The organism is Bacillus seohaeanensis (assembly GCF_042684945.1).
Classification (GTDB): Bacteria; Bacillota; Bacilli; order Bacillales; family Bacillaceae_B; genus Rossellomorea; species Rossellomorea seohaeanensis.
On record NZ_JBHUMF010000017.1, the window covers coordinates 80139 to 133379 of the forward strand.

The window sequence follows — 53241 nt, forward strand, 5'->3', positions numbered from 1 at the left end:
ACGGAAATCAACAGCGGTGTGTAACAGTGATTACTAAACAATTTAACCTGACATTGTTCGTCTTTAGGGGATAGTACTTTAGTTATGTCCCAGCCTCTTCATGCTTTATCCTCGTCATGAACGTAAGTAAAAATATCTAAGACAGTAGTGTCAAACACTCGAGCTAGTTCAAATGCTAAAAGTAAAGATGGGTTATACCTGTTAGCCTCTAAGGAGGAGATAGTCTGTCGGCTTACCCCAACTTTTTTGGCAAGATCATCCTGTGACCACCTTCGTTCGGCCCTTAATACGTGAAGACGATTAATAAGGGTTCCTTTCTTTTTCATATACATCCCTCTTATTTCTTTAAGTTAAGTTAATTGTAATATATTTTTATCCCATTGTCAAAAATATATTACAAAAGGTTAAAAACTAATTACAAACCATAGTTATTCCATTCTCATGGTATTCAGTGAAATAGTTTGGTGATTGCGGATGTGGTATTGATTTATCCCACATTTTTCTCAAATGGCTCAAATAAAAATATCCCGTACTGATGGAAGCTTCACGATATGATATAATGAGCACGCTCGTATGTTAATCAAAGGAGTAAGTAAGATGGAAAATGAAAAAGCATTATCATTAATTCAGCAAGAACGCTGGAGAATAATAGATCAATCAAGCTTAGGACCAATGTTTGGTGCTCTTCAGTCTTTTGCGATGGACGATACATTATGTACATCTGTAGGGGCGTCACAGTCTGACCCTACTGCTAGGTCTTGGGTGCATCATCAAACAATTGTATTAGGAATACAAGATACAAAGCTTCCTATGCTAGAGGATGCGCTAAAGGTTCTGGAGAATGCAGGGTATACTTATATTGTCAGGAATTCAGGTGGACTAGCAGTTGTTTTGGATGAAGGTGTTTTGAACTTGTCGTTAATATTCCCTGATTCTGAAAAAGGCATTAATATTAATAGAGGATACGAAGCGATGCTCATTCTAATACGAGAAATGTTCAAAGACTTTGGGGGAGAAATAGAAGCAAAAGAAATTACCGAATCTTATTGTCCTGGAAGTTATGATTTAAGTATTGGAGATAAGAAATTCGCCGGCATTTCGCAACGACGCATCCGTAATGGGGTAGCGGTGCAAATATACCTTTGTGTGAATGGAAGTGGCTCTAAACGAGCAGAAGTAATTCGAGACTTTTATGATGCGGGTTTAAATGGAGCGGAATCAAAATTTGTATTCCCTCGTATTAAACCGGAAGTAATGGCATCTTTATCAGAATTATTACAGGTAGAACTCACTGTGCAAGATGTTATGCTGCGTTTCTTGCAAACATTAAAAAAGTTCAGCAAGGAAATGTATTCAAGTGCCCTCGGAGGACAGGAGTACTCCATGTATGAAGCTTATTATAAGCGAGTTGTGGAGCGGAATGAGAAAGTGCTTGGAGATTAATATAGTAAAAAATGCCAAGGAGCTGAAGAGATGCTGCTTGGTTTTTTTGTTTTTGGGGAGGGGGGGTGCCAGGAACAATTCCCTTGATTTGTTCCTGGCACAGAACGAAGAAATTGTCCCTGGCACAGAACGAAGAAATTGTCCCTGGCACAGAACGAAGAAATTGTCCCTGGCACAGAACGAAGAAATTGTCCCTGGCACAGAACGAAGAAATTGTTCCTGGCACAGAACGTCGCAAGACGAAAGAACGACGACAGAACATCCAAAAAAGCCAGGATCCCCCCCGATACTAACTCAAGGATTCCTGGCTTTTGGTAATTACTTTATTCTGCTACTTTTTCAAGATTTCCATTACGGTCCATTTTGAAACGAGGAGATTTCCCTTCTTCCTCATCAAATAATACTAGTTTTCGTGCACGGTTCATAATTTGCATAAGAGTTTCGTAATCTTCCTGCATCGTTACCGAATTTTTCTCCAGTTGTGCTACTTTCTTTTCGAGCTCACTATTCGTTTTTCGGATTTGCGTGATTTCATGCTTTAATCTCTGATTCTCACTTTTTAAAATATCCGAGTGAACATTGGAAGATGCGAGGTTTTGTAAATAGGCTATTACCTTTTCGAGTGTAATTTCTCCTCTACTCACCATGTACTGAGTTTGCGAAGGTACTGGTGATTGCGTTTTCTGTGTTTCTTCTTTAGGTGATGCCTCTTCGCTTTCATTTTTCCCTTCACTTGTCTGCTTACCTGTAGGCTCCGCTTCTTTTTCCTTTTCCGTGTTAGGATAGTAACCGAAGCTTTGCAATTGTTGGAATTCCATCTCCTCTTGTGCTTCTTCTAATGATAGAGACATAGCGTCTAGGTCTTCCATAGAAGGCGTTGGAGGTTGATATAATAGTTTCTTTTTGCCGCCTTGATCTTTTCCAAGTAATCGGTGACGCTGTTTTCTTTGTTTTTTTGCTAGTTGAAGAGCTTTTTCGTATTGATGACGGACAACGGCGTTCCAACGAAATCCACAAGCAGCTGACGTTCTATTTAATTTGTCGCCAACCTCCTCAAATGCGTTTAACTGGGTGCTTCCTTCTCTAACATGACGTAATACAGTTTCAGCTAGTAATAAATCATTTTCCTCTGACCAAGCATCTTGTCGTAACTTCATTCTTCTCAACTCCCATATAAAATGAATTATTCTTTAGTTTCAGCTTGGACAGTTTTACCTGTTTTTATACGAATATGTTAAATTTATTTTTTATCTGATAGTTTCGTTGCCAGAACATAGATAATATCGTCAAATGGAAGATACCGTCTCTTGAAAAAGTACGTAGAAAAATGTATTCTAAAAAGCGGTATTTCATATAGACAGGTTATTTTTTCGCATACATTTCACATATAGAAAGGGTTGTTGACTAATGGCAAACGAATTCCGAGTTTGCGATGACTGTCAAGCCGTCAATTTAAAATCATTGATTCCTAAATTAAAGAAATTGGATTCAGAGGCGCCGATTGAAATTGGTTGCCAATCTTATTGTGGCCCAGGACGTAAGAAAACATTTGCTTTCGTAAATAACCGTCCTTTAGCGGCATTGACAGAAGACGAGTTGATGGAGAAAGTTCAGAAAAAATTGAAGTAGCAAAGGAATTAGTTGGATAATAGCGAATGAACTAAAGAGACTGGCTTACTTAAAAAGTCGGCCTTTTTTTATTGGTATGAGGGGATTTGCAACATGTAAGTGGTATCTATTAAAATCCATTCAGATTAATAGATACGTACAAAGTGCATGCTGTTGTATAGAAGCAATTGTTTTGCTACTAATGCTAGTTATTCTATAAAAAAGTCAAGTGCAAAAAACGATAGGAATTTTTAAAAAAACATTTAGGTGTTGATTTTACTAGTATTGGTGTCATATCCCATTATTTTTCGACATCACCGTGAGATGAATATCGAAAGGAAAAGGTCTATAATAGAGACATGATAGTATCGGGTATTAACTGTTGGCTCAGCTAACCTTTAGTGGAAAAAAGCCCACTGAAGGAAGTTTCACTATAGGAAGAGGGTAGAATATGGAATATTCCAAGCAGAAACTATACGAGGAAAAAGTATTTAAAGACCCTGTTCATCGTTATGTACATGTACGAGATTTAGTCATATGGGATTTAATTGGGACGAAGGAGTTTCAAAGGCTTCGTAGGATTCGGCAGTTAGGTACGACATATTTAACATTCCATGGTGCAGAGCATAGTCGCTTTAACCATTCTCTTGGGGTATATGAAATAATCAGACGTATCGTTGATGATGTTTTTGTCACAAGGCCTGAATGGGATCAAGAGGAAAGGCTACTTTCTTTATGTGCGGCTCTTTTGCATGATCTCGGACATGGGCCATTTTCTCATTCATTTGAAAAGGTCTTTCATTTGGATCATGAACATTTTACACAAGAAATTATTCTCGGGAATACAGAAGTTAATCAAGTATTGAAAAAGGTAGCTCCTGATTTTCCGAAAAAAGTAGCGGAAGTTATTGCGAAAACATATGAAAATAAATTAGTTGTTAGTTTGATTTCAAGCCAAATCGATGCAGATAGAATGGATTATTTGCAACGAGATGCTTATTTTACTGGTGTAAGCTACGGGCATTTTGATATGGAACGTATATTAAGGGTGATGCGTCCACGCGAAGATCAAGTGGTGATTAAAAATAGCGGAATGCATGCTGTTGAAGATTATATTATGAGCCGTTATCAAATGTATTGGCAAATATACTTCCATCCTGTCACACGCTCAGCAGAAGTTATTTTAACGAAAATATTGCACAGAGCAAAAGAACTGCACGAAGAGTTTTACGCTTTTAAACAACTTCCTATCCATTTTTATTCCCTTTTTGAGGAAGAAGTTTCTCTAGAAGATTATTTAAAATTGGATGAATCAGTCATTATGTATTATTTTCAAATTTGGCAAGAGGAAGACGACCCTATCTTAAGTGATTTATGTCGGCGCTTTATGAATCGTAATCTTTTTAAGTACGTGGAATTTGACCCTGCCAAAGAATATCGAAAACATAGTGAACTAGAAACATTGTTTAAGAAAGCTGGCATTTCACCAGAGTATTACTTGGTTGTCGACTCCTCCTCTGATTTACCATACGATTTTTACAGACCAGGTGAGGAGGAGGAACGTCTTCCTATCCATTTACTAATGCCAAACGAAGAGTTAAGAGAGTTATCGCGTGAGTCAGACATCGTCGATTCCATTTCAGGAAAGCGACGCACAGATCATAAATTATATTTTCCTAAAGACTTTTTATACGACGAAACATCTAAAAAGAATATAAAGAGACAGATACGTACGATTTTAGAACTTCCTTAAAGGAACTCGGACTAGCGCCTAAGTGAAAGGGGTTGTAATGGGGAAATTTATCGCGCATTAACGGGAAGCCCCCCATTAATGGAAGTTTCCCTTTATCACAGTAAGTAGTAGATCTTACTAACACAATTATAGGAGTAGGAGATGATCTAATCGTGTTGAAAGATCATGCGAAATTGATGAGTGCATTTTTAGCGTCGGGTGAAATTGTCGGGCGAAAAAAACTGCAAAAAATGATATTTATAGCAAAAAAACTAACATTCCCATTTCAGGAAAAATTTCAGTTTCATTTTTACGGACCGTACTCGGAAGAGCTGACATTGAGAGTGGAAGAACTCCATAATATGGGGTTTATTACGGAAGTGAAAGAAAAAAAAGGCGGGTATTTTCAATATCGTTATACAGTAACAGAAGAAGGGGAAAACTTCTTAGAGATGTATAAGACAGAAATGCCTCATTTACGTGATTGTTTAACAGATATGAATGAAAAACCGTCACGTTTTCTCGAACTAGTATCAACAATACTTTATTTTGATAACCTACCAAAAGACGAAGTAAAGGAAAAAGTTTTTACGCTTAAAAGTAAACAGAAGTATACGGAAGAAGAAATTGAAGAAGCGTATGGCTATATTGAAAGTTTGCAAAAGAAGAAAGTGCAATAATTTTTGTTATCAAAAAAGGGGGTGTAAACGAAGTTAGTTTACATCCCTCTTTTTCCATTAAGGAAGAGGTTGTAAACTGTTCGCTTGTAGATAGCTATACAACTGGGGCAATCTAGATTGAGCCTCAGTGGTTAGAGTCCTGAGGTCATAAGTCAAGTAACCTAAAAAGGCAAAGAACGCTTTTCCGGGTTACTCGTCTTATGTTTGTCATTTCTGGATAAGTCACTTCCCATTTTGTTTACTATTGGTCGCTTAGACGTTTTCCACCAACAGCGTAGTGAGATTTAGTCATTTCTTCAATGAATACAGCAATTTTGTCTTCGGAAGCACCAGTTGTTTCACTAACGGCTTGTGTTACCTTCTCGACTAATTGTTTTTTCTGATCATCTGAACGACCTTCTAGCATTTTTACAGTAACATAAGGCATGACATTTCGCTCCTATCTCTCAATTTGTTACAATCTTTACTATACTACTTTTACTTTACTGTTTTTTTAGGGAAAAGAGCAAGCATGTTTTATGCTTATTATGATTTAGAGCAGGACTTTTTTTGTATACTATGGAATAAGGTAAGTAAATTTTGTTTAAAGGAGTACATATATTTTGGAGCAATTTTTAGCATTTCGTCTTGAAGAATTACCTTTTGTGGTTATTGCCCTTGTCCTCGCGTTCACTTTTCATGAATTTGCCCATGCCTATGTGGCATACAAGTTCGGGGATAATACGGCAAAAGACCAAGGAAGGTTAACATTAAATCCGATTCAGCACTTGGATCCGATTGGTACATTGTTTATTCTAATTGCAGGGTTCGGTTGGGCAAGACCCGTTCCAGTCAATCGTTCTCGGTTTAAAAATCCACGTTTGGCAGGGGTTCTCGTTTCTGTAGCAGGACCACTTAGCAACTTTCTTATCGCGTTTATCGCGTACGGCATATTCTTCCTTATAATCGTGTTGACGGGTGGAGCGGGTGTTCCGCCGTTCTTTATGGATCTATTAAGAATGATTGTCTATTTGAATGTATTGTTGTTTATTTTTAATTTACTTCCATTCCCGCCGCTTGATGGGTACCGCATTATTGAAGACTTATCTTCTAATAGCGTAAGAGCAAAACTGTCTCAATACGAGCAATATGGGATACTGCTATTTTTAATATTGGTTATTACCCCATTAGATCAATATACGATCTGGCCACTTCTGCAAGGGGGCATAAACGGGACTTCGCAAGCATTCAATGCTATTTTCAATACAATCTTTTCTATTTTTCTATAAAATAAATTTGATATAAAGGAGTGGACGATATGGAAAAGAAAAAGAATATTGGTTTTAACATTATAAAAAGTGATCCGACAGATGGGCATGGTGGCTTTGGTGTTGGTGCTTTAAGCCTTGATAATGTGTCTCCTGTCATTGTGGACGCGGTAGAAGGAACTGCTTCTATTGAAATCGGTGCACTTCATGCAAGAAGTCCAATTGAAAAGAGAATCAAGTTTACGAAGGATCGGAAGGACTCAGAAGGCGGAAAACTTTACTGGCTTATTTGGGTGACGATTGACCGTAAAGACGACGGACCATATTATGCAGGTGTGACAGCATGTGAAATGATTGTGAACCCGGAAAAACGCCGTGGTTATAAATCCATGCCAGAGCACGTTAATAATATGGATAAATCGATGAAAAGAAAAATTATCGTGGAGCAAATGGATGATCGCTCAAAGAAAACACTAGCAGAGTTTCTGAAAAATCACGATGAAGGCATGTGGAATCGTTCCGAAGCGGAGTTAAAGGAAAAGCTAGAAGTGAAAGAAGAATAGTCGTTTAGCTACGTGAATAGTGGGCTTTATTTTGGTAGGAGTTTATTTCCAATTATTTCAATAAAGATGAACAAAGTGTGACAGTTATTTGAAAATCCTCTTCATACCTTGCCCTCAATGAAAAATAAAAGTACACTTAAATCACAGTTTGCACATAAACTAGGACATGAAAAACCTCGGGTTCGCACAAACCCGAGGTTTTTCGTTTTTTTATGGGGATTTCTATGTTGGAACTTTCTTTATTGGACAATTTTTTGGATTTACTAGACAAATTTCAAGTTTTATAGGACAAATTATTACGGTTACTAGACAAAAAGTTAAGGTTTCTGGACAGAACTTTTGTTTTATTGGACAAACATCCATAAAAAGTAAATTCGTCTGACGGTAGTAGGCAAATGCGACTACTTTTATTAAAACCAATCCGTCCATTTTTTATACCAAGGCTTCTCCTTTTCCTTTTTCTTAGGTGGTTCTTTCGGTTCCTTTTGTTTTTCAAGATTGTCGATACAATACTCTGTTGGTTCTGTGCCTTTTACAAAGTACGTAAACCGTGAAGCAGAACAATCTTTTGTTGCAAGTTTTCCGGAGTGAGGGTCAACCTTTACACCAATCACCCCTTTTGTCGGTTTGAAAGCCTTAATCGGTTCTCCCTTTAGTGCTTCCTCCATAAAATGCACCCAAATGTTTTTAGCAAAGTATTTATCGTTTACTAGCGATATATTCTTCCCTTTATCATAGCCAGTCCAAACGCCGGCAGTCAGCTGAGGGGAGTACCCAATCATCCAATTGTCTGTGTTTGTTGTGCCGGATTTACCTGCATACGGTCTTGTCGCTTTATTTCGTATTGTAATTCCTGTCACGGTTGAGTAATCATTAAGTTTCGGATCAAAAATTCCACTTAACATATGAGTCATGACAAATGTAGTGTCAGGATCAAGTACCTGTTCTTTTTCGAACTTATTCTCGTATATCACTTCACCGGTCGCACTTTCTACTTTTTTTATAAAAACAGGCTCAACTTTATAACCACCATTAGCAAAAATGCTATAGGCATTGACCATGTCAATGACGCGTGCCCCAGATGTTCCAAGTGCAGAAGATGGATAATCTTTAATTTTAGTGGAAAGACCGAATTTTTCCTTTGCTGCTTCTACTAACGTTTCTGTACCTAAAAACATATGCGTTTTAACAGCATACACATTGTCGGATACAGCAATTGCCTGCGCGAGTGTTATATCGTCATCGGCATATTTGTTATTGTAGTTATGCGGCGTATATTCATCTTCCCCGTCGTTAAACTTAAATGTCGTAGGTGCACTTTTCATTGTTGTAGATGGGGTAAACCCGCTTTCTAGTGCAGAGTAATACAGTAACGGTTTTATTGTGGAGCCAGGCTGCCGTATTGCTTGAACAGCTCGATTATATGGGCTCTCTTCGTAATCTCTTCCACCGACAAGTGCAGTAACATAACCATTTTTCGGGTTCATCGACGCAAAGCCAAGCTGAATATCAGACTCTTCGGGAATCTGTTCATTAATAACCTTTTCCGCTGCTTTTTGATGTGTTGTATTTAATGTTGTGTAAACTTTTAACCCACCTAATTCAATTGTTTTTTCATCAATTCCGAGTTTTGTACGTAATGTGTTTTTTACGACATCTTGAAAATAAGGTGCAAGTTCTACTCTATTATGCTCATGCTTACCAGTGATTGTTATTTCTTTTTCAGAAGCTTTTTTCATCTCTTCTTTTGTAATAAGATTATTTTTTACCATTGTGTTGAGAGTAATTAGCTGGCGATCCTTAGCCTTCGATAATGATGTTACGGGTGAATAGTGACTAGGTGCTTTTGGAATCCCAGCAAGCATAGCTGCTTCTGCTAGGTTTAATTCATCGGCATCTTTTCCGAAATAGTATTGGCTTGCTGCTTGTACACCGTAAGCTCCGTGGCCATAATAAATGGTGTTCATATATCCTTCTAATATTTCCTCTTTTGAATAATTCATTTCTAAACGAAATGTATACAATGCTTCTGAAATTTTTCGTTTCCACGTTTTGTCATGGGTTAAAAAAAGGTTTCGTGCATATTGCTGTGAAATTGTACTGGCCCCTTGGACTTTTGCCATTGCTTTAATATCAGCGATAGCTGCTCCAGCAATTCTCTTTAGGTCGAAACCATGATGATCAAAAAAGCTTTTATCCTCAATGGAAATCGTTGCATCCAGAAGCTCGGGAGAAATTTGATCAAGATTGACCCAATACCGTTTCTGTCCCTTGTTACTCTCACCAATAATTTTTCCATCTTCACTATAAATGAGTGTTGATTGCGGAACAGCTAGTGGTGGAGGGCCTTCTATTTTTGCGTATATAAATAAACTGCCAATCCCGATAAGAAGCAAAACTGAAAATAGTAAACTGGCAGCAATGAAAAACCGCAAATATTTCTTTGTTTTTTCTATTCGAGACCTTGTGATAATCTCCATTTCGCTTCCCCCTAACGCTTTTTTCTTTAGAAAATCTATAGTAGTTCTAGAATGAATGGAATAAGTAAGTTTAGAAAAAAACCGTTATATAGAAGTTTTTCCAGTATTACTCATTATGAAAAGAAACGAGAGATTTTAAACATTTCATCAAAAGAAAAAATTTTGCTTGAAATTTTGCGTGATTCCACTATACTTTTTCATTGTTGCGTAAGTGGTAAAATATTCTCCCTGTTTTGCTGTTTTTACGATAGGGAAGGATATAAACAACTCGAAACATTGGCACAAAGGTGCTTTAATACATTACAGTAATGAGGGACGGACCTCAAAAGAAGGGAAGTAGAGAATAAATGAGTGAATTATGGTACACAGAGAAACAAACAGAAAACTTTGGAATTACAATGAAGGTTAAAAAAACTTTACATACAGAGAAGACGGATTTTCAATATCTAGAAATGGCGGAAACAGAAGAATGGGGTAACATGTTATTCCTTGATGGCATGGTCATGACGTCGCAAAAAGATGAATTTGTTTATCATGAAATGGTGGCACATGTTCCGTTATTTACGCATCCAAATCCTGAGAAGGTTCTTGTTGTAGGCGGTGGAGACGGAGGCGTTATCCGCGAAGTGTTGAAACATCCAAGCGTTAAAAAAGCAGTTCTCGTTGATATCGATGGAAAGGTAATTGAGTACTCGAAGAAATACTTACCTGAGATTGCAGGCGAGCTTGAAAATGAACGTGTAGAAGTACAAGTAGGCGATGGATTCATGCATATTGCCAAGAGTGAAAATGAATATGACGTTATTATGGTTGATTCAACAGAACCAGTAGGACCTGCAGTTAATTTATTTACGAAAGGTTTCTATGCGGGAATTTCAAAAGCACTTAAAGAGGAAGGGATTTTTGTAGCGCAATCAGATAATCCTTGGTTCAAGGCTGACCTTATTCAACAAGTGCAACGTGATGTGAAGGAAATCTTCCCAATTACACGTCTTTATACTGCGAACATTCCAACATATCCGAGCGGAATGTGGGCATTTACAATCGGATCGAAAAGGCATGATCCATTACAAGTGAGCGACGAACGCTTCCATGATATCGATACAAAATACTATACGAAAGAATTGCATAAAGCAGCATTCGTATTACCAAAATTCGTTAAAGATTTAACAGAGTAAAGCGTTAGGGCGATGAGGGACGGACCTTATCAAAGGTCCGTCCCTCACCACGATAAAGGAGTGAAGTATATATGCGTTTTGATGAGGCTTATTCTGGTAATGTTTTTATTGGAAGTCATCCTTCGTATGAGGAGAGTAAGGTAGTTCTTTATGGGATGCCAATGGACTGGACAGTGAGTTATCGTCCAGGTTCTCGGTTTGGTCCTGCTCGTATTCGTGAAGTTTCGATTGGTCTTGAAGAATACAGTCCCTATTTAGACCGTGAATTGGAAGAGGTGAAGTATTTTGATGCAGGTGATATTCCTCTTCCGTTTGGAAATCCTCAGCGAAGTTTGAATATTATCGAGGACTACATCGATCAACTGCTAACGGATGGCAAGACACCACTTGGAATGGGAGGAGAACATCTTGTTTCTTGGCCGGTGATGAAGGCGGTAGCGAAAAGATACCCCGAGCTTGCTATTATTCATATGGATGCACATACCGACCTGCGTGAAGAGTATGAGGGGGAACCACTTTCACACTCCACACCAATTCGGAAAATTGCAGAGCATATTGGTCCTGAAAATGTTTATTCTTTCGGAATTCGTTCTGGAATGAAAGAAGAGTTCCAGTGGGCGAAAGAAAATGGAATGCATATTTCTAAATTTGAAGTGTTGGAACCATTAAAAGAAATCCTTCCTAAACTTGCAGGACGTCCCGTTTATGTCACGATAGATATTGATGTCTTAGATCCTGCCCATGCTCCTGGGACTGGTACAGTTGACGCAGGGGGAATTACATCGAAAGAGCTGCTCGCATCTATTCATGAAATTGCAAAGTCAGAAGTGAATGTTGTCGGAGCAGATCTAGTAGAAGTTGCACCAATATACGATCCGTCAGAGCAAACGGCGAATACAGCTAGTAAGCTCATTCGAGAGATGTTATTAGGTTGGGTGAAATAAAGAAAAGCTTATTGTGGGTGTGCCAGGAACAAACTGGTTAATTTGTTCCTGGCACAGAACCTACAACACAACATCCTACAAGAATAGTTGAGTTCATTGCAATTTAGCACAATAATTTCTATACTTAGTAAAGTGAAACTTCCTTAGGGAAGATTTTTTTTATCCTGATAATGGTATACTGAATAAATCGGTTTTTTTTTGCTCCGGATTTTTCTTTTAAAGTCTGATAATCACCTGTTGAAATTAGGGCGAAAATTAACAGTTGAATAAATGCTACTATTCAACAGTTGAAATAAGGACAGAGTTCGCCTGTTAAAGCGAACGAGGTGGACAGGAAATTGCTATTAAACCTAAACTAGGTTAAATAAAAGGTCCGTCCCTCATCACGTTAATGCATTAACGCAGTCGGGGACGGACCTCTAGAAAGAAGAACTTCTAGACAGAAAGGAATGAGTGGTTTGACAGTTTCAAACAGCGATTATACACCTGTCAAAGTTCACTTAAAAACTGTTATTACGAGCGGTGATGAACAGGATTCTATTGAATTTTCGGCTTTTGGTAGATACTATGAAAAAGCTGACTCCATTTTTTTAAAGTACGATGAAGTTCAGGAAGAAGGAACGGTTCATACAATCGTTAAACTAAGTGATGAAAATGCACTTATTCTTCGAAGTGGTGCCGTTAAGATGAGATTGGTTTTTAAAGAGGATGAGCAATCAAATGGTTCCTACGAGAGTCAAATTGGGACATTGCTATTACGGACAAAAACGAAAAAGCTATCACATAAACGCAAAAACCCCGAAAAGTCTGGAGAAATCCGTCTAGACTATCAATTAATGATGCAAGGCAGTACGGTGGGGAATTATAAAATGTTGATTACATATAAGGAGGAAGAAGAGACGTCATGAATATCGTCGAAAAGGTCCAAGATAATTTAAAGCTTGAAATTAAAGCAGCAGTAATAAAAGCAAACCTCGCAACGGAAGAGGAAATCCCAGATGTCATTTTAGAATACCCGAAAGATAAAGCACACGGAGACTACTCCACAAATATGGCAATGCAGCTTGCACGTATTGCAAAAAAAGCTCCAAGGAAAATTGCAGAAGAACTTGTTGAAAACTTTGACTCCTCGAAAGCATCTATTGAAAAAATTGAAATTGCGGGTCCTGGTTTTATTAACTTTTTTATGAACAATCAGTATTTAGCAGACCTTATTCCTGTTATTTTAAAAGAAGGAGAAGAATACGGAAAGTCTAATGCAGGAAAAGGCGAACGAATTAATGTCGAATTTGTTTCTGCTAATCCAACTGGAGACCTTCACCTAGGTCATGCTCGTGGTGCATCTGTTGGTGACTCGTTATGTAATGTGTTAGAAAAAGCAGGCTATGATGTTACTCGTGAATATTATATTAATGATGCGGGGAACCAAATTCATAACTTGGCTCTTTCTGTTGAAGCCCGTTATTTCCAAGCATTAGGACACGATAAAGAAATGCCGGAAGATGGTTATCACGGTGCGGATATCATCGGAATTGGGAAAGAGCTTGCTAAAGAATTTGGCGACAAATATGTAAACGTGGACGAAAAAGAACGCTATCAATTTTTCCGTCAATACGGCTTGAAATACGAAATGGAAAAATTAAAAAATGACCTTGAAGCATTCCGTGTTCCTTTTAATGTCTGGTATTCGGAAACATCTCTTTATGAGAGCGGAAAAATTGATGAAGCGTTAAAGGTGCTAAAAGAAAATGGTCATGTGTACGAACAGGACGGTGCTACATGGTTCCGTTCTACAGAACTTGGTGATGACAAAGACCGCGTGCTAATTAAAAATGATGGAACGTACACGTATTTAACTCCTGATATCTCGTATCATCGGGATAAATTTGAACGTGGGTTTAATAAACTGATTAATATTTGGGGTGCAGACCACCATGGTTATATTCCTCGAATGAAAGCGGCTGTAGGAGCTCTTGGCTTTGATTCTGATAGCTTGGAAGTAGAAGTCATCCAGTTAGTGCATCTGTATAAAAACGGAGAAAAAATGAAGATGAGTAAGCGTACAGGTAAGGCCGTAACGATGCGTGAGCTTGTTGACGAAGTAGGATTAGATGCCGTACGTTACTTCTTTGCGATGAGAAGTGGTGACACACATATGGACTTTGATTTAGATTTAGCTGTTTCACAATCCAATGAAAATCCAGTTTATTATGCACAGTACGCACATGCTCGAATTTGCAGTATTTTACGCCAAGCGGAAGAGAAGGGATTAGGTAAGGAACACGATATTAATCTAACTCTAATTGGTAGTGAAAAAGAAATCGATCTGTTGAAAAATTTAGGGGATTTCCCTCAAATTATTGCAGATTCAGCAGAAAAACGCACACCACACCGCATTGCAAACTACACGAATGAATTAGCAGCAGCATTCCATAGTTTCTATAATGCCAATAAAGTGCTAGATGATGACAACAAAGAATTAACAACAGCGCGTTTAGCTTTAATTAAATCTGTAAAAATTACACTGCAAAACGCCCTCGCATTAATCGGAGTTTCTGCTCCTGAAAAAATGTAATAGTTCAAAGGTCCGTCCCCGACTACATTAATGCGTTAAAGTAATCGGGGACGGACCTCTTTTGTTTCTAGTTTATATTTTCTTCTAGTTATTCACCATTCAATCGTTCCCCCACTGATTCGCTTTACACCTCTAATTTTTGAAAGGTCATTGATAAGTTGAAGCATAGCAAGGTCTTTTGTTTTTGCCTCTACCATGAAGTCAACGTCAACATTTAATTTTTTCAAGCTTTTAAATAAAGGTTCAATAAATGCAGGGTCTACATAATCAGCATGAGCCCGAAATGCTTTTTCCGATTTAGGTGACGACACATGAATCTTTGGAGGCATATCACGTCTCTCCCAAGTTTGGAAGATAGCTTCTAAATAATGTTCAATAGGTTCAGAACTTAAATTTGCCTTATGATGGTGTATGTCCAGAACCATCGGAATATCTTCCTTTTGACAAGCCTTCAATGTCTCTTCAACATTGTATGTTTTGTCGTCATTTTCTAACGTCATAATTTTTTTAATAGGAGACGGAAGGACTTTAATATTTTCATGAAATCTTTTTAATGTTTTTTCTTTATCACCATAGCTACCGCCAATATGAATATTGATAACAGCTTCCTCTTCAAGCCCCATATATTCAAGCATTTTATAATGATATTGCATATTTTCTACAGCATTCTCCGTTACATTGTTCTTTGGACTAGTAAACAGAGTAAATTGGTTGGGATGAAAGCTTGCTCTGATACCAAACTTTCGGATCAATTCTCCTAACTCCTTCCACTCTTGTTTAAAAGGAGAATAGAAGTCCCATTTCACATCAGGATGTGTCGCTAACGGAACGAGGGAGCTTGATAACCGATGAACTTCAACTTCGTGAGCGGCCAGTAAGTAAATAATTCTTTTCGTATGCTGAAGGTTTAGTCCTGTCACTTCTATTAATTTATCCAGTCTTTCACCTTCTGGAAGCTCTGTAAAACGTTTGAATGTTAGTGTCTTTGATGGGCTTGCGTCCCAAAGGCTAAGTGAGTTGGCGACAAACCCTATCCGAACTTTCACAAAACCCCTCCTTTAGGTCATGTAAGGTTTTACAATCTAAAGAAGAGTGGAAATACTCCCTGCCACGGCTTCTTTTACTCGTGTAAAAAAAGATACCGAGTTCAGTTTCTCAATTGTTAACCTTTCTGACCCGCTAATATCTTTGGCAATCTCTATCTTTACTTTTTTAATGAATTGTTGATCGTATAAAAAATTATTTAGTTCCAAATTTAGTTCAAAGCTTCTTTTATCAAAATTAGCTGTCCCAATATCACAAAAATCATTATCAATCATCATTACTTTTGCGTGATAAAAGCCTTCCATATATTGATAGATGTTCGCACCGTAAACTAATAATTTTCTAAAGTAAGGAAAGGAAGCTTCTTTTACAAGCATGTGATCGGATTTGTTTGGAACGATAATTGTTACAGTAACCCCTCTTTTTAAAGCTAGAATTAACGAATTCATTACCTTTTCTGTTGGAATAAAATAAGGGGTCCCAATGGTAATGCTAGTTTTAGCATCTTCAATATATCGAGAAAATATTTCTTCAATACGGATGCCTTCTGTCGGGAAGATTTGATGAGTTACGGTTCCTTTCTCAAGCACTGGAAAGTATTTCGCCTCATCGGAAAGATCTTTATTTGTTGCTCGAAACCAGTCTAATAAAAATTCCTTTTGAAGGTCTTGGACACCTTCTCCGTCCAAACGCAGATGATAATCACGCCATGGAGAAAGCTTAGGGTCTTCATCAATATATTCTCTACCCACATTGTAACCGCCCAAGTAACCTATTTTGCCATCGATAGTAGAGATTTTTCGGTGATTACGTTGCTGAAAGGTAAAGAAAAAATAAGGCGCCTTTACCTTTTGGGAAAAAGCAATATCTACTCCGCCATCTCGAAGCATTGTTATATGCTGTTTCTTCACTTTAGTGCTTCCGATTTGATCAAGCAATAAACGAACTTCCACTCCATCCTGTGCCTTTTGAATTAAAAGATCCATAAACTCCCGGCTGAAATGATCGTCACTTAAAATAAAAAACAATACGTGTACAGATTCTTTTGCGGTTTTTATATCCTCGCATAAATGATTAAAAAGATCTGGACCATGTGTTAATAAAATTATATTACTAAAACGTTTAGGATAAACACGTTTATGTCTCGTTTTACGGAATTCTCTTCTTCCAAGATAAAAATCAATCATACACCATGCAATCAGTAGGACAAGTAAAGCAAGGACGATAAAAAACCACATAAAATCACTCTCTCGTATTCAACATAATCAGAATAGTTTTTTCTCATTGGTATCCAGTTCTAGTGGCTAGCCCTGTAGTCTTTTAACAGGGCATTTGCTAATTATTTTGCGTTTGATGTTTCCATTTTGTTCGACTAGTGTGTTAGTCATCCCTTTTAGAAATAGTGGGGGACAGCCCCCTTTGCTCTTTCGATGGGTTAACTCTGACCAAGCCGCTTCCACTTTTCTTAGTATGTCCCATTTTTATATCAACTTTTCATCAATGAATTTTTTCTTAGTGTTACACGAGGGTGGAGAAATAATAGCTTTCTAAATAAATTACATAGTTTTAAAACAAAAAATATGGTTTACCCCATTGACTGAATGCTCATTCACTATATAATAGATATATATGAAACATTCAGAAAATTATTTTGGTTTTTAAAAGTCCAAATAGTGTAGAGAAACAAACATGTTTAAAGCAGAAGAGGAATGTTTTTAATCCTTAGCTGTTTTCGACTATTAACAAAGGGTATTGGGGAATTTTCATGAACTACAGAGGGGAGAGGGTCAACAAATGAATGTGTTACTTATTATCAACTGGATTGCGTTCATTCTTGTAACCGTTTACGCGATAAGCTTATTCGTGTATGTAGTGAAGACAAGGATGGAGTATATCAAGCTTGGAAAAAAGGTAGAGTTTGATAATGATGTAAAAGCAAGACTGCAGAAAATTATGGTCAATGTTTTCGGACAAAAGAAATTATTAAAAGACAAGAAAAGTGGTTCTATTCATGTCATGTTCTTTTATGGGTTTCTTCTCGTTCAATTTGGAGCCATTGATTTTATATGGAAAGGGCTAGCTCCTGAGGGGCATTTGCCGCTTGGGCCGCTTTATCCAGGGTTCACCTTTTTCCAAGAGATTGTAACATTAGTCATTTTAGTTGCAGTATTATGGGCATTTCATCGTCGCTATGTCGAGAAGCTTGTTCGACTGAAAAGAGGATTTAAATCCGGACTAGTTCTTATCTTTATTGGTGGATTAATGTTATCCGTTCTTGTCGGTAATGGAATGAGCTTGATCTGGCATGGGGAAGAACTTACATGGACAGAACCGGTTGCTTCACTTATTGGCGGGGGCTTAAGTTTTATTGGGGAAACAGCATCCGTCGTTATTTTCTATGTTGCATGGTGGATACATTTGTTATTCCTACTAGGCTTCCTTGTTTACGTACCTCAGTCAAAACATGCTCACTTGATTGCGGGGCCTGCGAATGTTTATTTCAACCGTCTTGATAATCCAGGAAAATTAAAACCAATTGATTTCGAAGATGAGTCTGCTGAAACATTTGGTGTAGGAAAAATAGAAGAGTTCGATCAACTACAAATGATTGACTTTTACGCTTGTGTGGAATGTGGTCGTTGTACAAACATGTGTCCTGCGACAGGAACAGGTAAAATGCTTTCACCAATGGATTTAATTGTGAAACTTCGCGATCACTTAACAAATCATGGTGCTGCAGTAACATCCAAGAAGCCTTGGGTGCCGACATTTGCTTTTGATAAAACAAAGGGCAACCAAATTGCAATGGCAGGTATTACTTCCGGGGCAGAGGAAGCAGCTGCAACAGCTCAATACAGCCCAAGCTTAATTGGTGACGTTATTACAGAAGAAGAAATATGGGCTTGTACTACATGCCGTAACTGTGAAGATCAATGTCCAGTAATGAACGAGCATGTAGACAAAATCATTGATCTTCGTCGTTACTTAGTACTGACAGAAGGAAAAATGGATCCAGATGCACAGCGCGCAATGCAAAACATCGAGCGTCAAGGGAATCCTTGGGGACTAAACCGTAAAGAACGTGAAAACTGGCGCGATGCACGTGAGGATGTTCATATTCCTACTGTAAAAGAAATGAAAAAAGCTGGCGAAGAGTTCGACTATCTATTCTGGGTAGGATCAATGGGAAGTTTCGATAATCGAAGCCAAAAAATTGCTTTATCATTTGCAAAACTATTAAACGAGGCCGGCGTTAAATTCGCTATCCTTGGTAATAAAGAAAAGAACTCTGGTGACACACCACGTCGTCTTGGAAATGAATTTTTATTCCAAGAACTTGCGACGCAAAATATCGCAGAGTTTGAAAAGCATGATGTGAAGAAAATTATCACGATTGATCCACATGCATATAATATTTTCAAAAATGAATATCCAGATTTCGGGTTGGAGGCAGAAGTTTACCACCATACAGAGCTTTTAGCACAGCTTGTAGCAGAAGGTAAGTTGAAACCGCAATATGCAGTAAATGAAACAATCACATTCCATGATTCTTGCTATTTAGGAAGATATAACGAAGTGTACGATCCGCCACGTGAGATCTTGAAAGCAATTCCAGGCGTTCAATTAAACGAAATGGAACGTAATCGTGAAAAAGGTATGTGTTGTGGTGCAGGTGGGGGCTTAATGTGGACGGAAGAGGATACAGGTCACCGTATAAACGTAGCACGTACTGAACAAGCATTGGCTGTTAGTCCTTCTGTCATAAGCTCTGGCTGTCCTTATTGCCTAACAATGCTATCAGATGGTACTAAAGCGAAAGAAGTGGAAGATAATGTATCAACACTAGATGTCGCTGAGTTACTAGAAAAATCAGTGTGTGGAGACAATCAAGACCAATCGCAAGCGTCATAATAGAAAAATGGGAGCGGTTTATAAAGCGTTGACCCATAGAAAAGGCAAAGAGGTCTGTCCCCCACACTATATTGCCAAAAGGGACGACTAACATACTAGTCGAACAAAATGGCAACATTAGCAAGGGGCTGACACCGAAAAGTAAAACGAAAATTAATGTGAGGGAGTGAATGAATCAACAATCAAATTATGATAGTTCACTCCCTTTTGTTATAGCAAAATAATGATTAATTATAAAATTTAAAATTTTTATAAAAATCAATTTCATTATTTGCGGATTTACCTTACAATATAAATATAAGCAGGGACATATATTGTCCCTTTTTTCTCGGAATGGTATTGAGCGAACGCTCAGTCAACTAATTAGTAAGAAAGAGTTTTATCTTAGCTAATAGCTCAAATGAAAACGCATACAAAAGGAAGCTTTGAACGACGCAGTTTTTTAAAAAGGAGAGGGATCATGATGGGGAAAACGGTTATTTTAGATGGGGCAAGAACACCTTTCGGGAAACTAGGTGGTGGCTTAAGCAGTCTAACTGCTTCTCAATTAGGCGGAATTGTTGTGAAAGAAGCACTTTCAAGAGCGGAAGTAACACCTGAACAGGTGGAAGAGGTTATCTTAGGAACGGTTTTACAAGGAGGGCAAGGGCAAATTCCATCCCGACAAGCAGCCCGTCATGCAGGTTTACCGTGGGAAGTCAAAACGGAAACAATTAATAAGGTGTGTGCTTCTGGAATGAGAAGTGTAACGCTTGGTGATCAAATCATTCGTGCTGGAGATGAAGAAGTGATTGTTGCGGGTGGGATGGAATCGATGTCAAATGCACCTTATTTACTACCAAAAGCACGTTGGGGACTCCGAATGGGTGATTCACAAGTGAAAGATCTCATGGTTCATGATGGTCTAACATGTACGTTTAAAGGCGTACATATGGGTACTTACGGAAATGAAACGGCGAAAGAATTTGAACTTAGTAGAGAAGAGCAAGATCGTTTTGCGCTTAGAAGTCATGAAAAAGCAGTAAAAGCAATGGAAGATGGAACATTGGCAGAGGAAATCGTAGCGGTTGAGGTTCCACAGCGTAAAGGGGATCCGCTAGTAGTGGATCGAGATGAAGCACCACGTAAAGATACAGCTTATGAAAGATTATCGGCATTAAAGCCTGTTTTCGGATCAGACGGAACGATTACAGCTGGTAACGCTCCAGGAGTAAATGACGGGGCAGCGGCAATGGTGCTTATGAGTGAAGAGAGAGCAACCAAAGAAGGGAAAAAGCCACTTGCTTACATTCTCGGTCATGCTGAAATTGCTATGGAGGCAAAGGACTTTCCACAGACACCCGGGCTTGTAATTAATGAACTTCTAAAGAAAACAGGTAAATCATTAGAAGAAATTGATTTATTTGAAATAAACGAAGCATTTGCAGCAGTAGCATTAACAAGTGGTAAAATTGCTGGTTTAGACCTAGAAAAAGTGAACGTCAATGGCGGAGCAGTCGCCTTAGGACATCCAATTGGTGCAAGCGGTGCAAGAATCATTTTAACACTTGCTTATGAATTAAAACGCCGCGGTGGTGGAATCGGAATCGCTTCTATATGTAGTGGCGGTGGCCAAGGTGATGCGGTGATGATTGAAGTGCCGAAATAACCTTTAAATAGGATCACTTACACACCCATTCAGGAGGCAAAGTAGTCAGTAGACGTTAAGTATGTTGCGGTGTCAGTCCCAAAGTACAAAGAATTCTCCTAGCGGAGGGAGTAAATCATTTGCCTTTTTGAATAGCTAATTTCGTAAAGTTTGTTGCTTTTTAACGGAAAACAACGGGCTGAATTTATAAGTAAAAACAACACTATATGGGAAAAGAACAGATAAGGGGACAGACACCGTCTGCATATTACGAAGATCTGCTTTGTTTGGGTGTTTCTTATTAGTCCTCGTCCGCATGGAAACAGGACGACTCGCGCTTCCACCCAAGGCACAACGGGGACTGCCCCCGCAAAGTAATTGGCAGATACCATGTTAAAAAGATAATAAAAAACAAAGGGGAGATACATATGCAAATAAACAAAGTAATGGTCATTGGAGCAGGACAGATGGGGTCAGGTATTGCCCAAGTCTGTGCTCAAGCTGGTTATGATGTTTTACTAAATGATTTAAAAGAAGAATTGGTAGAAAAGGGATTAGCTGGTATTACGAAAAATTTAACTCGTTCTGTTACTAAAGGACGAATGACTGATGAAGAAAAACAAAACGTTCTAGGAAGACTGACAGCAACAACGAACATTCAAGATGCACAGAACGTTGATATCGTCATTGAAGCTGCTGTAGAAAACATGGATATAAAAACAAAAATCTTCACCCAATTGGATGAAATTACACCAGAGCATACGATTTTAGCAACGAACACTTCTTCACTTCCAATTACAGAAATTGCCGCTGCAACAAAGCGCCCGGAAAAAGTAATTGGAATGCATTTTATGAACCCTGTTCCAGTGATGAAACTTGTAGAAATCATTCGTGGCTTAGCGACAGCGGATGAAGTATATAAGGCCATCGAGGATATGACAAAGACACTTAATAAAGTACCAGTAGAAGTAGAAGATTTTCCAGGATTTGTGGCAAACCGCATCCTAATGCCGATGATTAATGAGGCGGTCTATACATTGTATGAAGGGGTATCAAGCAAAGAAGAGATAGACGAAGTGATGAAACTCGGCATGAACCATCCAATGGGACCTCTGACGCTTGCTGATTTTATTGGGTTAGACACTTGCTTATACATTATGGAAACACTCCATGAAGGATTTGGAGACGATAAATATCGTCCTTGTCCACTACTTAGAAAATACGTGAAGGCAGGCTGGTTAGGGAAGAAAACGGGCAGAGGTTTTTACACATACGAAGCGTAAGTTTTTAGCAACAAGGGGGAGACAGTCATGGAATTAACATTCACAGAAGAACAAAAGATGATGAGAAAAATGGTACGTGATTTTGCTCAAACGGAAATTGCCCCATTCGTAGAAAAAATGGAGGAAGGGCAATTCCCGCGCGAGATATTGAAGAAAATGGCAGAGTTAGGGTTGATGGGGATTACGATGCCGGAGAAATACGGTGGCTCGGGAATGGATTTTACTTCCTATATTATTGCGATTAATGAGCTATCAAAAGTAAGTGCAACCGTAGGAGTTATTCTTTCTGTTCATACGTCTGTCGGAACAAATCCAATTCTTTATTTCGGAACAGAGGAGCAAAAGCAAAAATATATTCCGAAATTGGCTTCTGGAGAATATTTAGGTGCATTTTGTCTAACGGAGCCAAGTGCAGGTTCTGATGCAAGAAGCATCAAAACAAAAGCGGTCAAACAAGGGGATCATTATGTATTAAATGGGTCAAAAGTGTTCATTACCAATGGAGGCGAAGCAGATACGTATATTGTTTTTGCTTCGACTGATCCATCTAAATGTAGGCAAGGGATATCCGCCTTTATTGTTGAAAAAGATACTCCGGGCTTAGTTATCGGAAAAGATGAACATAAAATGGGGCTCAATGGTTCGAGAACAGTGCAGCTCACATTTGAAGATATGAAAATACCAACTGAAAATCTCCTAGGTGAAGAAGGAGAAGGATACAACATTGCGATGGCTAATCTTGAGGTTGGGCGTATTGGTATTGGTGCACAAGCATTAGGAATAGCTGAAGCGGCCTTTGAATATGCAACAAATTATGCTAAAGAACGGGAGCAATTTGGAAAACCAATTGCAGCCCAACAAGGAATTGGATTCAAATTAGCAGACATGGCAACGAGCGTCGAAGCGTCGAAACTATTAGTCTATCGGGCTGCTAATTTAAGAACAGCTAGTATTCCTTGTGGGAAGGAAGCGTCGATGGCAAAGCTTTTTGCTTCCAAAACGGCTGTTGAGGTAACAACAGAAGCTATCCAAGTATACGGGGGTTATGGATATACAAAAGAATATCCAGTGGAAAGACTGTTTAGAGATGCAAAAGTGACAGAAATTTATGAAGGGACAAGTGAAATTCAACGAATCGTCATTGGAAGGCACCTGACAAAATAATGTATAGTCCCGATAAATGATCTGAAAAAAGGTCCATAAACGAAAAAACAATCCCAAATTACTATAAGATGGAGGAATAAAAATGAATTTTCAATTATCAGAAGAGCATGAAATGATTAGAAAAATGGTACGTGATTTTGCAAAAAATGAAGTAGAGCCTACTGCTGCTGCGAGAGATGAAGAAGAGCATTTTGATATGGACATTTTCAAAAAGATGGCGGAACTAGGATTAACAGGGATTCCATGGCCAGAAGAGTACGGTGGAATTGGCAGTGATTATTTAGCTTATTGTATCGCAGTAGAGGAGCTTTCACGTGTGGATGCATCGATAGGAGTAACATTATCTGCACATACTTCCTTAGCAGGTTGGCCTGTTTATAAGTTTGGTACGGAAGAACAAAAACAAAAGTATTTAAAACCAATGGCACAAGGGGAAAAAATTGGTGCCTATGGTTTAACAGAACCTGGCTCAGGGTCTGATGCTGGTGGAATGAAAACGACTGCTCGCTTAGAAGGCGACCATTATGTTTTAAATGGATCTAAAATCTTTATTACAAATGGTGGAATTGCGGATATTTATGTCGTGTTTGCTTTAACAGATCCAGCTGACCGCAAACGTGGAACTAGTGCATTTATTGTGGAGAAGGATTTTCCTGGATTCTCTGTTGGGAAGAAAGAAAAGAAATTAGGAATCCGTTCTTCTCCAACAACGGAAATTATTTTTGAAGAGTGTAAAGTTCCGAAAGAAAACTTACTTGGAAATGTAGGAGACGGCTTCAAAGTGGCGATGATGACATTAGATGGCGGTCGTAATGGAATTGCCGCTCAAGCAGTCGGCATTGCTCAAGGTGCGTTGGATGCATCAATTGAGTATGCAAAAGAGCGCGAACAGTTCGGTAAGCCGATTGTTGCCAATCAAGGAATTGCTTTCAAAATTGCTGATATGGCAACAGCTGTGGAAGCTTCTCGCCTATTAACCTATCAAGCTGCATGGCTTGAATCGAATGATCTTCCATATGGAAAAGAATCTGCTATGTCTAAGTTAATGGCTGGAGATACAGCGATGAAAGTTACGACGGAAGCAGTTCAAGTTTTCGGTGGTTATGGATATACAAAGGACTATCCTGTTGAACGCTTTATGCGTGATGCAAAAATCACGCAAATTTATGAGGGTACACAGGAAATTCAAAGATTAGTTATTTCGCGAATGGTGACAAAATAAAGATTCCGATGTTGACGTAGTGTGCTGTCTTATTGGGGGATAGGGCAGCAAGCTTTTCGGATGGGAGAAAAAAGGTAGGGAGAAATATTATTTAAACTCTATTTTTTCTAGGGATTTAGAGAAGAAGATATCAATTGCAGTATTATCAGCAATTGAGTAGAAATAAAGGCGGTCGGTTGTTTTGGATGAAAAACGAGAAGTTCATGCTTCTGTAAAGGATGAGCGGCTAGTAGAGAAACGTCGAAATGAAATGATTCGTGGTGCAGTCACTTTATTTAAACAAAAGGGGTTTCACCGGACGACAACAAGAGAGATCGCCAAAGCCGCTGGGTTTAGTATTGGGACACTTTATGAATATATTCGAACAAAGGAAGACATTCTCTATCTCGTCTGTGACAGTATTTACGATGAGGTTCGTCTCGAGTTAGAGGACATGGATTTGGAAAGGGGTACGCTAGAAAGCTTGACACTCGGAGTTGCTCACTATTTTCAAGTAATGGACAGAATGCAGGATGAGGTTCTTGTTATGTATCAAGAGGCAAAATCATTATCGAAAGATGCATTGCCATATGTATTGAAAAAAGAGTTCGAGATGGTGGCGATGTTCGAAAAACTGATACAACGCTATGTTGAAAATCGTGAGCACCAGTTTCAAGAAAGCCAAATCCATTTATTAGCACAAAATATTTTTGTCCAAGGACAAATGTGGGGATTTCGTCGTTGGGCATTGCAAAAAAAATATTCAATAAAGGAATATACGAAACTACAAACAGAGTTGCTTTTAGAAGGAATTAGAGGGTTTGAAAATAGTGCGAGAACAGGGGGAGACAGATGAGTAAGGTTGAAATTTATAAACCAAAGCACCATGTTCGTTTTGTTACAGCTTCTAGTTTATTTGATGGGCATGATGCTTCTATTAATATTATGCGAAGAATTATTCAAGCAAGTGGCTCCGAAGTCATTCACTTAGGACATAATCGTTCTGTTGAAGAGGTTGTCAATGCTGCCATTCATGAAGATGTGCAAGGAATAGCGATTTCATCTTACCAAGGCGGGCACGTAGAGTATTTTAAATATATGGTAGATTTATTAAAAGAAAAGGGTGCTCCACATATTCGTGTTTATGGCGGTGGTGGCGGGGTTATTATTCCTCGTGAAATAAAAGAACTCCATGATTATGGTGTTGCGAGAATCTTTTCACCAGAAGACGGAAGAGAGTATGGACTGCAAGGCATGATTAATAGAATGATTGAAGAATGTGATTTTCCTACTGTTGACGCAAATATTACACAGCAGGTTAGTCAACTTGCAAACGGGGATGTAAACTCTATCTCCAAGTTAATTTCACTTGCCGAATACCAAATTGGTGCCGGAGAGGAAGTTGCTGCAACGGCACAATCCGTATTTTCTGAGATTAAAAGCATCACAAAGAAAGTGCCGGTTCTAGGGATTACAGGAACCGGGGGAGCTGGAAAAAGTTCCTTAACGGATGAGCTAATTCGCCGATTTTTAAATGAACTTCCGGATAAAAAGATTGCTATTCTCTCGATTGACCCGACAAAGCAGAAAACGGGCGGAGCTTTACTAGGAGATCGTATCCGTATGAATGCAATATTTAATCAGCGCGTTTATATGCGAAGCTTGGCAACACGCGGCTCTAAATCAGAGTTATCTTTAGCGATTAAAGATGCTATTAATGTAGTGAAAGCTGCCGGTTTTGATTTAGTTGTAGTCGAGACGAGCGGAATTGGGCAGGGGGATGCGGAAATTGCAGAAATATGTGATTTGTCGATGTACGTGATGACAAGCGAATTTGGAGCACCTTCCCAGCTTGAAAAAATTGATATGATTGATTTTGCTGATTTGATAGTAATAAACAAATTTGAACGAAAAGGTTCAGAAGATGCAAGACGTCAAGTGCAGAAGCAGTATCAACGAAGCCATCTTTTATTTGATAAAGATTTAAGTGAAATGCCGGTGTATGGAACGATTGCCAGCCAATTTAATGACCCCGGTACCAATGCATTATTTGCGGCATTAGTGGAGGTAATCAACGAAAAAATGAAATTTTCTTGGAAAACGAGCTTCTCTACTGACGTGGATGTAGAGAAACAAAATGTCATTATTCCAAATGAGCGTCGCTACTATTTAAGAGAAATTACCGAAACGGTTCGCAACTACCATAAAAGAGCAGAGGAACAAGTGGAGCTTGCACGTAGATTGTTTCAGTTAGAAGGCGCAATCCAAGCAGTAGAAGAAAAAGAAACAAACGCTACTGTATTAACATCACTTCAGACATTAAAAGATGAAGTGGAAGAGAAACTAACTCTGGAATCCAAGAAAATTCTTGCTAACTGGGAAGAACGAAAAGAAATTTATAGCAAAGACCAATATGTAACAAAAATTCGTGATAAAGAGATTGTAACAGACTTAAAGACAAAGAGTTTATCTGGATTAGACATACCAAAAGTGGCTCTACCTAAATACAAAGATTACGGTGAAATTTTAAAATGGGTATATAGAGAAAATGTGCCGGGTGAGTTCCCTTACACAGCAGGAGTTTTTCCATTCAAACGAAAAGGAGAAGATCCAAAGCGTCAGTTTGCTGGAGAAGGAACACCAGAAAGAACGAATCGTCGTTTCCACTACTTGTCAAAAGATGATGATGCGAAACGTTTAAGTACAGCATTTGACTCCGTTACCCTTTACGGGGAAGATCCAGATCACCGCCCTGATATATACGGAAAAGTTGGAGAGAGCGGTGTAAGCATTTGTACACTTGAAGACATGAAGAAGCTGTACGCAGGCTTTGACCTTTGTCACCCTTCTACATCGGTTTCAATGACGATTAACGGACCGGCACCAATTATTCTTGCTATGTATATGAACACGGCAATTGATCAACAAGTGAAAATCAAAGAAGAAGAACTAGGCAGAGTTCTTACTGTCGAGGAATATACCGAAGTAAAAGAAAAAACAATGCAAGTTGTCCGCGGTACTGTTCAAGCCGATATTTTAAAAGAGGACCAAGGACAAAATACATGTATTTTCTCAACGGAGTTTGCTTTAAGGTTAATGGGAGATATTCAACAATATTTCATTGACCATAAAGTTCGTAACTACTATTCTGTTTCTATTTCGGGTTATCATATTGCAGAAGCAGGGGCAAATCCAATTTCCCAGCTAGCATTTACATTGGCGAATGGATTCACCTATGTAGAGTATTATTTGAGCCGCGGTATGGATATTGATGCATTTGCACCGAACCTTTCCTTCTTCTTCTCTAACGGACTAGATCCGGAATACACCGTAATTGGTCGTGTGGCAAGAAGAATTTGGTCTACTGTTATGAGAGATAAATATGGTGCGAACGAGCGAAGCCAGAAGTTAAAATATCATATCCAAACATCTGGTCGTTCCCTTCATGCTCAAGAGATTGACTTTAATGATATTCGCACAACGCTTCAAGCATTGATGGCACTTCAAGATAACTGTAATTCCCTTCACACAAATGCTTATGACGAAGCGATTACAACACCAACAGAAGAATCTGTTCGAAGAGCAATGGCAATTCAAATGATTATTACAAAAGAACATGGATTGGCAAAAAACGAAAACCCATTACAAGGATCGTTTATTATTGATGAATTAACTGATTTAGTCGAAGAAGCAGTGCTTGCAGAATTTGATCGTATTAATGACCGCGGTGGTGTATTAGGTGCAATGGAAACACAGTACCAACGTGGAAAGATTCAGGAAGAGTCGATGTATTACGAAATGAAAAAGCATTCTGGTGAACTTCCAATCATTGGGGTGAACACCTATTTAAATCCAAACCCACCATCAGAAGATGATATGAATAATATGGAACTAGCGAGAGCGACAAAAGAAGAAAAAGAAACACAAATTAATAACCTAAGAGGCTTCCAAAAGGATAACGAAGATAAAATAGATACTGCTATTCAAAAGTTAAAAGAAACGGCAATCAATGGTGGAAATATTTTTGAAGAATTAATGGAGACGGTGAAAGTAGCTAGTCTTGGACAAATTACAAACGCCCTTTATGAAGTAGGGGGACAATACCGACGTAATATGTAAGGAAATAACACCGGAACAAGGATTGACTTAGTTAAACTGTCAATCCTTGTTGTACTTTCACCTAGTAATTGCCAATTCCATCGTAGTATCAGTCCGAGTTAACAAGGAAGTCGGTAATGCGGAGAATGTAAATTTTTGAAATAAGGATGCTTCCGTAAACATTGTTGCTATTTATTTGAGTATAAAAGGCGCTGTTTAACTTAGTGTTGATGCATGATTGTAAGGGAATCCGCTCCCTTGCCCAGAAACAACAAACTTTACGAAAACAGCCTTAAATAAAAAAGGGAACAGACCTCGTCTGCACCTTATAGGGAGAGTATTCATACCATTCCGCAAGGAAAAGAGTGTGTAGATGAGTCCACAACCCTTCTAAACATCCCTTCAAATCACAAAATTATTCATATTTTTGATGTTAAAAGACCTATCTGTTAGGATATAATTGGAAAGGATGACTGCGTAAACAGGTTTTAAAAAGAAAAAAGCTGTCAATCCTTACTAAGTGAATAGGAACCGCATTTAAACACATAGTTGATATATTAACAAATACATAATACAGTTTAACATGAACTTAATATTATAAAGGTTGTCTTTCCTTTATAATAGTGATTAGAAAGGTGTAAGCGGGTCATTCAGCCCAGACAAGCATAAGCCGAGCATTCCGGAAAGGTGCTTTTTGTCTTTTGAGACGATTGGCTTATGACCTCGAAGGACTAGACGCTGAACCAGACAAGAAATAGGACAAAAAGCACGGGATGTGAAACTGTGAAGACAATTTTACGCTATGCATTTTTTATTGTCATTATTTATATTGCTTTCTTTTTATATCAGAAACAACTAGGAGCAATCCCTTTTTTACTTCTGTCACTTTATCTCTTTTACGAGTCATTTCGTGAATATAAAAATGGGATAGACGAGAATGGGAGTTTCAGTGGAGGAAAAACTCCCTAGAGAAAAAAGGAAAAAAAATAAAAGAAAATAGAGATAAATCTAGCATAAAGAAGCCATATTTGTTTATAATGAATATTATGTTTTAATATTGATAATGGAGAAGTTTTGCCCTTTTTACTCTAGTTACTAGAGTGTGAAATAGAGAAAGGAAGTGCGTATTTTGAGTCTTAAACAGTTTTCAAAAGAAGAGCTTCATCAAATGTCTTTTATTGAAGTTGCTCACGATCTATTAGCGGAAAAAAAGTCAGTATTATCTTTCCAAGAATTACTAGATGAAATTACAAAATTGCTTGATGTTTCCGAAAGTGAAGCTCGCGGACGTATGGTTCAATTTTATACAGATTTAAATATTGATGGTCGTTTTATTACTTTAGGAGATAACCGCTGGGGATTGAGAGAATGGTATCCAGTTGACCAAATTGAAGAAGAAACCGTTCCGACGATGAAAACGAAAAAGAAAAAGACAAAGACGAAAAAAGCTGCTAAGGAAGAAGACTTAGAGCTAGACGAATTTGAAGATTTAGATGACGAAGAACTAGATTATGATGATCTAGATGATGTAGAGGAAGAAGATCTTTCAGATGATGACGAGGAAGATCTAGATGATGATTTTGACGACGATGAGGAAGATCTCGATCTTGATGATGAACTGGATGATGAAGACGAAGACCTCGATGATGAGGATGAAAAATAACAATCATTACAAGTAGGTATATGTGGAAATCTAACCCAATAAATCTTTTCTTGACTTCTTGTTTTAAGGAAGGTAGTATTTTATTTGGGCTCTTTAAAAGAAATTTATTTATGTATATAACGCTCCCCTTACTTCGGTAAGTGGGGCGTTTTTTATGTTTTCTATCCCCTTACATCAACTACTTATACTTATTAATAAGAGGCTGTCTTTAATAATCCCGGGTAACTTCTACTTTATCTTGTTTATAGTATGGTCTGTGCCTTCTTTGAACAAGATAAAATCGTGTGCTTGGAATGAATTAGACACCCTCTACTTTTTTTAGAACTACTATCTCAAAAGGGGGACTTTTAAAAATGACAAAATATATTTTTGTAACAGGTGGAGTTGTTTCATCACTAGGAAAAGGAATTATTGCAGCATCTTTAGGGAGATTATTGAAAAACCGTGGATTAAAAGTAACTATTCAAAAGTTTGATCCATACATCAACGTTGACCCAGGTACAATGAGTCCCTATCAACATGGAGAGGTATTCGTTACAGATGACGGCGCTGAGACAGACTTAGATTTAGGTCACTATGAGCGATTCGTTGATATCAACTTAACGAAATACAGTAGTCTCTCAACAGGTAAAATTTACTCTACTGTTCTAAAAAAAGAGCGTCGTGGAGACTATCTAGGCGGAACTGTACAAGTCATTCCGCATATTACAAATGAAATTAAAGAGCGCGTTTTCCGTGCGGGACGTGAGACAAATGCTGATATAGTCATCACAGAAATTGGCGGAACGGTTGGGGATATTGAATCACTTCCATTCCTAGAAGCAATTCGTCAAATAAAGAGTGATGTTGGCCGCGAAAATGTTATGTATATCCATTCTACGCTTGTTCCTTATCTTAAAGCAGCTGGCGAGATGAAAACAAAACCTACACAACATAGTGTAAAAGAACTTCGTAGCCTTGGTATTCAGCCAAACGTCATTGTTGTTCGTACAGAAATGCCGATGACACGAGATATGAAGGATAAAATTGCCTTATTTTGTGATATTGATGAAAATGCAGTTATTGAATCAATAGATGCAGATACATTATATGCTGTTCCTATTGCTCTGCAGGATCAAAAATTAGATGAAATTACATGTAAACATTTAAAATTAGACTGTCAAGAGGCAGAGATGACAGAGTGGAATGAGTTATTAAACAAAGTTCGCAATCTTTCCCGTACAACAAAGATTGCGCTTGTCGGAAAATATGTAGAGCTTCAAGATGCGTATATTTCTGTTGTTGAAGCACTACGACATGCCGGCTATCATTTTGATAGTGATATAGAAGTTAAATGGTTGAACTCAGAGCATATTAACGCTGAAAATGTCAACGAAGTACTAAATGATGCTGATGGTATTCTCGTACCAGGAGGCTTTGGTGACAGAGGGGTAGAAGGAAAGATCCTTGCAACACAATATGCACGTGAAAATAAAATTCCTTTCCTAGGTATTTGTCTAGGCATGCAGCTTGCTTCTGTGGAATATGCTCGTAATGTACTTGGTTTAGAAGGTGCTCATTCTGCAGAATTGTTCCCAGAAACTCCTTATCCGGTAATTGATTTACTGCCTGAGCAAAAGGATATAGAAGATTTAGGTGGAACTCTTCGTCTAGGATTGTATCCTTGTAAGCTAACTCCAGGAACAAAAGCGTATGATGCATATGCTGAGGAAGTTGTTTATGAGCGTCACCGTCATCGTTATGAGTTTAACAATCAGTACCGTGAACAAATGGAAGAGGCAGGATTCATTTTCTCAGGAACTAGTCCTGATGGTCGTCTGGTAGAAATTATTGAACTTAGCGACCACCCATGGTTCGTAGCACCTCAATTCCATCCAGAATTCATATCACGCCCAACACGCCCACAACCGCTATTCAGAGGCTTTATTGAAGCATCATTAGCGTATGGGGAAAATAAATAGTACAAAAAACACCCGCTGCGGGTGTTTTTTTGTACTTCATGGACACTCGTTTTGTGCACAACGGGGTCTGTCCCCCATCCTGTTGGAAAAAGGGATGACATACACACTCCTCCAACAAAGTGGCTAGGTACGTAGGGGACTGACCCCGCAGGGTAATTGGCTGATGCTTAGTCAGAAAGTTAGAGATATCCCTCATTGCGTTTTAAACCTGGGGATTGCAAGCTACTTGCGGTGTCAGTCCCCATCTACAAAAAAATCCGTTTTGCAGTGGAAAGTAAGTCATCTACTTTTTAAATAGAAAAGGGGACAGACCCCGTCTGCATTTGATGAAGATCTGCTTTGTATGGGTGTTTCTTTTTGGTCTTCATCTGCATGAAAATAGAATGGTGTCCCACCCCCTTCTAGGAGGCAAAGGGGTCTGTCCCCCATCCTGTTACAAAAAGGGATGACCTACACACTCCTCCAATAAAGTGGCTAGGTACGCAGGGGACTGACCCCGCAGGGTAATTGGCAAACACTTTGTCCAAAAGAAGACAGACCCCGTTTCAATCTAGTAACTGCTAGTTACATCGCGGTGTCAGTCCCCATCTACAAAGAAATTCGTTTTGCGGTGGAAAGTAAGTCATCTGCTTTTTAAATAGAAAAGAAGACAGACCCCGTCTGCGTTTTATAGAGGTCTGCTTTGTATGGGTGTTTCTTTTTAGTCGTTATATTCTACTAACATTTCATCCAATGTGAACTTCAGTAAAAAGTAAAGGTATAGCCCCGCCATGCTAGACGGAAATCCGGTTCTTTCTCCAAGCTCTTCACCTGGGAGCATCCCTTTTACGAGTTTCGTGTCAAGGTGGATATCTGATAGCTCGGCAAGGCTTTCTTCGCCTTTTACTAGACCGGAGATAGCAACGAAGGGAATTCCTTTATTTTGAAGTTGTTTGGCTAATTGGACTGCTTCTTTGTCGTTTGAAAGTCGGGAAACAATGAGAACGCGATCTGCTTCTGTGATTGTTGCGACGTCTTCAAGACTTTTAGCATAAACAAGCGGTTCTGCTCCGTAAATGGCTTCTAGTGTAATAGCATCCATTTCTTCAAAGCCTTTCAGATAGATAGTACCTTCGCCTACTGCTGCTTGAGCTAACAGCCGTGCTCCATCCTCGATTTCAAACTCTTGTTTTTCGTATATTCTATTGAAAAGTCCTGAAATTTGAGTGGTGAACATTTTTAACATAATTAACCTCCTTGAAAAGCAAAAAAATAGTTTCGACATTTCTCTCATCACCCATTATTATAAAAGGGAAAAAGTATTAGAGCAAAATATGTAGAAAAAGAAGGGATTTCTTAGCAAAATATAGAAGTATAAATTTGGAATCTTTTTCTCGTACTTTTGTCCCGCATTACCGGTCAGTAATTATCCTACCTTAAGTTTTAGAGAAATAGAGAAGTATAAGCAAGGGGGATGAGGGGATCTTCTACTGCCTGAAATTATTATATATCTTTCATAAAAATACAGGGGAAGTGGTGGTAACATGGAGGAAAAAATACTAATAGTAGATGATCAGTTTGGTATCCGTATATTATTAAATGAAGTATTACAAAAAGAAGGCTATCAAACGTTTCAAGCAGCGAATGGTATCCAGGCACTTGAAATAGTTGACAAGCATTCCCCAGACTTAGTTTTGCTAGATATGAAGATTCCTGGGATGGACGGAATTGAAATTTTAAAAAGAATGAAGGAAAAGGATTTAGACATACGTGTTATCATTATGACGGCTTATGGAGAATTGGATATGATTCAAGAAGCAAAAGATTTAGGAGCACTAACTCATTTTGCTAAACCATTTGACATTGATGATATTCGTCAAGCTGTTAAACAATACATATAGAAAAGCGGAAGCGGCTTGAACAGCTCGTGAAGAAAAAAGGGATTAGCCTCAAAAGGCGCTGTTTGCCTTTAGAGGGTAATCATCTTTTTCACAGAGAGCTAGCCGCAGAAGCTGGACAACCAGAAAATTGGTATTTTTTGAATATAAAAAAAAGTAGTACTTTTTGATTGGCAACGCTGTCAGTTTTGTAAATTAATTTCTGTTTTGGTATGATACAGATGGAAATAAAAACAATGTCTAAGGGTGATAGTATAAAACCCACCATTTCATGTAAATGGTTCACTGACTGATAGTAAAAGCGTAGGCAACTTTCTTCGGATAACAAGTACATAGAGAGAGATACTGTTGCTAGTTACTTTAAAGAGGTTGCTTAGCTACAAAAAGGAGGAAAAATCATGCCTTTAGTTTCTATGAAAGACATGCTAATCAAAGCAAAAGAAAATAGTTATGCAGTAGGACAATTCAACCTAAACAACCTTGAGTTCACTCAAGCGATTCTTCAAGCAGCAGAAGAGGAAAAATCTCCTGTTATTCTTGGTGTTTCTGAAGGTGCAGCTCGTTACATGAGTGGCTTCAAAACAGTAGTAAAAATGGTAGAAGGTCTTATGGAAGATTTAAATATTACTGTACCAGTAGCAATTCACTTAGACCATGGTTCTAGTTTCGACAAATGTAAAGAAGCAATCGATGCTGGTTTCACTTCAGTAATGATTGATGCTTCTCACGATCCTTTTGAAAAAAATATTGAAATTACATCTAAAGTAGTAGAGTATGCTCATGCAAAAGGTGTTTCTGTGGAAGCAGAACTTGGAACAGTTGGTGGACAAGAAGATGATGTAGTAGCTGATGGTGTAATCTATGCAGACCCTAAAGAATGCCAAGAGCTTGTAGAGCGTACTGGTATTGATACACTTGCTCCTGCACTTGGTTCTGTTCATGGTCCTTACAAAGGTGAACCAAACCTAGGATTCAAAGAAATGGAAGAAATTGGTGCAGCCACTGGGTTACCATTAGTTCTTCACGGTGGAACTGGAATTCCAACAAAAGACATCCAAAAAGCAGTTTCTTATGGAACAGCAAAAATTAACGTTAATACAGAAAACCAAATTGCTTCTGCGAAAAGAGTACGCGAAGTACTTGCAGCAGATTCTGAAGTATATGATCCACGTAAATACATGGGACCTGCTCGTGAAGCAATTAAAGAAACAGTTATCGGTAAAATGCGCGAATTTGGTTCTTCAAACAAAGCGTAACGATAAGCAAGGTATCTCAAATAAAATTTGAATGGTTGGGACTGGCACTAAGAAAGGTGAATATTACCTTATGGGTCAGTCCCTTCCGTGTATTTAATCTGTTTGAAAATTTTGTCGAATGATGGGAGAGGTTTTTATGAAATTTTTTATAGATACAGCAAACATGGACGAAATTAAAGAAGCGTATAACTGGGGAGTAATTTCTGGAGTAACGACTAACCCTTCTCTTGTTGCCAAAGAAGGAAATGTCTCGTTTGAAGAACGTTTAAAGGAAATCACGGAACTTGTACCTGGTTCTGTAAGTGCAGAAGTTATCGCAACAGATGCAGAGGGAATGATTAAAGAAGGAAGAGTGCTAGCTCAAATTGCGCCTAATATTACAATTAAAGTACCGATGACACCGGATGGGCTTACAGCAGTTTCTACTTTTGCCAAGGAAGGCATCAAAACAAATGTGACACTAGTATTTAGTGCCAACCAAGCATTACTTGCTGCCCGTGCTGGTGCAACATATGTTTCTCCTTTTCTAGGAAGACTTGATGATATTGGGCACGATGGACTCGAACTTATTTCTAAAATTGCAGAAATCTTTGCTATTCATGGACTAGAAACGGAGATTATTGCAGCATCTACTCGCCATCCACAGCATATTACAGAAGCTGCATTAAGAGGTGCGCATATCGCAACGGTACCTATGAAAGTATTAAAACAACTCTTTAAACATCCGCTTACAGATAAAGGAATTGAAGCATTTTTAAATGACTGGAACAGTCGTGAATCATAATCCTATTTACCATTAAATTATTAGCGGGGGAGAGCCTCCCCTGCTTAAATAAATTCCTTTACTTATTGTTGATGCTAGATTATTAGCAATGCAAAAGCTCTAAATTATAAAAAAATTGACTATACTATACATGTTTTGCAGAAATATGTCTAAACTAGTAGACAATACTTCGTAGATCGTCTTCATTTGGAAAAATAACCCTTTTAAGCTAGCTTCGAACGAAATCTGCACAAACACACTAAAAATCATCAGTGAAAAGTGGAAGGAGTCTAAAATGGAAAAGCTTAAAATTGCAGGAGGCTATCCACTAAAAGGAAACATTAAAGTCAGCGGAGCAAAAAATAGTGCTGTAGCCTTGATTCCGGCAACCATTCTTGCCGACTCTCCCGTAACAATTGAAGGATTGCCAAATATTTCAGATGTAGAAACGTTAAAAGATTTACTCGAAGAAATAGGTGGAACCGTTCGTTTTGATGAGGGGAAAATGGAAGTAGACCCTAGTAAAATGATCTCAATGCCTCTCCCAAATGGAAAAGTAAAAAGATTACGTGCTTCCTATTATTTAATGGGAGCAATGCTTGGCCGATTTAAAAAGGCTGCTATTGGTTTACCAGGCGGCTGCCATCTTGGTCCTCGTCCGATTGACCAGCACATAAAAGGTTTCGAAGCATTGGGAGCAGAAGTGACAAATGAACAAGGAGCGATTTACCTTCGTGCCGATGAACTTCGCGGTGCGCGCATCTACCTTGACGTAGTGAGCGTAGGAGCGACAATTAATATTATGCTTGCGGCTGTTAGAGCAAAAGGTAAAACAATAATTGAAAATGCTGCAAAGGAACCAGAAATTATTGATGTTGCTACTTTATTAAGTAATATGGGTGCGAAGATCAAAGGTGCTGGCACAGACGTCATTCGAATTGAAGGAGTGGACGAGCTTCACGGCTGCCGTCATACTATTATCCCTGATCGTATTGAAGCGGGAACGTTTATGATTTTAGGGGCAGCTGTTGGAAAAGGTGTACTAATAGATAACGTTATTCCGTTGCATATGGAATCGCTTATCGCTAAGTTGCGAGAAATGGGTGTACCGATTGAAGCAAATGAAGAGCAGGTTTTTATTGGAGAAGCAAAAGATTTAAATGCAGTCGATATTAAAACGCTCGTTTATCCAGGATTCCCAACGGATCTTCAACAACCATTCACTTCTTTGCTAACTCGTGCAAAGGGTTCCGCTATTGTAACAGATACAATTTATTCAGCGCGTTTCAAGCATATTGATGAGCTGAGACGAATGAATGCAAATATTAAGGTGGAGGGACGTTCTGCTATTGTAAACGGACCTGTGCAGCTTCAAGGAGCGAAAGTAAAGGCGAGTGATTTACGTGCTGGTGCTGCCCTTGTAATTGCAGGATTAATGGCTGAAGGAGTTACAGAAGTTACAGGATTAGAGCATATCGATAGAGGCTACAGTGGCTTAGTGGAAAAGCTCGAAGGTCTAGGCGCAACAATTTGGCGCGAAAAAATGTCTGTAGAAGAAATGGAACAGATGAAAAATTCATAAGATAATAAAATGATCATTATGCCCATTTTTAGCTGTCTTTTCCGAAAAATTATCCCTTATCCTTATCCAATGTGTTACAATATATAAATAATTGTGTTATACCATTTATGTGTTTTAAAAGGACAAAGGACTTTAGGGAGGCAGAAACTAAATGGAAAGAAGCTTATCGATGGAACTTATTCGTGTAACAGAAGGTGCTGCTCTTGCATCTGCACGTTGGATGGGAAGAGGGAAAAAAGATGAAGCAGACGATGCAGCAACCTCTGCTATGCGTGACGTGTTTGATACAGTCCCGATGAAAGGAACCGTTGTCATCGGGGAAGGGGAAATGGATGAAGCCCCAATGCTTTATATTGGTGAAAAGCTTGGTACAGGCTACGGACCTCGTGTAGACGTAGCGGTAGATCCGCTAGAAGGAACGAATATCGTTGCTTCGGGCGGTTGGAATGCCCTAGCTGTTTTAGCTATAGCCGATCATGGAAACTTGCTTCATGCACCTGATATGTATATGGATAAAATTGCTGTCGGGCCGGAAGCGGTAGGAAAAATAGATATTAATGCATCTGTTATAGATAATTTAAAAGCTGTAGCAAAAGCCAAAAACAAAGATATAGAAGATGTTGTTGCAACTGTACTAAATAGAGAAAGACATGAGCATATCATTCAGCAATTGCGTGAAGCGGGAGCAAGAATCAAGCTGATTAATGATGGTGATGTTGCTGGAGCGATTAACACTGCTTTTGACCATACAGGAGTAGATATTCTTTTTGGTTCAGGTGGAGCACCTGAAGGAGTACTTGCCGCTGTTGCATTGAAATGTCTTGGCGGCGAGATTCAAGGAAAGCTATTACCGCAAAATGATGCAGAATATCAGCGTTGTTTAGGAATGGGGTTAGACGTAGAAAAAGTATTTCTTATGGAAGATTTAGTGTGTGGTGATGATGCCATTTTTGCTGCAACGGGTGTAACAGATGGTGAACTGTTAAGAGGCGTACAGCTAAAAGGTAGCTATGGTTTAACGCATTCCGTTGTAATGAGAGCGAAATCAGGTACGGTAAGATTCATTGACGGCAGACATAGCCTTCAAAAGAAACCGAACCTTGTTATTAAATAAGGTTGTTTTTGTAAAGAGTTTTGCTTTTTAGTAGAAACCTAAGTTGGACCTACTAAGTGGAGTGGGAGACCCCGAAGGCGAAGCCGATGTCTAGTTACAGCAGTCAGTTCGCTGTGAAAAAGATGCTTTCTCCCCAAAGGCAAAAAGCACCTTTGGGGAGAAATCCCTATTTTTTCCGCGAGCTGCTTTCGCTTTTCTTTTGTTTAGCTACAGCGGGCTGGACAAGCCGCTTCTACTTCTCCAGGAGGCTAGTGCCCGTAGTGGAAATTGACGGGCAAAATTCATAAGGAAAAACAACAATTTGTGAGAAACGAGCCTTAAATAAAAACAAAAACACAAAGGGAGATACAATCTCCAAAGATAGAAGATAGTAATAGGCGGAGGCGTACCCTACGTTGTTTTCCGCCCCAATTATTTCTATCTCTTTATTCTTCTAATTTGACAATCTACGGTCAATATTCAAACTTACCTCTTTTTTTATGTTCAATGATTGATTCTTTTATAAAAATGTGGTTAAAATAGATAAGGTTTTTCTTTCTTCAACATTATTTTCTATATTTTAATGCTTCTATATATTTCTCTTGAATTATAAGCTAGTTGTTTGTGGACAAGTGTCTTTATAAGAATTGTCCATTACTTTTATCCTTTTTGTCTAGCTACAGCGTCTAGCTCGCTGTGAAAAAGATGCTTTCTCCCTAAAGGCAAAAAGCGCCTTCTGGGAGAAATCCCTATTTTCTTCGCGAGCTGATCAAGCCGCTTTCGCTTTTCGTGTAACCCCCTGCCATATAAATCCTTATTAAGAAGAAAGCCAAATAAATATGGTAGAACAAATCAATGAAGTGTGGTGTCATAATGGAAGAATTAACAATTTCCGCCCTAGAAAATATGAAGCTGAAAGAGCTTTATGAATTAGCAAGAGAATACAAGGTTTCTTATTATAGTAAATTAACAAAAAAAGAATTAATTTTTGCGATTTTAAAATCGCGTGCAGAGCAAGAAGGGTATTTCTTTATGGAAGGTGTATTAGAAATTATCCAGTCGGAAGGATTTGGTTTTTTAAGGCCAATCAATTACTCTCCAAGTTCTGAAGATATCTATATTTCCGCGTCACAAATCCGTCGTTTTGACCTTCGTAACGGTGATAAAGTATCTGGTAAGGTGCGACCACCAAAAGAAAACGAACGCTACTTTGGATTGCTCCATGTGGAAATGGTTAATGGAGAGGAACCGGAATCGTCGAAAGAACGCGTTCATTTTCCAGCCTTAACTCCGCTATATCCAGACCGTCAAATGACGTTGGAAACAGAACCTAATAAAATTTCTACCCGTATCATGGACTTGATTTCTCCGGTTGGTTTTGGTCAACGTGGTTTAATCGTTGCACCTCCAAAAGCGGGTAAAACAATGCTTTTAAAACAGATTGCTAACTCCATTACGAAGAACCATCCAGAAGCAGAACTGATTATCTTACTTATCGATGAGCGTCCAGAGGAAGTAACAGATATTGAACGCTCTGTTGAAGCAGAAGTAGTGAGTTCTACCTTTGATGAAGTGCCGGAAAATCATATTAAAGTTACAGAGCTAGTTTTGGAAAGAGCGATGCGTTTAGTAGAACATAAACGTGATGTTGTTATTCTTATGGATAGTATCACTCGACTTGCTCGTGCTTATAACCTAGTTATACCGCCAAGTGGACGAACATTATCAGGAGGAATTGACCCTGCTGCATTCCACCGTCCTAAGCGTTTCTTTGGTGCAGCACGTAACATTGAAGAAGGAGGAAGCTTAACCGTATTGGCAACAGCCCTTGTAGATACTGGATCGCGTATGGATGATGTTATCTATGAAGAATTCAAAGGTACTGGTAATATGGAACTTCATTTAGATCGCTCGCTTGCAGAAAGACGTATTTTCCCTGCTATCGATATTCGTCGTTCTGGCACAAGAAAAGAAGAATTGCTTATTCCAAAAGAGCATCTTGATAAGCTTTGGGCTATTCGCAAAGCAATGTCTGATCAACATGATTTTGCTGAGAAATTCCTTCGTAAATTAAAACACTCCAAAACAAATGGTGAGTTCTTCCAAGTGTTGACAGAGGAATCTAAAAAGCGTTAATCTAGTAATCAGCAGCAAAAACTCACTATTCCAGATTAGGATTTAGAAGTTGAATTACAACAAAAGTAGGTTGCATTCGACACTTTTCCTTGTTATAATAATGTCAGTGTGTTTTTAGAAAATGGATGCGGTAAGGGGCTGGCTATTCCTTTATGCTTATGCTCATATCGCATATTTATCTCGAATAAATTACTCTGTTTCAGATGATTCAGGGCGGAAGGAGATGAAAGTAATGAAATCAGGAATTCATCCAAACTACAAAACAGTAACAGTTACTTGTGCATGTGGTAATGAATTTGAAAGCGGATCTGTATCAGGTGATATCCGTGTAGAGGTATGCTCTAATTGCCATCCATTCTATACTGGACGTCAGAAATTTGCTGATGCTGGTGGACGTGTTGACCGTTTCAACAAAAAATACGGTATTAAAGAAAAACAAAAATAAAGTTACAGAAGTACAGGAACGCACTCCGATGCTGTGTGCATAGAGTAAGTTCCTGTTTATTCTTTCTTTAGTGAAAAAACAGGCAAGGATAGGTGCTTGCCTGTTTTTTTATGACGTAAAACCTAGTGATAGAGGCAGTTCCTAATGTCTAGCTCCGGTGGCTCGAGTCATAAGCCAAGCCGCTTCTGCTTTTCTGTTTTGGAGACGATGCCTCTTTTTTTCTGAAATCATGAAATTATAATGGAAAATAATGAACTTTAGGCATCTTTACATAAGTTAAGGTATGCTTTAAACATAGATAGAAGAAACTATAGGACAATGGGTGTGGAAGGAGAGGCGCTTTCGTGTATGTCATGAAACATTCTGGTTGGGTTGAAGTCATTTGCGGCAGTATGTTCTCTGGAAAGTCAGAAGAATTGATTCGCAGAGTGAGACGAGCTCAATTTGCCAAACAAGATATTGCGGTATATAAACCAAAACTTGATAATCGTTATAGTGATGAATCGGTTGTCTCTCATAATGGAACAGCAGTTGTAGCGAAACCAGTCGAGGATTCAGCTGAAATTATGCGTGATCTTCAGTTAGAAGTTGATTTGGTAGCAATTGACGAAGTCCAGTTTTTTGATGAGGGAATAGTAGAAGTTGTGCAGAAATTAGCAAACAGTGGTTACAGAGTTATTGTCGCAGGTCTTGACCAAGACTTCCGCGGAGAGCCATTTGGACCGATGCCGAACTTGATGTCCATTGCTGAGCAAGTAACGAAACTTCAGGCAGTATGTGCGGTTTGCGGTTCTCCTGCTAGTCGGACACAACGTCTTATAAACGAACAACCAGCTTGCTACGATGATCCAATTATTTTAGTAGGGGCATCAGAAGCGTATGAGCCGAGATGTCGCCATCATCATGAGGTACCTAAAGGTGTCAGCGTATCAGCTGATATGGTTGTAGAAGAATCGTAATTTTATATGAGAGTTACAAAACGTAAAACTGCTTTTTTAGTGGTTTTACGTTTTTTAGTGGCTTTAGTTCCAGTTGTTTTAGGGGTTAATGTCGCTTCCGGGGATAGCTGTTTTGCTTGGTGTATCTGGCACAAAACGTCGCATTTGTACCAGGTACACCAAACTAAGAATAAAGACCGCTCCATGGGACACCCTAGAATCAGGAGGTGTCTTTCATGAAAAAGTCATTACTATTGTTGTTATTTGTTTTGGTGTTATCAATTGCTACTGCCTGTGGAACGGATCAGGATTCACAATATGGAATGGGTGATGAGGACCAATCTGGGTTACAACCTGTCAAAAATGACGGTGAAAGAGATGTTCGCGAAAATACAAATCAAAATCCAAATTTTATTGATCTTTCTGATTCGCAGCCTACAAAGGGAACAGATATTGAGAAGGCTAGGCAAGTATTGGAACAGTATACGGATTATGAAGCAGATGAAGTATGGATAAATGGTCAACAAATGTGGGTGACCGCTCATACAAAAGAAAAGATGACAGAAGAGCAACGAAACAAGGAAGAAGCAAAACTAAACAAACAGCTAACCCGTGCCCTCCCACGCTATAAACTAAATGTCCAAATTAAAGAACGGTAAAAGGGATTCCCTTCTACCGTTCTTGTGTTTCCAGTGCCCTTATAATATAATTATACTGTTATGGATTACGGATTGGGTCAACAGTGATGGGCTGTTGACTATAAAAAAATGGTTGTTATTGAAAAGAAAAATAATTTGGAGCACAAAACAGCCTGAATACACGTAGACTTCTGCGGGAACAGTGACCGTCGTTAAGACCCCGCAGCGTAGCGAGGAGGCTCACTGGGCACCCGCGGAAAGTGAAGTGTATTCAGGCTGTGGGCAATCTTTACGAAAAGGCAAATAAAAATGAAGCACTGACAAAAGGTGTTAATGGGACAAAATAGAGGTGAATAGCTGTGTTTGATCGTTTACAAGCAGTAGAAGATCGTTATGATAAATTAAATGAACTATTAAGTGATCCGGAAATTGTGAATGACCCGAAAAAACTAAGAGAATATTCAAAAGAGCAATCTGATATTCAACAAACGGTAGAAGCATATCGTGAATATAAAGATATTAGCCAGCAATATAAAGATGCGAAAGCGATGTTAGAAGAAAAGCTTGATGCGGATATGCGCGACATGGTGAAGGAAGAAGTAAGTGAACTAGAAGAGCAAATTGAAGGATTAGAAGAGCGTTTGAAAGTATTGTTAATTCCAAAGGATCCTAATGATGATAAAAACGTAATCATGGAGGTCCGCGGTGCTGCAGGTGGAGATGAAGCAGCATTATTTGCTGCTAACTTATATCGTATGTACAGCCGTTTTGCTGAAATGCAAGGCTGGAAAATTGATGTTATGGAAGCTTCAACAACAGGTGTCGGCGGCTATAAAGAGATTATTTTTATGATTAATGGTAACGGTGCCTACTCAAAAATGAAATACGAAAATGGCGCACACCGTGTACAACGTGTACCGGAAACGGAATCGGGCGGTCGTATTCATACATCGACAGCGACGGTTGCGTGTTTACCAGAAGCAGAAGAAGTTGAAATAGATATTCATGAAAAAGATATCCGTGTTGATACATTCGCTTCAAGTGGACCAGGAGGGCAAAGTGTTAATACAACGATGTCTGCCGTTCGTTTAACGCATCTTCCAACAGGTGTAGTTGTTTCCTGTCAGGATGAAAAATCACAAATTAAGAATAAAGAAAAGGCAATGAAGGTATTGCGTGCCCGTGTCTATGATAAATTCCAACGAGAAGCACAGGCTGAATATGATGCAACTCGTAAATCAGCTGTTGGAACAGGTGACCGCTCAGAGCGTATCCGTACGTATAACTTCCCGCAAAACCGTGTAACAGATCACCGTATTGGTCTAACGATTCAAAAATTAGATCAAATTTTAGAAGGTAAAATGGATGAAATCATTGATGCTTTAATCGTAGAGGATCAATCAAAAATGCTAGAAAGAATGGAAGAGCAGTAATGTTAGCTAACACTGTATTCGAAGCCCTTAAATGGGCTTCTTCTTTTTTAAAGGATAATAATCGCGATGAGAACGTCGGGGAACTTTATCTCCGTCATTTATTAAAAATGAGCAGAGCTAAATTATTGGCAGAACAGCAGCATGTTTTAACAGAAGCGGAATGGCTGGAGTTTAAACAGGCTATTGAACAGCACGTTAAGGGAATTCCTATTCAGCACTTAATAGGGTTTGAAGAATTTTACGGAAGGCCCTTTCTTGTAAACAGTGATGTACTAATCCCGAGGCCCGAAACAGAGGAGCTCGTTTATTACACGGTAGAAAAACTCTCTAAAAAACAAAATAGGGAGCCTCTTGTAGCTGTAGATATCGGAACGGGAAGTGGAGCGATTGCTATATCATTAAAGTTAGAGTCATCTGCCCGATTAAATATGATTGCCGTTGATATTTCGGATAAAGCGTTGGACGTGGCCCGTGAAAATAGCCGCCGTTTAGGAGCAGAAGTCAACTTTCTGCAAGGAGATCTTGTACAACCTTTAATGCAGGAGGGAGTAAAAGTAGATGTACTCCTGTCCAATCCACCATATATTCCTTTGCGTGATAAAGAGACATTGGCGGATGTTGTGAAGGACCATGAACCAGAACTTGCTCTTTTTGGGGGAGAAGATGGTTATGACTTGTATCGGCGTTTTATGGAAGAACTACCAAAGGTTATGAACGATTCCTTTTTAATAGGGTTTGAAGTAGGAGTAGGGCAAGGGGGAACGGTCGAAAATCTATTAAAAGAAGCATTTCCCGATGCTAACGTGGAAGTTGTTTTTGATATCAATGGAAAAGATCGAATGGTATTCTGTGAACAGGGATAAGGGATAAGTAACAGCTTTCTTCTAGTAACTTTTAAGTAACTACGAAGAAGGCTGTTTTTGTTATTGGCTATTTTCTAAAAAATGTTGGCTTTTAACAACATTCAAAACGCAGAGTCAATTGCAGTAAAAAGGAACGGGCCGTTGCCCACAAACAACAAAACTTTACGAAAATAGCTTCGTTATTAAATAGTGGATACTCTAGGCTTTGTCTCATATTCTTTTTTTCTAGTGAAATTTTTCAAAATTACTAGTTTAAGATTTCCACCTTTTGTCCACAATGTGTTACTGAAGGGAAGGTGGAGAGAGAAATGAAAATGAAAAATTTAGTATCTATGTATATTATTATTTTATCAATAGGAACAATATTAAGTTTATATATTCCGAAACAAGAACTAGCTGCACAAGAAACGATTACAATTCCGGATGAAGCAATCCGGTTAAGAATATTAGCAAACAGCGATATGGAGAAGGACCAGGAAGTAAAGCGGTTAGTTCGTGATGAAGTAAATAAAGAAATTACTAGCTGGGTAGAAAATCTAACATCATTAGACGATGCTAGAAATATAATCAAGTCGCGCTTACCAGAACTTCAGCAGATTGCCGTTGATGTAGTAGAAAGAGAAGGGGTGGATCAAACGGTTTCTATCGATTTCGGTTCAGTCCAATTTCCGACTAAGCTATATGGTCAATTTTTATATCCTGCCGGGGAGTATGAAGCGGTGTTGATCACTTTGGGAGAAGGAGAAGGGGCTAACTGGTGGTGTGTGTTATATCCTCCATTATGTTTCCTAGATTTCTCTAACGGAAATGCAGTAAGGAGTCCTGGGTTTGAGGAAAAAGCAGAAGCGAGTGGTAAAGAAGAAAGTGCGGAATTAGTAGAAAAGGAAAAAGAGGAAAAAGAAATTGCCGCAGTTGCGGAAGTAGTACCGGCGGAAGTAGAAGTAGAAGAACAACAAGAAACACAACAACAAAAACAGCAAAAAAAACAACGAGAAGTAAATAAGGAAGAAGTTTCCCCTGTAGAAAAGAAAGAAGTGACAGAGAGTAAACATGTGGATAAAACGACTACTGTTGAAAAGTCAGAACCTGTCTATGTGGAAGAAAAAACGGAAGAAAAGGAAGAAGTAGAGGTTCGATTCTTTGTATTTGATGTTGTAAAAGGATTATTTGATTAACAACAGGCTGCTCCTTAAGGGGTGGCCTTTTTTAATAGTAACAATGGTTTTAAAAGAATCCTTTTTTTTGGTCTATTTTTTCTCTTAATTCATATGTATCTAGTAGATACGATAGAAAAAGGAGGAAGAGTGGATGTTAAAAATGATTCGGCAAGCTGTAAAAGAGGATTTTGGAAGTATTGTGGAAATGTTAGAGAAGGCAGGTTTGAGTACAGAAGGAGTGGAGGAAGCAATTGAAAGCTTTCTTGTTGTTGAAGATGGTGAGGAAAACTTGATTGGAACGTTAGGAGTGGAAATTCAAAATCGTACCGGTTTACTTCGTTCGCTAGTAATAACAAAAGAACTTGGTGGGGATGACTTGTTTTCTCTTTTTCAAGAAGTGCTCAAACTTTCAAAAGAAAGAGGATTGGAAAAGCTATTTTTAATTTCTAACCGGAAAGCCTCGATTGATTTCTTTCATTTGTTAGGTTTTGCAGAAGCGAAAGAAGATGATGTCGAAGAATTAGCAGAATTTACACATGCACAAAAGTTATCCACTGTGGATGAATGCGTTGTTATGAAATTGATTTTTTAAAAAAGGACATGATTATCCCCAATCGGATAAACATTTCCCGTAAAAGAGAAGGATTTTTCAGAATTATTCACACTATCCACAAAGTTATCCACATAAATTGGTAAGATATACACTTTATGTGGATAATGCTTGTTTATTCTAGTTGATTCTTTTATACTTTCAAAAGAGTACTAACGAAAAAAGCTTCTTATACCAACATTTATACACATATTAACAAAGGAAGATTTAGTTTTACATAAAGGTGGATGAACGTTAATGATGAAACATTGGATTGTGGAAAGTGATGTGGATATAAATAAAAGTTATCCACAAATTGTGGATTCTTCTTTTTTTCTTCAGCAAAATGAGGTAGTAGCATTTCCGACTGAAACAGTTTACGGTTTAGGTGCGAATGCTTCTTCCGATGAAGCGGTGGAAAAGATATTTAAAGCAAAGGGACGGCCCTCTGATAATCCACTTATTGTTCATATTGCAAAAAGAGAACAATTAATAGAGCTTGTTGAGGAAATACCCAAAAATGCAGAGCTATTAATGGAAGCTTACTGGCCTGGCCCGTTGACAATTATATTTAAAAGAAAAAAAGGTGTATTATCAGAGAAAGTAACAGCTGGTCTAGAGACGGTGGCTGTTAGAATGCCGGATCACCCAGTAGCTTTAGCAATTATTTCAGCAGCGGGATTGCCGATTGCTGCTCCAAGTGCCAATCGTAGTGGTAAACCAAGTCCAACAACAGCACAGCATGTAATCGATGATTTGGAAGGTAGAATTGCGGGTGTTGTGGACGGAGGAGAAACGGGTGTTGGTGTGGAATCGACCGTTGTTGATTGTAGTGGAGAAACTCCGGTCATTTTACGACCAGGTGGTGTGACAAAAGAACAGCTAGAGGAAGTTGTGGGAGATGTGAAAGTAGATGCTGCGCTGCAAACAGGAGAAGGAGCACCGAAATCCCCTGGAATGAAATATACCCATTACGCTCCAAATGCTCCGGTTTATTTAGTAGAAGGAACACCTCATGATATCCAAAAGCTTATCGATGAAAAGAAAAGAGAAGGGCTGAAGGTAGGGGTTCTAACAACGGCAGAAGGAAAGGAGTTATACGATGCAGCACTCGTTTTAGCATGTGGAGAAAGAAAGAATTTATCTTCAGTTGCGCACATGCTCTATGATACCTTAAGAGCCTTCAATTCAAGTGATGTTGATATTATCCTTTCCGAAATGTTTCCACTTGAAGGTGTAGGACTCGCAATTATGAATCGTCTTCAAAAAGCAGCGGGACATCGGGTTATTAACGTGGAAAATAAATAAGTAACGATAGAAAAGCTTACTCAAAAGGAATTTTTGTGTCCCGGAGAGTGGGCTTTTTTGTTTGTGCCAGGAATAAAAGGTGGTGAGTGTGCCAGGAACAGCTCACTGCTTTTATTATGATGATTCTAAATCCGCTTGGACGTGCATATGTTTGTTTTGTAGGCACGTCCAAAGGGGGAAGGACTAATGAACACATTAATAGCTGAGCTTTTCACATTAATATTAATGGCATTTGCCTTAGGGATGGATGCCTTTTCAATAGGAATTGGAATGGGAATGTTTAATCTTCGGCTGAAACAAATTTTTTACATAGGAATCACGGTCGGAATTTTTCATGTATGGATGCCTCTATTAGGTATGATCACAGGAAAATTCTTATCCGAAACATTCGGCTCCTTTGCAACATATGCAGGAGGGATTTTACTTATTGTTCTAGGGGTCCAAATGTTTGTATCCAGCTTTAAGGACGAGGAATCAACCCTCATTACTCCGGTGGGGGTTGGGTTATTACTATTTGCACTAAGTGTAAGCTTAGATAGTTTTTCGGTTGGTCTATCACTAGGTATATTCGGGGCAAGAACAGCTGTAGCTGTATTTTGCTTTGGTATAGCTGCAACGATCCTAACGTGGGCTGGGCTATTAATCGGGAAAAAATTTCAAGGTGTACTCGGTACATACAGCGAGGCCCTTGGAGGAAGTATTCTGTTTGCCTTTGGGATAAAACTATTGCTGCCAATGTAGGAGGAGTCCGAGGTCCGTCCCCGGTTGCGGTACAGCTGTAAAGGAGCAAAAATTTCTTAGTTTGGAACTTATAGTAAATGTGAACAAAAAGAGGAGACCAGTTTGATGGGAAATGGTCTTCTCTTTTTTCTGTTAAATATCTATCATCTGTAGCTGCGCTATTATAAAAGATTCGTTTATAGTAGAGGATGTGTTTTATAATAGAAGAAAGAGGAAAATATAAATTCTAAATTAAAACATAGTAAAGGGGTCTAATACCATGAATATTTTATTTGTCTGTACGGGGAATACTTGCCGAAGTCCAATGGCTGAAGCTGTGTTGAAATATAAAGGGAAAGACCATTTTAAGGTGAAGTCCGCCGGTGTTTTTGCATTTGATGGGAATTCCGCTACTCCACAGGTTGAAGAAGTGTTGAAGGAGAATAATATAAAACAGGAGCATCAGTCAAGCTCACTGACAAAAGAAGATTTAGACTGGGCAACGTATATTTTTACGATGACAGCTAACCACAAGGCATCGATTGTTAATCAATACCCACATATAGCCGACAAGCTATTCACGTTGAAAGAGTTTGTTTTAGAAAATCCAGCAAATCAGGATGTAGTCGATCCATTTGGAGGAAATGTCGAAGTGTATCGTCGAACATATAAAGAATTGGAAGAGTTGATTGATCAGTTGATAGTAAAACTGCAACGAGAGAGTTAATACGTGGGGAAGTTTCACTTTATAAAAATCAATGCTTATGTGAAAATTAAAGATATTATAGAACTTTAAAAGGGGAGGGCTACAAATGAAAGTAGCAATTGCTTCAGATCACGGTGGATTAAACATTAGAGAAGAGATAAAAGGTTTATTAGATAAACTTGGAATTGAATATGAAGACTTTGGCTGTGACTGTGAAACGTCAGTAGATTATCCTGATTATGCCTTACCAGTTGCAGAAAAAGTGGCAAGTGGAGAATTTGATCGAGGAATTTTAATTTGCGGTACAGGAATTGGCATGAGCATCTCTGCAAATAAAGTAAAAGGCATTCGTTGTGCCCTTGTCCACGATGTTTTTAGCGCAAAAGCTACGCGTGAACACAATGACAGCAACATATTAGCTATGGGTGAACGCGTAATTGGACCGGGATTGGCACTAGAAATTGCAAAAACATGGCTACAAACAGAATACCAAGCTGGCAGACACGCTAATAGAGTTGGGAAAATTTCCGAATACGAAAACAAAACCCTGTAAAAAGAAAAGCGGAAGTGGCTGATTGAGTTAACCTACAACCTCATTCAAAAGGCAAAGGGGTCTGTCCCCTGCACTGTTGCTAAAAGGGATGATTTACAAGCCCAATCAACAAAGTGGCTACATAAGCAGGGGACTGACACCGCAAAGTAGGCAGCGGATACCAAATAAAAAGACTCACCATTTTAATCTAGCCACTGCAAACTACATCGCGGTGTCAGTCCTAACTAACAAGGAAATCCGATATGCGGTGAGTGTAAATCATTTATTTTTTAATAGATAAGGGGACAGCCCCCGTCTGCTTAATGATGGGGATAACCTACACACTTATCTAACAAAGCGGCTGCAACCCCAGTGAGGAGGAGATAAGATGGAAATCGGACAAGTAAAAGAGCAGCTCCGTAGTATCCTAGCAGATTTTGAACAGCAGGTTTCTATGAAAAGAGGAAGTATCTTTGTTGTCGGTTGCTCCACTTCAGAAGTAATGGGACAGCGGATTGGAACAGCTGGAACAATTGAAGTAGCCGAAATGATTTTCCGAGAGTTAAAGGAATTTGCCAACCGACAACAGGTGTCCCTTGCATTTCAAAGCTGTGAGCATATCAATCGGGCAATCGTTTTAGAAAGAGAAGTGGCCGAAAGAAAAGGCCTCGATGAAGTGACGGTCGTTCCTGTACGAAAAGCAGGAGGGGCAATGGCTACACAAGCCTACCATTCTTTTGAGGACCCGGTAATAGTAGAATATATTAAAGCAGATGCTGGAATCGATATCGGTGACACTTTTATTGGAATGCATCTTAAGCATGTAGTTGTTCCAGTAAGAGTCACGCAAAACAACCTTGGAAAAGCGCACGTCACACTAGCGACAACCCGACCAAAACTAATCGGTGGAAACCGTGCTGTATACGAATAAAATAAACCAATGAAAACTCTCACAACAAGTCAATAGTGAGAGTTTTTTTATTTGCATAGTAAGACCAGTCCTGTAACGCGTTCTATTAGTGAGGGACGGATCTTGTAGAAAAGCTTATGACCTTAATCCTCGAGGTATTGTAGTTGGATACAAAAGATGAAATATTATTTATAGTAAACTAGATTCGTGATAGAATAGAGTTGTTTTTAGAGTATAGGCAATGGTGAAGTTGGCCTGATAATAAAAGGGGGATTTGTAGTGAGTAAGATTGCCAAGCAAGATCCAGAAATTTATGCAGCGATTCAAGATGAATTAGAGCGACAAAGGACGAAAATTGAGCTGATTGCTTCAGAAAACTTTGTAAGTGAAGCCGTAATGGAAGCTCAAGGTTCTGTTCTCACTAATAAATATGCAGAAGGTTACCCCGGACGCCGATATTATGGTGGGTGTGAACATGTGGATGTTGCGGAAAATTTAGCCCGTGATCGTGCGAAAAAGCTATTTGGAGCAGAGCATGTTAATGTACAGCCGCACTCCGGAGCTCAAGCCAATATGGCAGTCTACTTTACAATCTTAGAACAAGGGGACACGGTGTTAGGGATGAACTTATCCCATGGGGGACATTTAACACACGGAAGTCCAGTTAACTTCAGTGGAATTCAATACAACTTTGTCGAGTACGGTGTGGATAATGATAATCAGCAAATTGACTACGAGGATGTTCGTCAAAAAGCGATTGAAAACAAACCAAAATTAATTGTAGCAGGAGCAAGTGCTTACCCAAGAGGAATAGACTTTGCTAAGTTCCGCGAGATTGCAGACGAAGTAGGAGCGTACTTAATGGTAGATATGGCACACATTGCTGGACTTGTTGCAGCGGGACTTCATCAAAATCCTGTTCCATATGCCGATTTTGTTACGACAACAACACATAAAACACTTCGCGGACCTCGTGGCGGTATGATTCTTTGCAAAGAAGAATATGCGAAAAAGATTGATAAATCAATCTTCCCAGGTATTCAAGGTGGCCCACTAATGCATGTTATCGCTGCTAAAGCGGTTGCTTTTGGTGAAGCACTTCAAGATTCTTTCAAAGATTATGCTCAAAACATCATTAATAATGCCAAGCACCTTGGTGAAGGACTTGTAAAAGAGGGAATTGATCTTGTATCAGGTGGTACAGATAACCACTTACTATTAATTGATTTGCGTTCACTAGGGTTAACGGGAAAAATAGCGGAAAAAGTATTAGATGATATTGGTATTACTGTTAACAAAAATACGATTCCATTTGATCCTGAAAGTCCGTTTGTGACGAGTGGTATCCGCATTGGAACTGCTGCGGTGACATCAAGAGGCTTTGGGGCAAATGAAATGGAAGAGATCGCATCTATTATGGCATTCACATTGAAAAACCATGAAGATGAAGCAAAATTAGAAGAAGCAAGAAAACGTGTTGTAGATTTAACAAGTAAGTTTTCGCTTTATGAAGATAGATAAAGGCTATAGATACCTATTTGGAAAGTAACAAGATTAGTTTGGTGCGGAATTATAACAAATTCCGTACCTTTATTTTATTGTTTCAATAGGAGTTTAAATATTTTAGCTTATTTTCTAGTTTTTTTATTAATGTTACGTAAAAAATAAAAAAACTATTGCATGAGACTCAAGATGATGATATATTATTACTTGTCGCCGCGATATGAGGCAGTGAACAACAAAAACTTATTTTAAAAAGTTGTTGACATTGAAACTTATTGGTGATATGATAATAAAGTCGCTTCAAACAAGCGATTAACACATTGAACTTTGAAAACTGAACAAAGCAAAACGTCAACGTTAATTCAAGTTTTATTTTAAAAGAGCTAATC

46 protein-coding genes are annotated in these 53241 nt (G+C 38.7%); 39 read left to right on the forward strand and 7 right to left on the reverse strand.

From position 1 onward, the window contains the following. Positions 1 to 98: 98 nt before the first annotated feature. Entirely contained in the window at positions 99 to 326 is a 228-nt protein-coding gene (locus tag ACFSUL_RS08370; RefSeq protein WP_377934458.1) for a helix-turn-helix transcriptional regulator, read from the reverse strand. A gap of 271 nt (positions 327 to 597) precedes the next feature. Between ACFSUL_RS08370 and ACFSUL_RS08375 the strand changes: the two genes are divergently transcribed. Beyond that, positions 598 to 1443 carry a lipoate--protein ligase family protein gene (locus ACFSUL_RS08375; RefSeq protein ID WP_377934460.1) on the forward strand — a complete coding sequence of 282 codons (846 nt, stop codon included), beginning with the start codon at positions 598 to 600 and terminating at the stop codon, positions 1441 to 1443. 323 nt (positions 1444 to 1766) lie between these two features. Here ACFSUL_RS08375 and ACFSUL_RS08380 read toward each other — a convergent pair whose 3' ends face one another. Further along, positions 1767 to 2600, reverse strand: a complete 834-nt coding sequence (locus ACFSUL_RS08380; RefSeq protein ID WP_377934461.1) for an RsfA family transcriptional regulator — start codon at positions 2598 to 2600, stop codon at positions 1767 to 1769. A gap of 250 nt (positions 2601 to 2850) precedes the next feature. Here ACFSUL_RS08380 and ACFSUL_RS08385 point away from each other — a divergent pair, with 250 nt between their 5' ends. The 3 genes from ACFSUL_RS08385 (at position 2851) to ACFSUL_RS08395 (ending at position 5463) form a co-directional block, all read left to right on the forward strand. Next, on the forward strand, positions 2851 to 3072 hold the full coding sequence (locus ACFSUL_RS08385; protein ID WP_377934462.1) for a DUF1450 domain-containing protein: 222 nt from the start codon (positions 2851 to 2853) through the stop codon (positions 3070 to 3072). 430 nt (positions 3073 to 3502) lie between these two features. After that, positions 3503 to 4804: an HD domain-containing protein gene (locus tag ACFSUL_RS08390; protein WP_377934464.1), complete on the forward strand. Its 1302-nt coding sequence runs from the start codon at positions 3503 to 3505 to the stop codon at positions 4802 to 4804. A gap of 152 nt (positions 4805 to 4956) precedes the next feature. Next, on the forward strand, positions 4957 to 5463 hold the full coding sequence (locus tag ACFSUL_RS08395) for a YwgA family protein (RefSeq protein WP_377934466.1): 507 nt from the start codon (positions 4957 to 4959) through the stop codon (positions 5461 to 5463). A gap of 241 nt (positions 5464 to 5704) precedes the next feature. On the opposite strand, the gene ACFSUL_RS08400 is transcribed toward ACFSUL_RS08395, so the two are convergent. After that, on the reverse strand, positions 5705 to 5890 hold the full coding sequence (locus tag ACFSUL_RS08400) for a 2-hydroxymuconate tautomerase (protein ID WP_071410477.1): 186 nt from the start codon (positions 5888 to 5890) through the stop codon (positions 5705 to 5707). Positions 5891 to 6065: 175 nt separating this feature from the next. On the opposite strand from ACFSUL_RS08400, the gene ACFSUL_RS08405 reads away from it, so the two are divergent. Together ACFSUL_RS08405 and ACFSUL_RS08410 are read left to right on the forward strand one after the other, a co-directional pair. Next, a complete protein-coding gene (locus ACFSUL_RS08405; RefSeq protein ID WP_377934469.1) occupies positions 6066 to 6731 on the forward strand; it encodes a site-2 protease family protein in 666 nt (221 codons plus the stop codon). Between the two features lie 29 nt (positions 6732 to 6760). Then, the gene (locus ACFSUL_RS08410) at positions 6761 to 7273 is read left to right on the forward strand and encodes a YwhD family protein (protein ID WP_377934471.1); all 513 of its coding nucleotides are present in this window, start codon (positions 6761 to 6763) and stop codon (positions 7271 to 7273) included. A 410-nt stretch (positions 7274 to 7683) separates the two neighbouring features. On the opposite strand, the gene ACFSUL_RS08415 is transcribed toward ACFSUL_RS08410, so the two are convergent. Further along, the gene (locus ACFSUL_RS08415) at positions 7684 to 9753 is read right to left on the reverse strand and encodes a transglycosylase domain-containing protein (RefSeq protein ID WP_377934473.1); all 2070 of its coding nucleotides are present in this window, start codon (positions 9751 to 9753) and stop codon (positions 7684 to 7686) included. 347 nt (positions 9754 to 10100) lie between these two features. Between ACFSUL_RS08415 and speE the strand changes: the two genes are divergently transcribed. From speE to argS, 4 genes are all read left to right on the forward strand, one after another. Beyond that, entirely contained in the window at positions 10101 to 10931 is an 831-nt protein-coding gene (gene speE, locus ACFSUL_RS08420; RefSeq protein WP_377934475.1) for a spermidine synthase, read from the forward strand. 71 nt (positions 10932 to 11002) lie between these two features. Then, positions 11003 to 11875 (forward strand): agmatinase, encoded by an 873-nt coding sequence (gene speB, locus ACFSUL_RS08425; RefSeq protein ID WP_377934477.1) that lies wholly within the window; start codon positions 11003 to 11005, stop codon positions 11873 to 11875. Positions 11876 to 12324: 449 nt separating this feature from the next. Then, on the forward strand, positions 12325 to 12783 hold the full coding sequence (locus tag ACFSUL_RS08430; RefSeq protein WP_377934479.1) for a DUF1934 domain-containing protein: 459 nt from the start codon (positions 12325 to 12327) through the stop codon (positions 12781 to 12783). Next, entirely contained in the window at positions 12780 to 14450 is a 1671-nt protein-coding gene (gene argS / locus ACFSUL_RS08435; protein ID WP_377934481.1) for an arginine--tRNA ligase, read from the forward strand. Before ACFSUL_RS08430 ends, argS begins: the two co-directional genes overlap by 4 nt. Positions 14451 to 14542: 92 nt before the next feature. Here argS and uvsE read toward each other — a convergent pair whose 3' ends face one another. Both uvsE and cls read right to left on the reverse strand, forming a co-directional pair. Further along, positions 14543 to 15496 carry a UV DNA damage repair endonuclease UvsE gene (uvsE, locus tag ACFSUL_RS08440; protein ID WP_377934483.1) on the reverse strand — a complete coding sequence of 318 codons (954 nt, stop codon included), beginning with the start codon at positions 15494 to 15496 and terminating at the stop codon, positions 14543 to 14545. 36 nt (positions 15497 to 15532) lie between these two features. Continuing rightward, on the reverse strand, positions 15533 to 16732 hold the full coding sequence (gene cls, locus ACFSUL_RS08445) for a cardiolipin synthase (RefSeq protein WP_377934485.1): 1200 nt from the start codon (positions 16730 to 16732) through the stop codon (positions 15533 to 15535). Between the two features lie 556 nt (positions 16733 to 17288). On the opposite strand from cls, the gene ACFSUL_RS08450 reads away from it, so the two are divergent. From ACFSUL_RS08450 to ACFSUL_RS08495, 10 genes are all read left to right on the forward strand, one after another. Beyond that, the gene (locus ACFSUL_RS08450; protein ID WP_377934487.1) at positions 17289 to 19406 is read left to right on the forward strand and encodes a 4Fe-4S dicluster domain-containing protein; all 2118 of its coding nucleotides are present in this window, start codon (positions 17289 to 17291) and stop codon (positions 19404 to 19406) included. 463 nt (positions 19407 to 19869) lie between these two features. After that, entirely contained in the window at positions 19870 to 21054 is a 1185-nt protein-coding gene (locus ACFSUL_RS08455) for an acetyl-CoA C-acetyltransferase (RefSeq protein WP_377934552.1), read from the forward strand. A gap of 407 nt (positions 21055 to 21461) precedes the next feature. After that, positions 21462 to 22316 (forward strand): 3-hydroxybutyryl-CoA dehydrogenase, encoded by an 855-nt coding sequence (locus ACFSUL_RS08460; RefSeq protein WP_377934489.1) that lies wholly within the window; start codon positions 21462 to 21464, stop codon positions 22314 to 22316. Between the two features lie 27 nt (positions 22317 to 22343). After that, positions 22344 to 23480, forward strand: coding sequence for an acyl-CoA dehydrogenase (locus ACFSUL_RS08465; protein ID WP_377934491.1), 1137 nt, complete (start codon positions 22344 to 22346; stop codon positions 23478 to 23480). An 82-nt stretch (positions 23481 to 23562) separates the two neighbouring features. After that, complete coding sequence (locus ACFSUL_RS08470) at positions 23563 to 24702, forward strand: acyl-CoA dehydrogenase (protein ID WP_377934493.1); 1140 nt, start codon at positions 23563 to 23565, stop codon at positions 24700 to 24702. A gap of 181 nt (positions 24703 to 24883) precedes the next feature. Then, a complete protein-coding gene (locus ACFSUL_RS08475) occupies positions 24884 to 25537 on the forward strand; it encodes a TetR/AcrR family transcriptional regulator (protein ID WP_377934495.1) in 654 nt (217 codons plus the stop codon). Further along, positions 25534 to 28800, forward strand: coding sequence for a fused isobutyryl-CoA mutase/GTPase IcmF (gene icmF / locus ACFSUL_RS08480; RefSeq protein WP_377934497.1), 3267 nt, complete (start codon positions 25534 to 25536; stop codon positions 28798 to 28800). The genes ACFSUL_RS08475 and icmF overlap by 4 nt, the downstream gene beginning before the upstream one ends. A gap of 762 nt (positions 28801 to 29562) precedes the next feature. Continuing rightward, on the forward strand, positions 29563 to 29748 hold the full coding sequence (locus ACFSUL_RS08485; protein WP_377934499.1) for a hypothetical protein: 186 nt from the start codon (positions 29563 to 29565) through the stop codon (positions 29746 to 29748). A gap of 151 nt (positions 29749 to 29899) precedes the next feature. Further along, positions 29900 to 30442 (forward strand): DNA-directed RNA polymerase subunit delta, encoded by a 543-nt coding sequence (gene rpoE, locus ACFSUL_RS08490; protein ID WP_377934501.1) that lies wholly within the window; start codon positions 29900 to 29902, stop codon positions 30440 to 30442. A gap of 353 nt (positions 30443 to 30795) precedes the next feature. Then, on the forward strand, positions 30796 to 32403 hold the full coding sequence (locus ACFSUL_RS08495; protein WP_377934503.1) for a CTP synthase: 1608 nt from the start codon (positions 30796 to 30798) through the stop codon (positions 32401 to 32403). A gap of 700 nt (positions 32404 to 33103) precedes the next feature. Here ACFSUL_RS08495 and ACFSUL_RS08500 read toward each other — a convergent pair. Beyond that, entirely contained in the window at positions 33104 to 33628 is a 525-nt protein-coding gene (locus ACFSUL_RS08500) for a DUF2529 domain-containing protein (RefSeq protein ID WP_377934505.1), read from the reverse strand. 298 nt (positions 33629 to 33926) lie between these two features. Between ACFSUL_RS08500 and ACFSUL_RS08505 the strand changes: the two genes are divergently transcribed. The 19 genes from ACFSUL_RS08505 (at position 33927) to glyA (ending at position 52870) form a co-directional block, all read left to right on the forward strand. Beyond that, positions 33927 to 34283: a response regulator gene (locus ACFSUL_RS08505; RefSeq protein ID WP_071410497.1), complete on the forward strand. Its 357-nt coding sequence runs from the start codon at positions 33927 to 33929 to the stop codon at positions 34281 to 34283. A gap of 395 nt (positions 34284 to 34678) precedes the next feature. Further along, positions 34679 to 35536, forward strand: a complete 858-nt coding sequence (fdaB, locus tag ACFSUL_RS08510; protein ID WP_071410498.1) for a class IIb fructose-bisphosphate aldolase FdaB — start codon at positions 34679 to 34681, stop codon at positions 35534 to 35536. A gap of 136 nt (positions 35537 to 35672) precedes the next feature. Further along, positions 35673 to 36320: a fructose-6-phosphate aldolase gene (gene fsa, locus ACFSUL_RS08515; protein WP_377934508.1), complete on the forward strand. Its 648-nt coding sequence runs from the start codon at positions 35673 to 35675 to the stop codon at positions 36318 to 36320. 274 nt (positions 36321 to 36594) lie between these two features. Further along, on the forward strand, positions 36595 to 37881 hold the full coding sequence (locus tag ACFSUL_RS08520) for a UDP-N-acetylglucosamine 1-carboxyvinyltransferase (protein WP_377934510.1): 1287 nt from the start codon (positions 36595 to 36597) through the stop codon (positions 37879 to 37881). 151 nt (positions 37882 to 38032) lie between these two features. Beyond that, entirely contained in the window at positions 38033 to 38995 is a 963-nt protein-coding gene (gene glpX / locus ACFSUL_RS08525) for a class II fructose-bisphosphatase (protein ID WP_377934512.1), read from the forward strand. 852 nt (positions 38996 to 39847) lie between these two features. Continuing rightward, a complete protein-coding gene (gene rho, locus ACFSUL_RS08530) occupies positions 39848 to 41110 on the forward strand; it encodes a transcription termination factor Rho (protein ID WP_377934514.1) in 1263 nt (420 codons plus the stop codon). Between the two features lie 232 nt (positions 41111 to 41342). Next, complete coding sequence (rpmE, locus tag ACFSUL_RS08535) at positions 41343 to 41555, forward strand: 50S ribosomal protein L31 (RefSeq protein WP_071410503.1); 213 nt, start codon at positions 41343 to 41345, stop codon at positions 41553 to 41555. A 344-nt stretch (positions 41556 to 41899) separates the two neighbouring features. Continuing rightward, on the forward strand, positions 41900 to 42514 hold the full coding sequence (locus tag ACFSUL_RS08540) for a thymidine kinase (RefSeq protein ID WP_377934517.1): 615 nt from the start codon (positions 41900 to 41902) through the stop codon (positions 42512 to 42514). A gap of 215 nt (positions 42515 to 42729) precedes the next feature. Continuing rightward, entirely contained in the window at positions 42730 to 43152 is a 423-nt protein-coding gene (locus ACFSUL_RS08545) for a hypothetical protein (protein WP_377934519.1), read from the forward strand. A 338-nt stretch (positions 43153 to 43490) separates the two neighbouring features. Next, complete coding sequence (gene prfA, locus ACFSUL_RS08550) at positions 43491 to 44564, forward strand: peptide chain release factor 1 (RefSeq protein WP_377934521.1); 1074 nt, start codon at positions 43491 to 43493, stop codon at positions 44562 to 44564. Next, positions 44564 to 45427: a peptide chain release factor N(5)-glutamine methyltransferase gene (prmC, locus tag ACFSUL_RS08555; RefSeq protein ID WP_377934523.1), complete on the forward strand. Its 864-nt coding sequence runs from the start codon at positions 44564 to 44566 to the stop codon at positions 45425 to 45427. Before prfA ends, prmC begins: the two co-directional genes overlap by 1 nt. A 308-nt stretch (positions 45428 to 45735) precedes the next feature. Then, entirely contained in the window at positions 45736 to 46602 is an 867-nt protein-coding gene (spoIIR, locus tag ACFSUL_RS08560) for a stage II sporulation protein R (protein ID WP_377934526.1), read from the forward strand. 133 nt (positions 46603 to 46735) lie between these two features. Beyond that, complete coding sequence (locus tag ACFSUL_RS08565) at positions 46736 to 47176, forward strand: GNAT family N-acetyltransferase (RefSeq protein WP_377934528.1); 441 nt, start codon at positions 46736 to 46738, stop codon at positions 47174 to 47176. Positions 47177 to 47431: 255 nt separating this feature from the next. Then, positions 47432 to 48481 (forward strand): L-threonylcarbamoyladenylate synthase, encoded by a 1050-nt coding sequence (locus ACFSUL_RS08570; protein ID WP_377934530.1) that lies wholly within the window; start codon positions 47432 to 47434, stop codon positions 48479 to 48481. Positions 48482 to 48667: 186 nt separating this feature from the next. Then, on the forward strand, positions 48668 to 49222 hold the full coding sequence (locus ACFSUL_RS08575; RefSeq protein WP_071410510.1) for a manganese efflux pump MntP: 555 nt from the start codon (positions 48668 to 48670) through the stop codon (positions 49220 to 49222). Between the two features lie 259 nt (positions 49223 to 49481). Next, positions 49482 to 49928 carry a low molecular weight protein arginine phosphatase gene (locus ACFSUL_RS08580; RefSeq protein ID WP_377934532.1) on the forward strand — a complete coding sequence of 149 codons (447 nt, stop codon included), beginning with the start codon at positions 49482 to 49484 and terminating at the stop codon, positions 49926 to 49928. 85 nt (positions 49929 to 50013) lie between these two features. Beyond that, positions 50014 to 50460, forward strand: coding sequence for a ribose 5-phosphate isomerase B (gene rpiB, locus ACFSUL_RS08585; RefSeq protein WP_377934534.1), 447 nt, complete (start codon positions 50014 to 50016; stop codon positions 50458 to 50460). A 367-nt stretch (positions 50461 to 50827) separates the two neighbouring features. After that, entirely contained in the window at positions 50828 to 51370 is a 543-nt protein-coding gene (locus tag ACFSUL_RS08590) for a TIGR01440 family protein (protein WP_377934536.1), read from the forward strand. 258 nt (positions 51371 to 51628) lie between these two features. Further along, positions 51629 to 52870 (forward strand): serine hydroxymethyltransferase, encoded by a 1242-nt coding sequence (gene glyA / locus ACFSUL_RS08595; protein WP_377934538.1) that lies wholly within the window; start codon positions 51629 to 51631, stop codon positions 52868 to 52870. The last annotated feature ends 371 nt before the right edge of the window (positions 52871 to 53241 follow it).

What these genes read in the sequence shown, in the direction of transcription:
- fsa (WP_377934508.1), top strand. Translation starts at nt 35,673, where the DNA reads ATGAAATTTTTTATAGATACAGCAAACATGGACGAAATTAAAGAAGCG.
- ACFSUL_RS08415 (WP_377934473.1), bottom strand. Translation starts at nt 9,753, where the DNA reads ATGGAGATTATCACAAGGTCTCGAATAGAAAAAACAAAGAAATATTTG.
- ACFSUL_RS08520 (WP_377934510.1), top strand. Translation starts at nt 36,595, where the DNA reads ATGGAAAAGCTTAAAATTGCAGGAGGCTATCCACTAAAAGGAAACATT.
- ACFSUL_RS08430 (WP_377934479.1), top strand. Translation starts at nt 12,325, where the DNA reads ATGAGTGGTTTGACAGTTTCAAACAGCGATTATACACCTGTCAAAGTT.
- ACFSUL_RS08385 (WP_377934462.1), top strand. Translation starts at nt 2,851, where the DNA reads ATGGCAAACGAATTCCGAGTTTGCGATGACTGTCAAGCCGTCAATTTA.
- speB (WP_377934477.1), top strand. Translation starts at nt 11,003, where the DNA reads ATGCGTTTTGATGAGGCTTATTCTGGTAATGTTTTTATTGGAAGTCAT.
- glpX (WP_377934512.1), top strand. Translation starts at nt 38,033, where the DNA reads ATGGAAAGAAGCTTATCGATGGAACTTATTCGTGTAACAGAAGGTGCT.
- ACFSUL_RS08400 (WP_071410477.1), bottom strand. Translation starts at nt 5,890, where the DNA reads ATGCCTTATGTTACTGTAAAAATGCTAGAAGGTCGTTCAGATGATCAG.
- ACFSUL_RS08410 (WP_377934471.1), top strand. Translation starts at nt 6,761, where the DNA reads ATGGAAAAGAAAAAGAATATTGGTTTTAACATTATAAAAAGTGATCCG.
- rho (WP_377934514.1), top strand. Translation starts at nt 39,848, where the DNA reads ATGGAAGAATTAACAATTTCCGCCCTAGAAAATATGAAGCTGAAAGAG.
- ACFSUL_RS08495 (WP_377934503.1), top strand. Translation starts at nt 30,796, where the DNA reads ATGACAAAATATATTTTTGTAACAGGTGGAGTTGTTTCATCACTAGGA.
- icmF (WP_377934497.1), top strand. Translation starts at nt 25,534, where the DNA reads ATGAGTAAGGTTGAAATTTATAAACCAAAGCACCATGTTCGTTTTGTT.
- ACFSUL_RS08570 (WP_377934530.1), top strand. Translation starts at nt 47,432, where the DNA reads ATGATGAAACATTGGATTGTGGAAAGTGATGTGGATATAAATAAAAGT.
- ACFSUL_RS08465 (WP_377934491.1), top strand. Translation starts at nt 22,344, where the DNA reads ATGGAATTAACATTCACAGAAGAACAAAAGATGATGAGAAAAATGGTA.
- speE (WP_377934475.1), top strand. Translation starts at nt 10,101, where the DNA reads ATGAGTGAATTATGGTACACAGAGAAACAAACAGAAAACTTTGGAATT.
- cls (WP_377934485.1), bottom strand. Translation starts at nt 16,732, where the DNA reads ATGTGGTTTTTTATCGTCCTTGCTTTACTTGTCCTACTGATTGCATGG.
- ACFSUL_RS08375 (WP_377934460.1), top strand. Translation starts at nt 598, where the DNA reads ATGGAAAATGAAAAAGCATTATCATTAATTCAGCAAGAACGCTGGAGA.
- ACFSUL_RS08580 (WP_377934532.1), top strand. Translation starts at nt 49,482, where the DNA reads ATGAATATTTTATTTGTCTGTACGGGGAATACTTGCCGAAGTCCAATG.
- rpmE (WP_071410503.1), top strand. Translation starts at nt 41,343, where the DNA reads ATGAAATCAGGAATTCATCCAAACTACAAAACAGTAACAGTTACTTGT.
- ACFSUL_RS08380 (WP_377934461.1), bottom strand. Translation starts at nt 2,600, where the DNA reads ATGAAGTTACGACAAGATGCTTGGTCAGAGGAAAATGATTTATTACTA.
- ACFSUL_RS08505 (WP_071410497.1), top strand. Translation starts at nt 33,927, where the DNA reads ATGGAGGAAAAAATACTAATAGTAGATGATCAGTTTGGTATCCGTATA.
- ACFSUL_RS08470 (WP_377934493.1), top strand. Translation starts at nt 23,563, where the DNA reads ATGAATTTTCAATTATCAGAAGAGCATGAAATGATTAGAAAAATGGTA.
- ACFSUL_RS08455 (WP_377934552.1), top strand. Translation starts at nt 19,870, where the DNA reads ATGGGGAAAACGGTTATTTTAGATGGGGCAAGAACACCTTTCGGGAAA.
- ACFSUL_RS08500 (WP_377934505.1), bottom strand. Translation starts at nt 33,628, where the DNA reads ATGTTAAAAATGTTCACCACTCAAATTTCAGGACTTTTCAATAGAATA.
- ACFSUL_RS08590 (WP_377934536.1), top strand. Translation starts at nt 50,828, where the DNA reads ATGGAAATCGGACAAGTAAAAGAGCAGCTCCGTAGTATCCTAGCAGAT.
- argS (WP_377934481.1), top strand. Translation starts at nt 12,780, where the DNA reads ATGAATATCGTCGAAAAGGTCCAAGATAATTTAAAGCTTGAAATTAAA.
- rpiB (WP_377934534.1), top strand. Translation starts at nt 50,014, where the DNA reads ATGAAAGTAGCAATTGCTTCAGATCACGGTGGATTAAACATTAGAGAA.
- ACFSUL_RS08545 (WP_377934519.1), top strand. Translation starts at nt 42,730, where the DNA reads ATGAAAAAGTCATTACTATTGTTGTTATTTGTTTTGGTGTTATCAATT.
- ACFSUL_RS08370 (WP_377934458.1), bottom strand. Translation starts at nt 326, where the DNA reads ATGAAAAAGAAAGGAACCCTTATTAATCGTCTTCACGTATTAAGGGCC.
- fdaB (WP_071410498.1), top strand. Translation starts at nt 34,679, where the DNA reads ATGCCTTTAGTTTCTATGAAAGACATGCTAATCAAAGCAAAAGAAAAT.
- ACFSUL_RS08565 (WP_377934528.1), top strand. Translation starts at nt 46,736, where the DNA reads ATGTTAAAAATGATTCGGCAAGCTGTAAAAGAGGATTTTGGAAGTATT.
- prmC (WP_377934523.1), top strand. Translation starts at nt 44,564, where the DNA reads ATGTTAGCTAACACTGTATTCGAAGCCCTTAAATGGGCTTCTTCTTTT.
- spoIIR (WP_377934526.1), top strand. Translation starts at nt 45,736, where the DNA reads ATGAAAATGAAAAATTTAGTATCTATGTATATTATTATTTTATCAATA.
- ACFSUL_RS08450 (WP_377934487.1), top strand. Translation starts at nt 17,289, where the DNA reads ATGAATGTGTTACTTATTATCAACTGGATTGCGTTCATTCTTGTAACC.
- ACFSUL_RS08390 (WP_377934464.1), top strand. Translation starts at nt 3,503, where the DNA reads ATGGAATATTCCAAGCAGAAACTATACGAGGAAAAAGTATTTAAAGAC.
- ACFSUL_RS08575 (WP_071410510.1), top strand. Translation starts at nt 48,668, where the DNA reads ATGAACACATTAATAGCTGAGCTTTTCACATTAATATTAATGGCATTT.
- ACFSUL_RS08460 (WP_377934489.1), top strand. Translation starts at nt 21,462, where the DNA reads ATGCAAATAAACAAAGTAATGGTCATTGGAGCAGGACAGATGGGGTCA.